Source organism: Streptomyces olivaceoviridis, assembly GCF_014650115.1.
Lineage (GTDB): Bacteria > Actinomycetota > Actinomycetes > Streptomycetales > Streptomycetaceae > Streptomyces > Streptomyces olivaceoviridis.
In genome coordinates this window covers 1-56,240 of sequence record NZ_BMUI01000002.1, presented here as the reverse complement: position 1 = coordinate 56,240, position 56,240 = coordinate 1, and the positions used below count along the sequence as shown (strand labels likewise).

The 56,240-nt window shown below is 72.3% G+C and carries 51 protein-coding genes and 3 pseudogenes (1 of these 54 running past the window's edge); 34 read left to right on the top strand and 20 right to left on the bottom strand.

Going from position 1 to position 56,240, the window contains the following annotated elements; all coding sequences use genetic code 11:
• A protein-coding gene (locus tag IE273_RS04170; RefSeq protein ID WP_189813769.1) for an MFS transporter crosses the window boundary here: on the bottom strand, positions 1-939 show its 5' portion. 294 nt of this gene lie to the left of the window's left edge; the window shows 939 of its 1,233 coding nt (coding positions 1-939); the start codon lies at positions 937-939; its stop codon lies off the left edge, out of view.
• A 114-nt stretch (positions 940-1,053) separates the two neighbouring features.
• On the opposite strand from IE273_RS04170, the gene IE273_RS04165 reads away from it, so the two are divergent.
• A complete protein-coding gene (locus IE273_RS04165; protein WP_189813768.1) occupies positions 1,054-1,647 on the top strand; it encodes a CGNR zinc finger domain-containing protein in 594 nt (197 codons plus the stop codon).
• Positions 1,648-2,065: 418 nt separating this feature from the next.
• Here the strand turns inward: IE273_RS04165 and IE273_RS04160 are convergent, their stop codons facing one another.
• Positions 2,066-2,746, bottom strand: coding sequence for a ScbR family autoregulator-binding transcription factor (locus IE273_RS04160; RefSeq protein WP_189813767.1), 681 nt, complete (start codon positions 2,744-2,746; stop codon positions 2,066-2,068).
• A gap of 142 nt (positions 2,747-2,888) precedes the next feature.
• Here IE273_RS04160 and IE273_RS04155 point away from each other — a divergent pair, with 142 nt between their 5' ends.
• From IE273_RS04155 to IE273_RS04145, 3 genes are all read left to right on the top strand, one after another.
• Positions 2,889-3,911 (top strand): ScbA/BarX family gamma-butyrolactone biosynthesis protein, encoded by a 1,023-nt coding sequence (locus IE273_RS04155; RefSeq protein ID WP_268257491.1) that lies wholly within the window; start codon positions 2,889-2,891, stop codon positions 3,909-3,911.
• A gap of 214 nt (positions 3,912-4,125) precedes the next feature.
• Positions 4,126-5,184 carry an acyl-CoA dehydrogenase family protein gene (locus IE273_RS04150; protein WP_189813765.1) on the top strand — a complete coding sequence of 353 codons (1,059 nt, stop codon included), beginning with the start codon at positions 4,126-4,128 and terminating at the stop codon, positions 5,182-5,184.
• Entirely contained in the window at positions 5,181-5,900 is a 720-nt protein-coding gene (locus IE273_RS04145) for an HAD family hydrolase (protein WP_189813764.1), read from the top strand. The genes IE273_RS04150 and IE273_RS04145 overlap by 4 nt, the downstream gene beginning before the upstream one ends.
• On the opposite strand, the gene IE273_RS04140 is transcribed toward IE273_RS04145, so the two are convergent.
• A complete protein-coding gene (locus IE273_RS04140) occupies positions 5,891-6,508 on the bottom strand; it encodes a TetR family transcriptional regulator (RefSeq protein ID WP_189813763.1) in 618 nt (205 codons plus the stop codon). The two genes, IE273_RS04145 and IE273_RS04140, sit on opposite strands and share 10 nt — an antisense overlap.
• Positions 6,509-6,774: 266 nt before the next feature.
• Here IE273_RS04140 and IE273_RS04135 point away from each other — a divergent pair, with 266 nt between their 5' ends.
• The 12 genes from IE273_RS04135 (at position 6,775) to IE273_RS04080 (ending at position 19,366) form a co-directional block, all read left to right on the top strand.
• Positions 6,775-7,749: an LLM class flavin-dependent oxidoreductase gene (locus IE273_RS04135; RefSeq protein WP_189813762.1), complete on the top strand. Its 975-nt coding sequence runs from the start codon at positions 6,775-6,777 to the stop codon at positions 7,747-7,749.
• A 150-nt stretch (positions 7,750-7,899) separates the two neighbouring features.
• Positions 7,900-9,096, top strand: coding sequence for an IS701 family transposase (locus IE273_RS04130; RefSeq protein WP_229887070.1), 1,197 nt, complete (start codon positions 7,900-7,902; stop codon positions 9,094-9,096).
• A 54-nt stretch (positions 9,097-9,150) separates the two neighbouring features.
• Positions 9,151-10,179 carry a ParB/RepB/Spo0J family partition protein gene (locus IE273_RS04125; protein WP_189813761.1) on the top strand — a complete coding sequence of 343 codons (1,029 nt, stop codon included), beginning with the start codon at positions 9,151-9,153 and terminating at the stop codon, positions 10,177-10,179.
• A gap of 7 nt (positions 10,180-10,186) precedes the next feature.
• Complete coding sequence (lxmK, locus tag IE273_RS04120; protein ID WP_229887069.1) at positions 10,187-11,338, top strand: class V lanthionine synthetase subunit LxmK; 1,152 nt, start codon at positions 10,187-10,189, stop codon at positions 11,336-11,338.
• Positions 11,339-11,412: 74 nt separating this feature from the next.
• Positions 11,413-12,366 carry a T3SS effector HopA1 family protein gene (locus tag IE273_RS04115; protein ID WP_189813760.1) on the top strand — a complete coding sequence of 318 codons (954 nt, stop codon included), beginning with the start codon at positions 11,413-11,415 and terminating at the stop codon, positions 12,364-12,366.
• A gap of 137 nt (positions 12,367-12,503) precedes the next feature.
• Positions 12,504-12,650, top strand: a complete 147-nt coding sequence (locus tag IE273_RS04110; protein WP_189813759.1) for an LxmA leader domain family RiPP — start codon at positions 12,504-12,506, stop codon at positions 12,648-12,650.
• A gap of 345 nt (positions 12,651-12,995) precedes the next feature.
• The gene (locus IE273_RS04105) at positions 12,996-14,195 is read left to right on the top strand and encodes an acyl-CoA dehydrogenase family protein (protein ID WP_189813758.1); all 1,200 of its coding nucleotides are present in this window, start codon (positions 12,996-12,998) and stop codon (positions 14,193-14,195) included.
• A 59-nt stretch (positions 14,196-14,254) separates the two neighbouring features.
• Positions 14,255-15,316 (top strand): zinc-dependent alcohol dehydrogenase, encoded by a 1,062-nt coding sequence (locus IE273_RS04100; RefSeq protein ID WP_229887068.1) that lies wholly within the window; start codon positions 14,255-14,257, stop codon positions 15,314-15,316.
• An 88-nt stretch (positions 15,317-15,404) separates the two neighbouring features.
• Positions 15,405-16,916: an alpha,alpha-trehalose-phosphate synthase (UDP-forming) gene (locus IE273_RS04095; RefSeq protein WP_189813757.1), complete on the top strand. Its 1,512-nt coding sequence runs from the start codon at positions 15,405-15,407 to the stop codon at positions 16,914-16,916.
• A complete protein-coding gene (gene galU / locus IE273_RS04090) occupies positions 16,913-17,824 on the top strand; it encodes a UTP--glucose-1-phosphate uridylyltransferase GalU (RefSeq protein ID WP_189813756.1) in 912 nt (303 codons plus the stop codon). Before IE273_RS04095 ends, galU begins: the two co-directional genes overlap by 4 nt.
• 58 nt (positions 17,825-17,882) lie before the next feature.
• Entirely contained in the window at positions 17,883-18,383 is a 501-nt protein-coding gene (locus tag IE273_RS04085) for a flavin reductase family protein (RefSeq protein ID WP_229887067.1), read from the top strand.
• Positions 18,384-18,418: 35 nt separating this feature from the next.
• Positions 18,419-19,366 (top strand): Gfo/Idh/MocA family protein, encoded by a 948-nt coding sequence (locus tag IE273_RS04080; RefSeq protein ID WP_229887066.1) that lies wholly within the window; start codon positions 18,419-18,421, stop codon positions 19,364-19,366.
• Positions 19,367-19,392: 26 nt separating this feature from the next.
• Here IE273_RS04080 and IE273_RS04075 read toward each other — a convergent pair whose 3' ends face one another.
• Entirely contained in the window at positions 19,393-19,719 is a 327-nt protein-coding gene (locus IE273_RS04075; protein WP_059262028.1) for an ArsR/SmtB family transcription factor, read from the bottom strand.
• Positions 19,720-19,898: 179 nt separating this feature from the next.
• On the opposite strand from IE273_RS04075, the gene IE273_RS04070 reads away from it, so the two are divergent.
• On the top strand, positions 19,899-21,368 hold the full coding sequence (locus IE273_RS04070) for an MFS transporter (protein WP_175252306.1): 1,470 nt from the start codon (positions 19,899-19,901) through the stop codon (positions 21,366-21,368).
• Between the two features lie 138 nt (positions 21,369-21,506).
• On the opposite strand, the gene IE273_RS04065 is transcribed toward IE273_RS04070, so the two are convergent.
• Positions 21,507-22,742 carry an MFS transporter gene (locus IE273_RS04065; RefSeq protein ID WP_189813754.1) on the bottom strand — a complete coding sequence of 412 codons (1,236 nt, stop codon included), beginning with the start codon at positions 22,740-22,742 and terminating at the stop codon, positions 21,507-21,509.
• Between the two features lie 144 nt (positions 22,743-22,886).
• Between IE273_RS04065 and IE273_RS04060 the strand changes: the two genes are divergently transcribed.
• Together IE273_RS04060 and IE273_RS04055 are read left to right on the top strand one after the other, a co-directional pair.
• On the top strand, positions 22,887-26,411 hold the full coding sequence (locus IE273_RS04060) for an AfsR/SARP family transcriptional regulator (RefSeq protein ID WP_189813753.1): 3,525 nt from the start codon (positions 22,887-22,889) through the stop codon (positions 26,409-26,411).
• 64 nt (positions 26,412-26,475) lie between these two features.
• Positions 26,476-28,200, top strand: a complete 1,725-nt coding sequence (locus IE273_RS04055) for a RecQ family ATP-dependent DNA helicase (RefSeq protein ID WP_189813752.1) — start codon at positions 26,476-26,478, stop codon at positions 28,198-28,200.
• Positions 28,201-28,288: 88 nt separating this feature from the next.
• On the opposite strand, the gene IE273_RS04050 is transcribed toward IE273_RS04055, so the two are convergent.
• Together IE273_RS04050 and IE273_RS04045 are read right to left on the bottom strand one after the other, a co-directional pair.
• Positions 28,289-28,777: an SPW repeat protein gene (locus IE273_RS04050; RefSeq protein WP_229887065.1), complete on the bottom strand. Its 489-nt coding sequence runs from the start codon at positions 28,775-28,777 to the stop codon at positions 28,289-28,291.
• Between the two features lie 165 nt (positions 28,778-28,942).
• The gene (locus IE273_RS04045; protein WP_189813751.1) at positions 28,943-30,955 is read right to left on the bottom strand and encodes a SpoIIE family protein phosphatase; all 2,013 of its coding nucleotides are present in this window, start codon (positions 30,953-30,955) and stop codon (positions 28,943-28,945) included.
• A 404-nt stretch (positions 30,956-31,359) separates the two neighbouring features.
• On the opposite strand from IE273_RS04045, the pseudogene IE273_RS04040 reads away from it, so the two are divergent.
• From IE273_RS04040 to IE273_RS04030, 3 genes and pseudogenes are all read left to right on the top strand, one after another.
• Positions 31,360-31,937: pseudogene (locus tag IE273_RS04040) on the top strand (sigma-70 family RNA polymerase sigma factor family protein); the annotation flags it as partial.
• A gap of 148 nt (positions 31,938-32,085) precedes the next feature.
• A complete protein-coding gene (locus tag IE273_RS04035; protein WP_189813750.1) occupies positions 32,086-33,024 on the top strand; it encodes an NADP-dependent oxidoreductase in 939 nt (312 codons plus the stop codon).
• Positions 33,021-33,503: a cupin domain-containing protein gene (locus IE273_RS04030; protein WP_189813749.1), complete on the top strand. Its 483-nt coding sequence runs from the start codon at positions 33,021-33,023 to the stop codon at positions 33,501-33,503. Before IE273_RS04035 ends, IE273_RS04030 begins: the two co-directional genes overlap by 4 nt.
• Positions 33,504-33,576: 73 nt before the next feature.
• Here the strand turns inward: IE273_RS04030 and IE273_RS04025 are convergent.
• The 10 genes and pseudogenes from IE273_RS04025 to IE273_RS03980 all read right to left on the bottom strand — a co-directional run.
• A pseudogene (locus IE273_RS04025) lies at positions 33,577-33,840 on the bottom strand (hypothetical protein); the annotation flags it as partial.
• A gap of 176 nt (positions 33,841-34,016) precedes the next feature.
• Positions 34,017-34,742, bottom strand: a complete 726-nt coding sequence (locus IE273_RS04020; RefSeq protein ID WP_189813748.1) for an alpha/beta fold hydrolase — start codon at positions 34,740-34,742, stop codon at positions 34,017-34,019.
• 113 nt (positions 34,743-34,855) lie between these two features.
• Positions 34,856-35,731, bottom strand: coding sequence for an alpha/beta fold hydrolase (locus IE273_RS04015; RefSeq protein ID WP_189813747.1), 876 nt, complete (start codon positions 35,729-35,731; stop codon positions 34,856-34,858).
• 103 nt (positions 35,732-35,834) lie between these two features.
• A complete protein-coding gene (locus IE273_RS04010; protein ID WP_229887064.1) occupies positions 35,835-36,101 on the bottom strand; it encodes a WhiB family transcriptional regulator in 267 nt (88 codons plus the stop codon).
• A gap of 203 nt (positions 36,102-36,304) precedes the next feature.
• Positions 36,305-36,790 carry a DUF1269 domain-containing protein gene (locus IE273_RS04005; RefSeq protein ID WP_058082533.1) on the bottom strand — a complete coding sequence of 162 codons (486 nt, stop codon included), beginning with the start codon at positions 36,788-36,790 and terminating at the stop codon, positions 36,305-36,307.
• Between the two features lie 87 nt (positions 36,791-36,877).
• The gene (locus IE273_RS43320; protein WP_229887107.1) at positions 36,878-37,186 is read right to left on the bottom strand and encodes an SIMPL domain-containing protein; all 309 of its coding nucleotides are present in this window, start codon (positions 37,184-37,186) and stop codon (positions 36,878-36,880) included.
• Positions 37,187-37,583: 397 nt separating this feature from the next.
• Positions 37,584-37,634 (bottom strand): annotated as a pseudogene (locus tag IE273_RS45060) (hypothetical protein); the annotation flags it as partial.
• Positions 37,635-37,829: 195 nt separating this feature from the next.
• On the bottom strand, positions 37,830-37,982 hold the full coding sequence (locus IE273_RS03990; RefSeq protein WP_189813745.1) for a hypothetical protein: 153 nt from the start codon (positions 37,980-37,982) through the stop codon (positions 37,830-37,832).
• A gap of 44 nt (positions 37,983-38,026) precedes the next feature.
• Positions 38,027-38,377: a UBP-type zinc finger domain-containing protein gene (locus IE273_RS03985; RefSeq protein ID WP_189813744.1), complete on the bottom strand. Its 351-nt coding sequence runs from the start codon at positions 38,375-38,377 to the stop codon at positions 38,027-38,029.
• A 142-nt stretch (positions 38,378-38,519) separates the two neighbouring features.
• Positions 38,520-39,491 (bottom strand): alpha/beta hydrolase, encoded by a 972-nt coding sequence (locus tag IE273_RS03980; protein ID WP_189813743.1) that lies wholly within the window; start codon positions 39,489-39,491, stop codon positions 38,520-38,522.
• Positions 39,492-39,872: 381 nt separating this feature from the next.
• On the opposite strand from IE273_RS03980, the gene IE273_RS03975 reads away from it, so the two are divergent.
• From IE273_RS03975 to IE273_RS03945, 7 genes are all read left to right on the top strand, one after another.
• Complete coding sequence (locus IE273_RS03975) at positions 39,873-40,070, top strand: hypothetical protein (RefSeq protein ID WP_189813742.1); 198 nt, start codon at positions 39,873-39,875, stop codon at positions 40,068-40,070.
• Positions 40,063-41,022 (top strand): cation diffusion facilitator family transporter, encoded by a 960-nt coding sequence (locus IE273_RS03970; protein ID WP_189813741.1) that lies wholly within the window; start codon positions 40,063-40,065, stop codon positions 41,020-41,022. Before IE273_RS03975 ends, IE273_RS03970 begins: the two co-directional genes overlap by 8 nt.
• Positions 41,023-41,178: 156 nt before the next feature.
• Positions 41,179-41,736 carry a hypothetical protein gene (locus tag IE273_RS03965; protein ID WP_189813740.1) on the top strand — a complete coding sequence of 186 codons (558 nt, stop codon included), beginning with the start codon at positions 41,179-41,181 and terminating at the stop codon, positions 41,734-41,736.
• Positions 41,736-44,645: a M56 family metallopeptidase gene (locus tag IE273_RS03960; RefSeq protein ID WP_189813739.1), complete on the top strand. Its 2,910-nt coding sequence runs from the start codon at positions 41,736-41,738 to the stop codon at positions 44,643-44,645. Before IE273_RS03965 ends, IE273_RS03960 begins: the two co-directional genes overlap by 1 nt.
• Positions 44,646-44,749: 104 nt before the next feature.
• Positions 44,750-45,322, top strand: coding sequence for a hypothetical protein (locus IE273_RS03955; RefSeq protein WP_189813738.1), 573 nt, complete (start codon positions 44,750-44,752; stop codon positions 45,320-45,322).
• On the top strand, positions 45,319-46,575 hold the full coding sequence (locus tag IE273_RS03950; protein ID WP_189813737.1) for a LolA-like protein: 1,257 nt from the start codon (positions 45,319-45,321) through the stop codon (positions 46,573-46,575). Before IE273_RS03955 ends, IE273_RS03950 begins: the two co-directional genes overlap by 4 nt.
• Before the next feature lie 372 nt (positions 46,576-46,947).
• Positions 46,948-47,436 (top strand): GNAT family N-acetyltransferase, encoded by a 489-nt coding sequence (locus tag IE273_RS03945; protein WP_189813736.1) that lies wholly within the window; start codon positions 46,948-46,950, stop codon positions 47,434-47,436.
• 126 nt (positions 47,437-47,562) lie between these two features.
• Here IE273_RS03945 and IE273_RS03940 read toward each other — a convergent pair whose 3' ends face one another.
• Positions 47,563-48,120 carry a hypothetical protein gene (locus IE273_RS03940; protein WP_189813735.1) on the bottom strand — a complete coding sequence of 186 codons (558 nt, stop codon included), beginning with the start codon at positions 48,118-48,120 and terminating at the stop codon, positions 47,563-47,565.
• A gap of 356 nt (positions 48,121-48,476) precedes the next feature.
• Here IE273_RS03940 and IE273_RS03935 point away from each other — a divergent pair, with 356 nt between their 5' ends.
• From IE273_RS03935 to IE273_RS03925, 3 genes are all read left to right on the top strand, one after another.
• On the top strand, positions 48,477-49,307 hold the full coding sequence (locus IE273_RS03935) for an RNA polymerase sigma factor SigF (RefSeq protein WP_373309296.1): 831 nt from the start codon (positions 48,477-48,479) through the stop codon (positions 49,305-49,307).
• Between the two features lie 562 nt (positions 49,308-49,869).
• Positions 49,870-50,190: a MerR family transcriptional regulator gene (locus IE273_RS03930; protein WP_189813733.1), complete on the top strand. Its 321-nt coding sequence runs from the start codon at positions 49,870-49,872 to the stop codon at positions 50,188-50,190.
• A 229-nt stretch (positions 50,191-50,419) separates the two neighbouring features.
• Positions 50,420-51,595 carry a PP2C family protein-serine/threonine phosphatase gene (locus tag IE273_RS03925; RefSeq protein ID WP_189813732.1) on the top strand — a complete coding sequence of 392 codons (1,176 nt, stop codon included), beginning with the start codon at positions 50,420-50,422 and terminating at the stop codon, positions 51,593-51,595.
• Between the two features lie 322 nt (positions 51,596-51,917).
• Here IE273_RS03925 and IE273_RS03920 read toward each other — a convergent pair whose 3' ends face one another.
• Positions 51,918-52,691 carry a maleylpyruvate isomerase family mycothiol-dependent enzyme gene (locus tag IE273_RS03920; protein ID WP_189813731.1) on the bottom strand — a complete coding sequence of 258 codons (774 nt, stop codon included), beginning with the start codon at positions 52,689-52,691 and terminating at the stop codon, positions 51,918-51,920.
• A gap of 412 nt (positions 52,692-53,103) precedes the next feature.
• Between IE273_RS03920 and IE273_RS03915 the strand changes: the two genes are divergently transcribed.
• Positions 53,104-53,508 (top strand): ATP-binding protein, encoded by a 405-nt coding sequence (locus IE273_RS03915; RefSeq protein ID WP_189813730.1) that lies wholly within the window; start codon positions 53,104-53,106, stop codon positions 53,506-53,508.
• A gap of 5 nt (positions 53,509-53,513) precedes the next feature.
• Entirely contained in the window at positions 53,514-53,774 is a 261-nt protein-coding gene (locus tag IE273_RS03910) for an ATP-binding protein (protein WP_189813729.1), read from the top strand.
• Positions 53,775-53,848: 74 nt separating this feature from the next.
• On the opposite strand, the gene IE273_RS03905 is transcribed toward IE273_RS03910, so the two are convergent.
• Positions 53,849-55,534, bottom strand: a complete 1,686-nt coding sequence (locus IE273_RS03905) for a ribonuclease J (RefSeq protein ID WP_189813728.1) — start codon at positions 55,532-55,534, stop codon at positions 53,849-53,851.
• Between the last annotated feature and the right edge of the window lie 706 nt (positions 55,535-56,240).

Here is a 56,240-nt window from a genome sequence, read left to right as displayed (position 1 = left end):
CGCCGTCATGCCGGCCGCGCCGCCCGTCGACGCGGGCAGCAGGACGACGGGGGCCGCCAGCGCGCCGAGCAGACACCACAGGCTCATGCGGTCGGTCCCGTACCGGTCGATGAGCCGGCCCGCGAACGGGGTCGACAGGACGCTGCCGGCCCCCACCAGGGCGACGAGTCCGACGGCCCCGGTACCGAGGTGGTAGGCGGGCCCGGTCATGAGCAGGGGCACCAGCGTCCAGGCGGCGCTGAATCCGGCGAACACCAGCGCCTGGTAGAGGCAGGAGCGGCGCAGTTCGGGGACCGTGCGCAGCAGTTCGGCGGGTGCCTTCAGCAGGTCGAGGTAGGCGGGCGCGCTCGCCGGCCGGTGGGCCGGGACGAGACTGGGCACGACGGCGGCGAGGATGAGGACGAGGGCGCCGGCCAGGAGGTAGGGCGCGCGCCAGCCCAGCCAGCCGCCCAGTCCGCCGCCGAACGCCCGGGCGAGCAGGATGCCCAGGGTGAGGCCGCTGAGCAGGATGCCGGTCGCCGCGCCCCGCCGGTGTTCGGCGACGAGACCGGCGGCCAGCGGGATGATGATCTGCGGTACCACGGTGGTCGTTCCGACCAGGACGCTGGCGACGGTCAGGACGAGCGGTGTCGTCGCGGTACCGGCGATCAGGAGGCCCGCCCCGGTGAGGGAGAGCAGGACGGCGAGCAGCCGGCGCCAGGGGAGGCGGTCGCCGAGCGGGACGAGGAGGAAGATGCCCGCCGCGTAGCCGAACTGACCGGCCGTCACGACGAACGCGGCCGAGCCGGAGGATATGGAGAAGTCGTCGGCGATGAGCGGGGTGAGGGCCTGCGGGAAGTAGATGTTGGCGACGCTGACGCCGCAGGTGAGGGACAACAGGGCCAGGAGCCGGCCGGGTAACCGGGTCGCGGTGGCGGAGGGTGCGGAGGTGACGGACACGAAAGCCCCCAGAGGAGACGCGGAAGCCCAACAGGATGCGAGAACCGGTTTAAGTGGTTCCTCAGGGTTCCTCAAGGTACCAGTCGAACCGGTTCCCTCAGTAGGCTTGCCGGCATGAACAGGCCCGGCTCGATCGTCTTCCGGCAGGGCGCGGGGCGCCTCAGCCTCGACTTCCTGCGCACCCTGCGGTACCGCGGCGACGCCGGTGAGGTGGAGGAACTGCGCACACCTCAGGAGCTGTTGGCGTGGGCCGAACAGTGCTGCGCCTGCGCCCCGGCGGCGGGATCGCGGCCGGTGCGCCAGGAGGACGTGAACCGTGCGCGGGAGGCGCGCGAGGTGCTGTACGGCCTGCTGGCGGGCAGGCTGGGCGACACGGGCCCGGTCCAGGTACCCGCGGACGTCCGCGCACGCCTCAACGCATGGGCGTCCGCGCCCCCGCCGGTGCCCCACCTCGACGCGGCCGGCCGGCTGAGGTGGCAGGCCGGGGATGTCGCCGGCGCGGTGCTGTCCCTGGTGGCACGGGACGCGCTGGACCTCGTCACCTCCCCGGCGATGGAGCGCGTACGCCGTTGCGGTGGTTCGCGTTGCGGGGCCCTGTTCCTCGACAACTCCCGCCCCGGGAGCCGCCGCTGGTGCTCGATGGGCGCGTGCGGCAACCACGAGAAGAAGCGGGCGATGCGGGAGCGGACGGCCCCGGCCTCCAACTGACCCGCGGACGGCCCCGGCCTCCCGCCGACTCCGCGAACGGCACTGGCCTGCCGCCGACTCCGCGAACGGCACTGGCCTGCCGCCGACTTTGCGGACGGCCCCGGCCTCCGGCCGACTCCGCGAACGACCCCGGCGTGCCGCCGACTCCGCGAACGGCACCGGCCTGCCGCCGACTTTGCGGACGGCCCCGGCCTCCGGCCGACTCCGCGAACGACCCCGGCGTGCCGCCGACTCCGCGAACGGCGCCGTCGTGCCGCCGACTTTGCGGACGGCACTGGCCTGCCGCCGACTTTGCGGACGGCCCCGGTGTGCCGCCGACTCCACGAACGGCGCCGTCGTGCCGCCGACTTTGCGGACCGCCCCGGCCTCCCGCCGACTCCGCGAACGGCACCGGCGTACGCCTGGACTCCTCAGCGGTTCACGCGGACGTCTGCTCCAGCAGGAACGGGCTGACGTGCCGGGGGTCTCTGGTGCAGGGCACCACCGCGTGCAGCACTTCCACGGTGCGCTCGATGATGTCCTCCCGGTCGTGCAGGACCCAGGACATGTGCTGGGCGCCGAAGAACGCCGAGACCAGCACCCGGGCCAGCGTCGCGGGCGGTGTCTCGTGCTCCAGTTCCCCGGCGGCCAGCGCGCTGCGGAACCAGGAGGTGATCAGCGCGGTGTAGTCCTGGAACGGGATGGGCAGGTCGACGTCGATCAGCCCCCGCTCTATCTGGAGCCGTGCCCCGGCCTTCATCATCGGCTCGTCCCGCAGCGCCGCCGCCGTGCGCAGCAGCAGTTCCGCCACCGAGGCGACCGGCGGAAGCTCCAGTTCGGCGACGGTGTCGGAGATGGCGGGCAGCCGCTTGTAGAACTCGGTGGTCACCGCGAGGGCCAGTGCCTCCTTGTTGGTGAAGTGGAAGTACACGGCGCCCTTCGTCATACCGGACAGTTCGGCGACATCGAGCATCGTCACGGCCGGATAGCCCCGTTGGGCGAACGCCCGGGCCGCGGCCAGCAGGATGTTCCCCCGGGAACGGATGGCACGCTCCTGCTTGAGCTCCTTGCGCTGCGCCGTCGGGCCGTGGCCGGCGGTCGTGTCGTGGGGGTCGTTCATCTGGCGTCTCCAATGCCTAGGGGTCGCTCTTCCGCTGCGCGCCGGTGAGACGTTCCATGCCAGGGAATAAACCTTCCCAAAGGTAGGTTTGACGTGGGGGGTTGGCCGTTCGGCCGTCTCAGACGCAACCGGGGGAGTATGCATGAGCGAGGTGCAGCAGGGTAACTCAGGCGCGCGGACCAGCCCTGGCGAACATGCGGGGCGACTCACCTTCCAACGGACCGTTCCCCGGCACCTGGTGCACCGGGCGTCCGTGGCGGAGGTGTTCCTCACGGACGCGCTGGCGCTCGGTGACGACCGCTTCCTGGTCGGCGCGCAGTGGCCGCGTGATCACGCCCTCTACCATCCTGACGTACTCGGGCGCAGCGATCCCCTGCTCGCCGCCGAGACCATCCGCCAGGCACTCGTCTACCTCGCGCACTGGCACTACGCGATACCGCTGGACCGGCGGTTCGTCGGCCGGCGCATGGAACTGGACATCACGGAACCGCAGGCGCTGCGGGTCACCGGGCAGCCGCTGCCCGTCGTGCTGGAAGCACGCTGGGAGTGGGTGGACAGCCGGCCGCCGCACCGCCACGGTATGCGGCTGGAGGCCGAACTGGTCGTGGGCGACCGGAGGACCGGCCGGGGGAGCCTCCAGGTCGTCGCCCTGGACGAGCGTCGTTACTCCGTGCTGAGAAGGCGAACAGGCGGCAGCGGCACGGTGATCCCCGCGCAGCGGCGCCGGGTGCTCACCCTGCCCGCCGCGCAGGTGGGGCGGCTGCGCGGCAAGGACAGCGTGCTGGCCGCGACCGGACGGGCCGGCGAATGGGAGCTCCATGCCGACCTCGATCACGCCGTCCTCTTCGACCATCCCACGGATCATGTCCCGCTGATGGTCCTGTTGGAAGGGGTACGGCAGCTCGGCCACCTGGTGACCAGCGGCTCCGGTGCGAGCGGGGGCCGGCCCGCGGTCGCCTCCCAGCTCACCTCCCTGACGGTCGACTGCCTCGCCTTCGCCGAGCTGGACCCGCCCGTCCGGCTCAGGGTCACCGACGACCGCACCACTCCCCGCGGCGGCCGGTACCTGGCCATCGACGCCGCCCAGGACGACCGCGGCGTCGCCGCGATCACGGGGCGCTGGCACCACGCCGGGACGCCCGTACCGTCCGACAGTCATCGATAGCCCCTTCCGGCCGTCCCCGTCAGGAATCAGCGTCATGCCTACCGATGAGCAGACCTCCGACAACACACCGATACCGCGAGCGACGCCTGCCCCAGGACGTCCCGGCGACGCGACGGCCGGCCAGGGGATGCCGCAACCCCCTTCGCTTGCCGCCGCGTCGGACGTCGTACGGACAACCGCGCTGAGCCAGGGAGGACTTGAGCGCGCCGCTCGCGTGGCCGCCCGCCTCGCCCCGGAGGCGCACGCCCGGCGCCGCCTCCACGAGGAGACACTGCGCGCTCTGGACGAGGCCGGGTTCGCCCGGCACTTCGTCCCCGGCCGGTGGGGCGGCGGCAGCGGCACGTTCCGCGAACTGCTGCACGCGACCGCCGCGTTGGCCGAGAGCTGCGCGTCCGCCGCCTGGTGCGGCATGCTCTGGGCGGTGCACGGCCGGTTCGCCGCCCGCCTCCCGCTGCCGGCGCAGCGGGAGTTGTGGGGTGAGGGGCCGGACACCCGGATCGCCGCGGGCCTGTGGCCGTCGTCCGGACTGGCCCGGAAGGCGCACCCGGGATGGCTGGTCGAGGGCCGCTGGCCGGTGGTCAGCGGCGTCCACCACGCCGCGTGGCTCCTCCTGGTCGCGCCGGAGGACGAGGGAGGCCCGTCCCGCGTCTTCGCCGTGCCGCGCGAGGCCGTCGCCGTGAGCGACACCTGGGACGCGGCCGGGTTGCGTGCCACCGGCAGCCACCACGTCACGCTCACCGAGACGTTCGTGCCCGAGCACCGGAGCCTGCCGCTGTCCGCCCTGCTGGAGGCGCGCGAGGACCGGGACGGGGCGCGGTGCCACACGGCCCCGGCCCAGCTGGCCGGTCAGCTCCTGATGTGCGCCCCGGCCCTGGGCGCCGCCAGAGCGGCGCTGCGCGTGTGGACGCGCCAGGTCAGGCCCGGCCTGGAGGCACGGTGGCACGCGCCCCGCCGCATCGGCCTGGCCCGGGCCGGCGCGGACATCGACGCGGTCGAACTGCTGCTGGACGCCGCCGCCCGCCGCGCCGACTCCGCACCCGTCACTCCGGGGACGGTGGCCCGTAACCAACGGGACGCGGCCGTCTCCGCGCAGCGCCTGGCCGACGCGGTGTCCTCCCTCACGCAGGACGTCACCTCCCCGCCGGACGCCCTCGACGACGAGTTCCGGCGCAGGCGGGACGACGTACGGACGGTCGCCACGCACGGCGCGCTGAGTCTGGACGCGGCAGCCGCCGCCTATGCCGCGGGCCTGCCGGCCGGTGAGCGTCCATGACGGGCACCCCCTCCGCCGCGTCCCCGGGCGTGGCCGCGAGCCGCCCGGCGAGCATCGTCTTCAGCGACGTCGACGAGACGTTGATCGTGTGCAAGAGCCTGTTCGACTTCATGGACCACTACTTCCTCGGCGGGCCCCGGGCGCACCGCGCGCAGGACACGCGCCGCGCCGTCGGACGGCTGCTCGCCGCCGGCGGCGGTCGCGTGGAGGCCAACCGGCTCTACTACCGGGTGTGGAGCGGCGAGGTGGTGGCCGACGTCGAGGCGGCGGCGAAGCGCTGGGCGGCCGACCGGCAGCGCGACCACCGGCTCTTCCTGGAGGGCACCCGCGCCGCCCTGCTGCGGCACCGCGCGCGGGGCGCCCTGCTGGTGCTGGTGTCCGGCTCGTTCCCCGCGTTGCTGGAACCGATCGCGTCAGAGGTCGGAGCCGGCCACCTGCTGTGCAGCCGCCCCGAGATCCGCCACGGCCGCTACACCGGGGAACTGGTCGGTGATCCGGTCATCGGCGCGGGCAAGCTGCGGGCCGTGGAGGAGGTCTTCCGCCGCTATCCGCACGTCTCGCCCGCGGTCTGTCACGCCTACGGCGACCACATCAGCGACCTGCCGATGCTCGCGGCCGTGGGCCACCCGGTGGTGGTGGGGGACGACCCGGAGCTGAGCCGGGCCCTGCCGGGCGCGCACCGCCTGCCCGCCCGGCAGGACCCCGGTCACCGCTGACCGCACAGGGCGGGCAGGGAAGGCGGAGCGGCCTCGCCGCCGCGCACGACCTGCTGCCACAGGGCGCACACCGCGTCACCGAACCGGTCCATGCCGCACGCGGGCGTGGTGTAGTAGACGCCGTACATGAGGACCAGCAGCAACTGCCCGAGCCATTCGGGATCCTGCACCCCCGCCGACTGCCCTTGCCGCCGGGCCTCGGCCGCCAGCCCCAGCACGCAGCCGCTGAAGTCCATGGCGAAACGGGGGAGCCGGCCGTGTGCGCGGGCGTCCTCGCTGGCCAGGTGGAACCCGGCGCGGAAGCGGAGATCCGCCTGGAGCCGCCCGGCGAGCGCGTCCGTGACGAGGCGCAGCCGCTCCGCCGGTGACAGGTCGGTCCGTCCGGCCTGCGCCAGCAGTTCGCGCCAGGTGCCTTCGAACGGCGCGGTCAGCGCGTTCGCCAGCAGGCGCTTCGACGTGAAGTGCGCGTACAGAGCCCCCTTGGTCAGGTTGGCTTCCTCGGCCACGCGCTGGAGGTTGGCCCCCACATAGCCGTGGCGGACGAACTCCGCGGCTGCCGCGTCCAGCAGCAGCTCATGGGTCCTTCGTGCTCTGTCCTGCTTGACCACAGCGCCCCTTCGGCATCGGAACGAAGAACAAACCATCATTACGGAATTTTTTCTCAGCGAAGCAGGGCGGACAAGCGGAAGGGCACGAGCTGTCCGAAACCGGCACCGGGGCCCGTCCCGGCCGCACGCCCCCGCTCGGACCTCGCGAAGTCGTACCGCCACCTCGGCAGGTTCCCCGCCCCCCGGGTCCGCGCGCTCGCGCGTCAGGTATACAGCGGCAGGGCCGGTACGCACCCGAGGTACCGGCACAGCGACAAGGAGACCCGATGCCCGCCGAACCGAAGGGGCTGTCCGTCTTCTACCCCGCGCCGCCCCGGGACCTGGACGGCATGGCGGCCTTCGCGTCCTTCGTCCGGCGCCTGGGTGCCGGACGGCTGTGGCTGGGGCAGTCCTTCCACCTCGAATCCCAGCTGGCGCTGGCCGCGCTCGCCGCCCGGCAGCCGGGTCTCCCGCTCGGCACCGCGGTCTCCCTCGCGCCGCTGCGCCATCCGTACCAGGCCGCCGTCGAGGCCCGCACGATGAGCGTGCTGTCGAAGGCGCCCTACGTCGCCGGGTACGGGCCGGGCTCGCTCGACCTCCAGGAGCGCCTGCTGCCGGAGCCGTACGGCAGCCCCCTGACGGCCATGGCCGATTACGCGACGGTCATGCGGCGGTTACTGGACGGAGACGCCGTCGAGCACCGGGGCGCGGCGCACACCACCCGCTACGTCCTGCCCGAACTGCCGGGTCCGGGCGTCGAGGTGGGGCTCGGGGTGCTCCGCCCCGGGATGGCGAGAACCGCGGGCGCCTGCGCCGACGTGGCCATCACCTGGCTCGCGCCACTGCCCTACCTCACCGGCCGGATCATGCCCGCGCTGCGTGCCGGGGCCCGTGCGGCTCACCGGCCCGTGCCGCGGGTGGCGAGCGTCGTGCACCTCGCGGTACGACGGCCGGGGCGCGACCTGGACCGGGTGGCCTTCGCCGCCGTGGGGGCCCACCTCGGGTCCGCCCACTACACCGACATGCTCCGCCGGGCGGGGCTGGACGTCGACCCGGGCCGCCCCCGGGAGGCGGCCGGCCGGCTCGTCGGCGACGGCGTCCACCTGACCGGTGATCCCAAGGACATCGCGGCGCGACTGCGCGCGTACCGGGCCGAGGGTGTCGACGAGGTGATCCTCAACGTCACCGGAGTGTTTCTCACCGAGGGCGCACGTGCGGCCCTGGAGGACCTGCACGCCGTCACAACCGCTTTCCAGTCCTGATCCGGCGACAACTTCCCAGCTCACCAAGGGAATTCGCAAAGTCGTTCCTACATCCGAGAAAACTACCTGTGGGAAGGTATTTTTGGCTGCGGCCGGTCGGCCGGCGGCCGGCACCCGCTGCGGTGGGTGGGTAACAAGGGGGAACACCGGATGTTAGAGATGTACGAGGGGCACCCGACCATCCCGGAGAGCGCCGCCGTCGCAGCCTTCGTCAACGAGATCTTCGCCTCGCTCCCGCGCGTCGACCAGCGCAGGTGGGCGCAGGCATACCTGCACGGTCTGCTGACCGTGCCGGGCAGGAAGACCCTGCGCGGCCTCGCCCAGGCGGTCACTCCCCGTACGGCGTCCGCGCACGGTCTCCAGCAGTTCATCAACGGCAGTCCCTGGGACTGGGCCCCGGTGCGCCAGGCCCTGGCGCGGGCCATCACCGGACACGGCCGGCCACGGGCCTGGAGCATCGCCACCATCACCATCCGCAAGCGCGGCCACCACTCGGTCGGCGTCCACCGGCGCTTCGACCCCCGGGCCGGACGCGTCCTCAACTGCCAGCTCGCCATAGGGCTGTTCGCGGTCACGCCGCACGGCAGCCTGCCCGTGGACTGGCGGCTGCTCCTGGACGGCACCTGGAGCACCGACACCGTACGGCGCGGACGGGCCCGTGTGCCCGACACGGAGACCGCGCGGACCCTGGCCGAACACGTACGGGAACTGGTGACCGGGGCCCCGGCCGTGCCTGACGGGAGCCAGGCGCCCTGGGTGCTGGACCTGACCGAGACCCCGGACGCCGCCCTGGTCGTCGACGCGCTGACGGAACACGGGCAGGACTTCCTGTGCGAGGTCGGCCCGGCCCAGCGGATGCACCTGGCCGCCCTGGGCCGCCGTCCCGTGTCGGCCGCCACCGCCATGACCCACCGCCCGGGACAGCCGGCCCTCGCGTCGGCGGTCCCCCCGGACGACCGCCGTACGGGGCGCTTCCTGCTGCACACCGGACCCGCCTGCCTCGCCGGAGGACCGCACCGCGTCCCGCTCTCCCACCGGCTCGTCATGCAGCCCGCCTCGCCCTTCCACCGGGACGGGCGGTACTGGCTCACGAACATGGCGACCCGGATCCACGAGGTGCCGGCACTGGCGGAGACCGTCACGGCCACGGACTGCGCCATCGCCGACCTCATCGACGACTTCGGCGTCCAGGACTTCGAAGGGCGTTCCTATCCGGGCTGGCACCACCACATGACGATGGCCGCGGCGGCCTACGTCTTCAGCCGCCTCCACCACACCGCGCCCCGGGCCTGCCGGCACGGTCACCACCCGACCCCGAGGGGGGCGCTGCTCGAACTCACGTCCTAGACGACGTCACGCCGATGCCGTATCCGAGCCGAAAGGCAGGGGGAAGGAACGACAATGGCCCACCGGAAGTCGTCGAACGCCGGCGGACCTCCATCCGACCGCACGTCACCGAACGAGACGCCGACGGCGGAGGAGCACGCCGTCCTCACGGCGGTCTCCCCGGCCGTTCACACGGTCGACATCAGCGACCTGCTCCCCGCGGACTCGCCCCGCAGCGTCCAGGAGGACGACGAACACGTCCGTACCCTCGCCGAGAGCGACGCGCCACTGCCACCCGTGATCGTGCACGCCGGCACCCTGCGCCTCATCGACGGGACGCACCGCGTGCACGCCGCCAGGCTGCGCGGACAGACGACGATCCCGGCCCGCTTCTACGAAGGTCCGGACGACGGCGCCTTCGTCCTGGCCGTGGCCTCGAACGTACGGCACGGGCTGCCGCTGTCCAGGGCCGAGCGGCTGACCGCCGCCGAACGCGTCCTCGACTCGCACCCGCACTGGTCCGACCGCGCCGTCGCCCAGGTCACGGGCCTGTCGGCGACCACGATCGGCAAGCTCCGGCAGGGGTGTGCAACCGGCCGGGAACAGCAGTTGCACACCCGGATCGGCCGGGACGGGCGGGCCCGTCCGGTCGACGGGGCGGACGGCCGGGAGCGCGCGGCGGCCTTCCTCCGACGGCACCCCGACGCGTCCCTGCGGCAGGTGGCGCAGGCCGCGGGAATCTCCCCCGGCACCGCGCGCGACGTACGCCGGCGATTACAGCGCAGCGAGGACCCGCTGCCGCCCCGGTTGCGCCGGCGGACGGGGGGAGCCGCGCAGGCCGACCCGCTCCGACCGCCGGAGCGGACCGGGCGCCGGCCGAGCGGCCCGACACTCGCGGCCCTCATGCGGGACCCCTCCCTGCGGCACACCCAGACCGGGCGCCTGCTGCTGAAACTGCTCGACAACCGGCTCCTGTCGCAGGCCGAGAGCGAGCGGCTGATAGCCGGCCTCCCGCCCCACAGTCTGTCGGGACTGTCCGCCGCCGCACGCGAATGCGCGCAGGTGTGGCTCGACTTCAGCAGACGCCTGGAAGAAAGAGGATGAGCTCTCCATGCCGAACACACCCTCCACGCCACACGCACGCGGTGCGCGCCGGCACGTGCGGGCCCCGGAACTGTCCCGCGTCCCCCAGGTGAACGAACTGCTGGACACACTCGGGCTCGGCCGGCTGCGCGAGGCGGACGTGACGTCGTACCCCGGCCGGAACGCCAACTGGGCCGGCACCACCACGCGCGGCGTCAAACTGTTCGTCAAACGGCTCGACGGCGCGGGGCGGGCACCCGGCCGTCGGCTGGAGCGGGCCATCGCCTTCGAACAGGCCCGGCGCGCCGGTGACCGCTCCCGCCACCTCGGACCGACGTGCCTGGGCTGGGACCCGGCCGCCTGCCTCATGGCGTTCGAACTGCTGGAGGACGCGCGCTCGGGCAGTGACGTCGCCGAGACCGACGACGGCTTCTCCACGGCCTGGTGCGAGCGGGCCGGCCAACTCGTCGCCGACGTCCACGACCTGGCACCGCACCCGTCGCTGCCCGCCGCACCCGCGTCCTTCTTCCCGCGCGAGTCGTTGCGCGCCCTCACCGCGGAGACCTACCTCGACTCGACGCGGGCGGAACTGGACGCCTGGGCGCTGCTGCAACGCGACACCCTGCTGCACGAGGCCCTCGACCGGCTGCGGGACGCCTCGGCCACGGCCGTCGCCCGGCCCCTCCACGCCGACCTGCGCCTGGACCAGTTCCTGATCTCGGCGGGCGAGATGTACCTGTCGGACTGGGAGGAGTTCTGCCTCGGCGACCCGGCCCGCGACCTCGGCAGTCTCGCGGGGGAGTGGCTGTTCCGCTCGCTGACCCGGGTGATCCGCGGTGAGAGCGCGCCCGCACCGACCCACGAGGAGATGACCGCACGGCTGACCGAGGCGATCACCGCGGCCCGGGTGCGGATCGCCGCCTTCTGGCAGAGCTACCTGACCGCCCGGCACCGGGCGGCGGACGCGGGGCGGGCGTGCTCCCACGGTGCGCCGGACCGGGGCCTCGCGGTACGCGCCGCCGCCTACGCGGGCTGGCACATGTACGACCGCCTGCTGGCCGGCGCCACGCAGTCCGCCCGGCTGGGCGCGGTCGATCGCGCCGCCGCCGGAATCGGCCGACGGATCCTCCTCACCCCCGAACGCTTCACGACGACCCTGGGCCTGGAGGTGGCCGCATGACCGGTAACGGGCGTTCGCAGGAGGCTCAGCATGCGTTCCTCCTCAAAACCGCGGCTGAGTCCGGAGGCGGTCGTATGACCAGGGGCACGCGTTTGCCCGAGGGCTTGCGGGCGGCCCTGCACGCCGTCCGTGTCGATGCCGCCGCGGCCGAGGCCGAGTTGGCCGACCGGCGGGTGGCCGCCGAGGACGCGCGGCAGTTGACCGGTCTGCTCGCCGACGCCCTCTACGCGAGCCTGCACGCCGGTCTGCCCGAGTCGTCGGCCCCTTCCCGGCGGCTGCGCGACCCGGAACTGGAAGAGGCGCTGGCCCGTCAGGTGCCGCACGCCACCTTCCCCTCGGACGCCGAGCCGATCGGCAGTCACGCACCGGTTTCCGGCACCGGTGGCGACGTCGTGGTGCGGACAGGGGGTGTGGCGGTGGCGGTACCCGGCGCCTGGCTGGACGGGCCGGTGCGGAACGGGCGACCGGTCAGACTCGCCTGGCCGGCCGCCCACCCGGCGGTCTCCCCGGGATTCTTCTTCGTCACCGGCTCGCAGGGACCACCGCCCAGGGAGCAACCCCTGCTCCGCGTCTACCTGCACGTCCGCGACGAGGGCGCCGCCCCCGCGCTGTTCGGGCGGGTGCTGAGGGCGCTGGAGGCCGGCGGGCGGCCCTACAGGGCCAAGGCGGCCTCCGTTCCTCATCAGTACCCGCGGTACGACGCCGTCGTCGTGTATCTCGCGGCCCGGGACCGGGCGCTGGCCGACCTGGTGGCCCGCGAGGTGGAGGGCCATCCCGCACTGGGCGAGGAGACGTCGCTCTTCGCCCGCCGGCACGCGCCCGGCCTGGCATCGGCGGCGGAGCCCGGGGACCCACGGCCGGGCATGCGGGGGATGAGCTTCGGCCAGCACCGCAGTCACGTCATGGCCCAGGCCCTGGTCGAGCACGCCACCACGGGCCGCGGCGAGCCCCTCGACCTGTTGCTCGTCCGCCGGCTGGCCGAGGCGTCCATCGATCCCTCCGACCCGTCCCGCAATCTCGCCGCATGATGTAGCGCGTATGTCACACGGCGGTCACCCGGAAAGGCACCGGAGTGTGCAAGATGCATCTTGGTGGTCAGATCCGTGCTTGCTATAAAAGAAATGTCTCCGGCCGGAGCCTCTGAAAACAAACAGGAGGTAGCAGCATGATGAACGAGACCGCCGAACTGGCCACTGGTTTCGACGCCTACACCGACCTTGAGGAACTCGCCGCCGTCGTCGAGGCGTCGACCGAGGCCAAGACGCCGGGATTCTCCATCACCCCGACCTTCAGCCTCACCGGCCAGCACTGACGAACCGCGCCGCACGGCGCGGACGCCGAGCCCGGGAGAACTCACCGAGTTCTCCCGGGCTCTTTTGTCGTCCGAGGCGTGCAACTTCCGGCCGACGGGGCTTGCCCGAAGTCCCGGTCCTTCCCAGAATGGAACACGCAGCCGCGAGGTGGGAGCACTGTTCGCGGAGCGAGCGAAGAAGCCTCGGATTCCCCTTTCGGAAGGTGGATCCGCTGTCCGGCGCCAAGACTGCTGCCGTGAGGCCGAAGCTCTCCTGTTTCAGCGTCAACGTCGACGCGTTCTCTCCCAGTTCATGTCCTGCGGTTTTCTCTCGTAGCCCATTCCGGGACAGTACGGAGCTAAATCATGAATGAATTCAGCGTCGAGCACGCGCTGCCTTCCGTCTTGCCGGACGAGGAGACGCAAGCGTGGCTGGACCGGGTCCAGCGGATCGCACCGGTCATCGAGGCGGCGCGCGAGCAGGCCGACCGCGAGCGCGTGACCCCGCGGCCCGTGTTCGAGGCCCTGCGGGACGCGGGGATCCCGCGGATGTGGGTCTCGCGGCGGTTCGGCGGCTCCCAGGTCAGCATCCGGACCGGCTCCGCCGTCATCCAGGCGCTCGCCCGTCTGGACGCCTCCGTGGCCTGGCAGATGGGCGTGCAGGGCGCCATCGGCCGGCTCGCCGACTACCTGCCCGAGGCCACCTCCACCGAGCTGTTCCGCGACCACGACGGCCTCGTCGTGGGCGGCGTCAACCCCTCCGGCCGCGCCGAGGCCGTCCCCGGCGGATACCGGCTCAGCGGCGAGTGGGCGTTCGCCAGCGGGTCGGCCCACGCCGACTGGCTGGTGTGCGCGGCCTTCGTCACCGAGGGGGGAGAGGTGCGCCGCACCGACAGCGGCCCCGAACTGCGCATGCTGTTCGTGCCGCGCAAGTCGGTCGAGTTCCAGGACACCTGGTACACCGTCGGGCTGCGCGGAACCGGCAGCAACCACTACACCGTCCAGGACGTCTTCGTCCCGCGTGAATACACCGTCGACGGCGCGGAGATGGCCCGCCCGCCGGCCGCCCGGGAATCGCGCGCCTACGCCGTCAGCTACGACGACTTCGGGCCGTTCACGTCCGCCTCCACCGCGCTCGGAATCGCCCAGGACGCGGTCGGCGCGTTCAAGGAACTCGCCGTCAAGAAGACCGCGACCGGTGCCGGCAGCACGCTGGCCACCAGCCACGTGGTCCAGGAGAAACTGGCGCGTGCCGAAATACTCGTGCACACCACGCGCCTGCTGCTCGCCGACACCGCCGACCGCGTCAGCGCATTCGGTGAGACCGGTGGAAAGCCGCTGACGGCGCTCGTACGCCTGACCGCCGCGACGGTGGCGGAGAACACCTCGGCCGCGGTCGACATCGCCTACAACCTGGCGGGCGCCACCTCCGTCTACGCCACCAGCCGGCTGGAGCGCTGTTTCCGTGACGTGCATTCCGCGGTCAAGCACATCACGCTGTCGTCCACGCACTACGAAATGGCCGGCCAGTACCTCCTCGGCGGAGAACTGCTGAAGCGCCGGTGACCCCGAGAAGTATCCAAGAATCCGATGCCGGCACATCCCGGAGGAAACCAGTGGAATCGATGAAGGCAGTTCAGCTCCTGGCCCCGCGCAAGACCGTTCTGGCCGAACTCCCGGTCCCCGCGGCCCCGGTCGACGGCCTGTTGATGAAGACGCGGTGCGTGTCGATCTGCTCCACCGACATCTCCTTCTACGAAGGACACCTCTTCCCGTCCGAATATCCCGTCATCCTGGGTCACGAGTACCTGGGCGAAGTGGTCGACATCGGCCCCGAGTTCGACGGCGGCTCCGTCGACGTCAAGGTCGGGGACCGCATCGTCTACTGGGGCCAGACGGACTTCGGCGGCTTCGCCGAGTACCGCACCGTGCGCCCCATCTTCTCCGGTCAGGTGAAGGAGGACGTCTTCGCCGCCGACCGCAACTTCAACGACGACCGGCGAGCGGCGGCGGTGAAGATACCGGAGGAGATGGGCGACCTGGAGGCGTCGTTCATCGAGCCGGTCACCGGCGCGATGCGCTCGGTGCTGTCCAACCCGCCGCGGGTCGGCGACAAGGTGCTCATCCTGGGCACCGGCCCCATCGGCATCATCGCGGGCAGCGTGATCAAGAAGCTCCTCGCGGCCAACACGGTCGTCTCCGTCGACACGAATCCGGCCCGCAACGCCTTCGCCGAGAGCCAGTTCTCCGACCGGGCCTACCTGCCGGAGGAGCTGATCGACTCCGTCCCGGAGGGGACCTTCGACTACGTCTTCGACGCCCTGCCCACCGTCAAGGGCGTGGACGAGGAGAAGGACCCGCGCCGGGTCGCGATGCGCAAGATGAAGGCCGGGGGCCGCTACGTCCTCTACGGGGCGTCCCAGGAGATGCAGAAGTTCGACACCTGGCTCATGCTCGCCAAGGGCATCAACATCCGCTCGGCGCCCTTCGACGTCACCCACTTCCCGATGCACAAGAGCGCCAACGTCATCGCGGCGGCCATGCAGATGCTGCTGAGGGGCATCGTCGACGGCAAGGCGCTGCTGTCCACCGTCCACCCCTTCGACGACTACGACGGTCTGGTGGCCATCTTCGAGAACTACCGGTTCACCACCGACCTGAAGACCATCGTCGACTTCCGCAAGTGACCCGCCGCCGGGTGTGCCGCCGGCGACCACCGACCGGCACACCCGGCGCGGCGCCCCCGCCCCAGCCCGCTGCACAAGGAGCTTCCGGATGGACGACGAAGACACGCAGGCACCGCGAGCGCAGGCCGGCCTCGTGGTCGTGGCCAACCGCCTGCCCGTGAGCCTGGAACGCGACGCCGCCGGCCGCCCGCACTGGCGGCACAGCCCCGGAGGCCTCGTCAACGCCCTGGAGCCGTTCCTGCGCGGAAGGCGGGGCGTGTGGGTGGGGTGGCCCGGGACCACGGCCCACGACCTGCCCGCCCTCCCGGACGACGGCCTGCGCCTGCACCCCGTGCGGCTCTCCGCCGACGACGTCCGCGGTTTCTACGAGGGCTTCTCCAACGGCACCCTCTGGCCGCTGTACCACGACGTGATCGTGCCGCCCGAGTACCACCGCGGCTGGTGGGAGGCATACGTGCGGGTCAACCGCACGTTCGCCGAGGCCGCGAGCAGGGCCAGCGGTCCCGGAGCCACCGTGTGGGTCCAGGACTACCAGCTCCAGCTCGTGCCGGCCATGCTGCGCGAGCTGCGCCCCGACGTGCGCATCGGCTTCTTCCTGCACATCCCGTTCCCGCCCGTGGAACTGTTCATGCAGCTGCCCTGGCGGACCGAGATCGTGCGCGGCCTGCTCGGCGCCGACCTCATCGGCTTCCACCGGCCCGGCGGCGCGCGGAACTTCCGCTGGCTCGCGCACCGGCTCACCGGCCTGCCCACCGCACCGCACCCCGCGTCCGGTCCAGGCCAGGAGATGGTCCGTCTCGGCGACCGTGACGTCCGCATCGGGGCCTTCCCCATCTCCATCGACGCGGCCGAACTCGACCGGCTCGCCCGGCGGCCCGACGTCCAGCGGCGCGCCCGGCAGATCCGCGAGGAACTCGGCGACCCCGAGAAGATCATCCTCGGGGTGGACCGGCTGGACTACACGAAGGGCATCGACGTCCGCCTCCGGGCGGTCCACGAGATGCTCTCCGAGGGGCGCATCCGTCCCGACCGGGTCGCCTTCGTCCAGATCGCCATCCCCAGCCGCGAACGCGTCGAGCACTACGTCCGGTTGCGCGAGGACATCGAGCGCGCCGTCGGACGGGTCAACGGCGAGTTCAGCCGCGTCGGCCGGCCGGTCGTCCACTATCTGCACACCTCCGTCAGCCGGGAGGAACTCGCCGCCTTCTACAGCGCGGCCGACGTCATGCTGGTGACCCCGCTGCGCGACGGCATGAACCTCGTCTGCAAGGAATACGTCGCCTGCCGGTACCGCGAGGACGGGGCCCTGGTGCTCAGCGAGTTCGCGGGCGCGGCGGCCGAGCTGACCGGAGCGTTCCTGGTCAACCCGCACCACCTGGACGAGGTCGAGAACGCCCTCGCCGAGGCACTGGCCCAGTCCCCGCACCAGGCGCGCCTGCGCATGGGCGGACTGCGCCGCCAAGTCCTCACCCACGACGTGGAGTTCTGGGCCCGGTCGTTCCTCGCCGCCCTGTCCGACGGCCGCCCCGGCGTTCCCGGCTCCCCCGTGGCGGACGGTTCCGCGCCGCTCGCCTCCGACACCGAATGGGCCCTGACATGACACCCGTACCGCCCGTCCCCCCGCGGAAGGCCGTCATCCCCGCGGCAGGCATGGGAACGCGGTTCCTGCCCGCCACGAAGGCCACGCCCAAGGAGATGCTGCCCGTCGTCGACAAGCCGGCCATCCAGTACGTCGTCGAGGAGGCCGTGGCCGCCGGACTGACCGACGTCCTCATGGTCACCGGACGCAACAAGAGAGCGCTGGAGGACCACTTCGACCGCAACCAGGAGCTGGAACGCCTCCTGCGGGCCAAGGGCGACCACGGCCGGCTGGAGAAGGTGCGGGCCACCAACGACCTCGCCGCCCTGCACTACGTGCGACAGGGAGAACCCAAGGGACTCGGCCACGCCGTCCTGTGCGCCGCCCCGCACGTGGGGGACGAACCCTTCGCCGTACTGCTCGGGGACGACCTCATCGACCCGCGCGACCCCCTGCTCGCCCGGATGGCCGAGGTCCAGGGCGAGTACGGCGGCAGCGTCATCGCCCTGATGGAGGTCGACCCCGCGCAGATCCACCTCTACGGCTGTGCCGCGGTCGACCTCACCAAGGACTCCGACGTCGTCCAGGTGACCTCCCTCGTGGAGAAGCCGCAGCCCGGCACGGCGCCCAGTGACCTCGCCGTCATCGGCCGGTACGTGCTGTCCCCGGCCGTCTTCGACGTCCTGCGCGACACCCCGCCCGGCAGGGGAGGGGAGATCCAGCTCACCGACGCGCTGCAACGGCTGCTGTCCGACGGGGACGAGCAGATCCACGCCGTCGTCTTCAAGGGCCGCCGCTACGACACCGGTGACCGCGGCGACTACCTGCGCGCCATCGTGCGGCTCGCGTGCGAACGCGAGGACCTCGGCGAGGAGTTCCGCACCTGGCTCCACCGGTATGTCACCGAGTCGATGCCGAAGAGCCCCTGACACCGGCCACCCCCCTCACCCGGCCGGCCACCCCGGCCCCGCGAAACGGATGTTCTCCATGACCGTCGACCGTTCCCTCTTCACCCGTGCCATGGCCCGCGTTCCGGCTCCCGTGACGATCGCCACGACCGTCGACGCGTCCGGCGACCGGTGGGGCTTCACCGGCAGTTCCTTCAGCTCCCTGTCCCTCACGCCGCCGCTGGTCCTGATCTGCCTGGACAAGAAGGCCAGCACCCACCACGCCTTCGTGACCGCCGAGCGGTTCCTGGTCAACGTCCTGGCCGCCGACCAGAGCGACGTCGCCCTGCGCTTCGCCCGCTCCGGCGTGGACCGGTTCGCCGACGGCGACATGGAGACCTGCGAGTTCGGCCTCCCCGGCCTGCGCGACGCGGCGGCGCGCGTCGCCTGCGCCCTGCACGACATCGTCGACGGGGGAGACCACAGCATCCTCATCGGCCGCGTGGAGGCGACCCACACCGGTGACGGCGTCCCGCTGGTCTACAGCGACCGCTCCTTCGGCCGGCCCGTTCCCGAGGCCACCGCCGTCGGCGCCCGCTGACACCGCCGGACGCGCCACCAAGGGACAGCGACCCGTTGAGACCACTCCATGTGGCCCTGCTCGGCACCTCACACGTGCACTTCCGCGACTACCACGACCTCCTGGCCCGCGACCCCCGCATCTCGGCGGTCGTGCTCCCCGCGGCACCGGACACCGGCGACAGGCCGGCGTTCGGTGCCGCGTCCGTGCGGGAGGCGCTGCGGTGCGCGGACGCGGCCGTCATCACCTCCACCACCGCGCAGCACGCCCAGCTGCTGCCCCACACCGTCAGGGCCGGCGTACCGACCCTGGTCGAGAAACCCCTGGCGGCGACGGCCGGACAGACCGCCCGTCTGCTGCTGCTGCCGCCGGCGGCCGGCGCACCCACGACCACCGCCATGTTCCTGCGCTGCGCGCCCGGCCTGCGACGGGTGCGGGAACTGCTGCGGCAGGACGTCCTCGGGCCGCTCACCGCCGTACGGCTGGGCTTCGCGCACACCGGGCTCACGGACGGCGTGTTCACGGGGGAGGCGGCCTGGATGCTGGATCCCGCCCACGGGGCGGCCGGAGCGCTGAGCGACCTCGGCATCCATCTGATCGACCTGCTGCTGTGGCTGGCCCCGCGCCGGCCGCTCGACGTCCTCGACGCGGAGCTGCGCCACCGCCCGGGGCTTCCCCTGGAACCGGCCGGCACCGCGGTGCTGCGCTGGGGAGGCGTCCCGGTCACCCTGCACGCGAGCTGGATCGGTCCGCGCACCGGCTTCACCGCGCGCTTCGCGGGGCGGCACGGCACGATCCAGGTCGCCGGCGGCAGCGTCACGCTGCGGACGGGACGGACCGGGACGACGTGGCGGCACGAACCGCCCCAGGCGCGGGCGGTGCTCACGGCGTTCCTGCGGCAGCTCGGCGGCCGGCCGGCCTGGCAGCCCCCGGACCACGGCGACATCCGGCGTACGGCCTCGCTGCTGGAGGAGATCGCCGGCGTGGCCCGGCGCCGGCGCTGATCCCCGGCCGGGCCGGGGCGGACCGGTCAGTCCTGGCGCTGGAGGCCGGCCTCGCTGCGCGCGCCGTCCAGGATCGCGTCCAGGAGGCCGGGGTAGCGGTGGTCGAGGTCGGCGCGGCGCAGCGACAGCAGGTTCTCCCGGCCCGAGGGGCGCTGCCAGATGACGCCGGCGTCGCGCAGAACGCGCCAGTGGTGCGTCATCGACGACTTCGAGACCCCGTCCAGGATGCTGCCGCAGTTGTGCTCCTCGCCGTCGCTGAGGACGCGGACAACGGTCAGGCGCATGGGGTTGCCGAGGGCGCTGAGGACGTTTTCGATGCGGATCTGATCACGGTCGGGGTGGTGGGCGATCATTGTCCCACTGTACCGCGACAGTATGACCATCCCCTGGGCGTGCGCCGCTCGTTGACCGGTGCGCCGGCTCATGGCCGAATCTCGTTCCCCCGGTTGCTGACGGTTCGATTGTACGTAAGCATGTGAACAGTCGTACTGGTTGGGCTGCCCTGCCCACGACCCGAAGGGGCTGACCTCTCATGTCCACTTCACCCACGCTCCAGTCGGGCCACGCGGGCCCGGACGGGCGACGGCTGGGCTGGAGTCTGGCGCTGCTGGCCTTGGCGCAGCTGATCTTCTCGCTCGACCTGAACATCGTCTTCGTCGCGCTGCCCGACATCGGCGACGACCTGGGCTTCCCCGGCCAGACGCAGCAACTGGTCGTCAGCGCCTACGTCGTCTTCGCCGGCGGCTTCCTGCTGCTCGGCGGTCGGGCGGCGGACCTGCTCGGGCGACGCCGGATCTTCGTCCTCGCACTCACCGTCTACGCCGTGTCGTCCCTGGCCGGCGGGCTGGCCGGCAGTCCGGCCGTCATCATCGCCGCCCGTGCCGTCCAGGGCATCGGTGGCGCGCTCCTGCTGCCGTCCACGCTGTCCCTGATCAACACCCTCTTCGAGGAAGGGCCCAAGCGGAACCGGGCACTCGCCGTGTGGGGCGGGGCCGGCGCGAGCGGTCTGACCGTCGGCGCGCTGCTGGGCGGCATCCTCACCGAGAGCTTCGGCTGGCCCGCCGTCTTCTTCGTCAACGTGCCGCTGGCCGGTCTCGTCGCCCTCGCCGCACTGGCCGTCATCCCGCGCGACGAGGCGCGCACCGCGGGCCGCCGGTTCGACCTGCCCGGCGCCCTCACGGTCACCGCCGGTGCCACGCTGCTCGTGTTCGCCCTGGTGGAGGGCCCGGAGAACGGCTGGACCGCGCCCGAGGTCATCGGTTCCTTCGTCGCCGCCGTCGTCTTCCTGATCGCCTTCGCCGTCATCGAGTCGCGCAGCCGGGACCCGCTCATGCCGTTCCGGCTGTTCCGCAACCGCAGCCTCAGCGTGGGCATCACGGTCACCTTCCTCTACATGGCCACCTTCGGCACCCTGCCGTACTTCCTGACCGTGCTGCTCCAGTCCGTCCACGGCTTCAGCGCGCTCCAGACCGGCCTGGCCTTCCTCGTGCCCTCCGTCGCCATCGCCACCGGCACCCAGCTGGGCGAGCGCCTGACCACCCGGCTGGGCACCCGGCCCACGCTGCTGGCCGGCTTCCTCGTCGGCGCCGTGGGCACGGCACTCCTGGCCTGGGGCTTCGACGCGGACGCCACCTACCTGATGGCCGTACCCGGACTGATCGTCTCCGGTGTGGGCCAGGGCATCGTCTGGACCGCCATGTGGATCGCCGCCTCCACCGGAGTCGCCGCCAACGAGCAGGGCATCGCCAACGGCATGGCCTCCACCACCCTCAACATCGGCAACGCCATCGGCCTGGCCGTCCTCACCGCCATCGCCGACGCCGGCACCGGGGGCAAGACCGGCCAGGCCCTGAAGGCCGCCACCGCCGACGGCGAGTTCCTCGTCGTCCTGCTCACCGCGGTCGGCATGGTGGTCGGCCTGCTCATCACGCTCGGCCTGCCCAGCAAGAAGGCGCAGGCCGCCTCCGCGGCCGTCGAGGATCCCGTCCTCACGGTTCGGTGAGCGCGACCGGCCACCACGCGTCCGACCATCCCCCGCGGGGCGCGCACGGCGGCCGACGCGCTCGGGTGCCCCGGCGGCCACGGCCGCCGGGGCACCTTTCCGCGCGGAAGGCCGCGGACCGTCACCGGCCTACGGCGTTCACGCCGCGCGGCGCCGGGACGGGAAGCCATGGCCGCGCGCGGCGAGCACCACGGCGAGCACGGGCAGCAGGAGCACCAGCACCGTCCAGGGGAAGGAGCCGCTGCCGGCCGCGTCCAGCAGGACGCCGCCCAGCACGCCGCCGCCGGCCATGGCCACGTTCCACAGCGTGACCAGCATCGCCTGCGCCGCGTCGGCCCGGTCGCCGCCCGCGTCGCCGACGGCGGTCTGCAACAGGGTGGGCAGCCCGCCCCAGCCCAGCCCCCACAGCGCGGCGGCGACGTACACCGGCGCGCCGCCGTCGCCGAGCACCCCCAGCCAGGCCGCGGCCACCGCCACCAGCAGCGTGCCGGCGATGGTCAACGAGCGCAGCCGGTACTGGATCTGCGCCCCCACCACCCAGACGCCCAGTAGGGACGCGACACCGAAGGCGAGCAGCACCAGGTCGGTGTCGTCACCCATCCCCAGACCGTCCAGGAACGTGGCGATGTAGGCGTACAGCACCGTGTGGGCCAGCACGAAGACGAGCGTCACGAAGAGCACCGGGCGCACGCCCGGCACCCCCAGCGCCCGCAGCATCCGCGGGCGTTCGCCGCGCGGCAGGCCCGGATGGTCGGGCACCACGGCGGTGATCCACACCAGCAGCACCACCGCGAGTGCCGTCATCGCCCAGAACGCCACGCGCCAGCCGAGGGCCTGGCCGAGGAAGGTCCCGGCGGGCACACCGAGGGAGAGCGCCACCGGGATCCCCGTCATGGCCACGGCGATCGCCCGGCCCTGGAGGGGGACCTCCACCATGCGGCGCGCGTAGCCGGCGAGCAGGGACCACGCCAGGCCCGCGGCGACACCGGCGAGGAAGCGGGCCACCATCGTCAGGCCGTAGACGGACGACACGGCCGTGACCGTGTTGGCCACGGCGAAGCCCGCCACGGCGGTGAGCAGCAGCCGCTTGCGCCGCCAGGCGGCGGTGGCCGCCGTCAGCGGGATCGCGGTGAGCGCCGTGCCGACGGCGTAGACCGTGACCGTCTGCCCGGTCGCGGACTCGCTCACCCGCAGGTCGTGGCTCATCCCGGGGAGCAGGCCCGCGGGCAGCGTCTCGGTGAGGCTGGTGAGGAACACCGCGGTGGCGAGGGCGAGCAGCGCCGGCAGCGGCAGTTTCCCGCCGCGCCGCCGCGCGGGCGGCGCGGCACCGGAATCCCTGCCGGAGGGGGCGGCCGTGTCGGGGGAGGCGGTCATGGTGATGCACTCCGTATCTCGTGGATCCGTGTCTGGTGCAACGGTGCGGGCGGGCGCTTGCGGAATGCTTCGGAAATCCTTCGGGAACGTCGCGGCGCCGGACGGGACGGCCGAGCCGCTCACCGGACGGGTACGGTGGTGCGCATGCGGTTTGGGGTGCTCGGACCACTCGCGGTGTGGGACGACGAGGGGGAACCGCTCAAGGTCCCCGAGACCAAGGTGCGGGCGCTGCTGGCGGATCTGCTCGCGCACGACGGCGGCCCCGTCTCCGCCGACCGGCTCGTCCACGACCTCTGGGGCGACCGCCTCCCCGGCAATCCGGCCGGCGCGCTCCAGGCCAAGGTCTCCCAACTGCGCCGGGTGGTCGGCCGCGAGCGGCTGGTCCGGCAGCCGCCGGGGTACCGGCTGCGGCTCGGCCCGGCCGACGACGTGGACACCGAGCGGTTCGGCCGGCTCGTCGCCGAGGCGCGCTCGGTCGCGGACCCACGGGTGCGGGCGACCCTGCTCACCGAGGCCCTCGGGCTGTGGCGGGGGCCCGCGTACGCCGACTTCGCCGACGAGGAGTTCGCCCGCGCGGCCCGGGAGTGCCTCGGGGAGCAGCGGCTGGCCGTGCTGGAGGAGCGGGCCGAGGCCCGGCTGGCGGCGGGGGACCACCTGCTCCTCGCCGGCGAACTGGCCGCGCTCGTGACCGAGCATCCGCTGCGGGAGCGCCTGCGCGCGGTGCAGATGCGGGCGCTGTACCGCGCGGGCCACCAGGGCGAAGCGCTCGCCTCGTACGAGGATCTCCGCACCCGCCTCGCCGACGAACTCGGCGCCTGCCCCGGCCCCGCCCTGAGCGCCCTGCACCGGGCCATGCTCCGCCAGGACCCGTCGCTGACCACCGACCCCGCGGCTCCGGCCGGGGCCACCGCGCCGAGCCACCAGCTCACCGTGCCGGGCCCGCAAGGCACCGCGGCGAGCCCCCACGGCACCACGCCGCACCCGGCCCCGGCCGACCGGGTGCCGCCGTACCCGGCGCCCTCGTCGCACCCCGGGGCCGCCGTGCCGTACTCCGAGGCCGCCGCGCCACCGCACCCGACGCCGTGGCCGCGGACGGCCCCGCGGACGCCTCCACCGCCGTCGCCCCCCGAGACCACCCCCGCCACCGCCGCCACCCCGACCAACCTCCCCCACCCCCTCACCCCCCTCGTAGGCCGCGACCAAGCCCTCGCCGACCTCTCCCCTCTGCTCGCGCGGCAGCGGCTGGTCACCCTCACCGGTCCCGGTGGCGTCGGGAAGACGCGTCTCGCGGTGGCCGTCGCGCAGGGGTTCGCGTCCGGAGGCGTACCCGACGGGGTCTGGTTCGTGGAGTTCGCGGGTCTGCGCAGCGCCACCCCCGACGACCTCGCCGGGATCGTCGCCGCCACCCTCGGCATCCGCGACGACGCCCCCTCCGCCCCGCCCGCCACCGGCACCGTGGCCGCCTCCCCCGTGCACCGGCTGGCCGCCGCCCTGCGCGACCGCCGTACCCTGCTCGTGCTGGACAACTGCGAGCACGTCGTCGCGTCCGCCGCCGAACTGGTCGGGCTGCTCCTGCGCGGCGCCCCCCGGCTGCGCGTCCTCACCACCGGCCAGGAACCGCTCGCCCTGGCCGGTGAAACGGTGTTCCTGGTCGAGCCGCTGCCCACCCCGGACGCCGTGCGCCTGTTCACCGAGCGGGCCGCCGCCCGCGCGCCCGGCTTCCGGCTCGGCACCGGCGAGGACAAGGGCACCGGCGAGGACCAGGGAGCCGACCCCGCCCTCGTGGCCGAGATCTGCCGTCGGCTGGACGGCATCCCGCTCGCCCTGGAACTCGCCGCGTCCCGCGTACGCGCCCTCGGCGTAAGGGAGTTGGCCGCGCGGCTCGACGACCGGTTCCGGGTGCTGACCTCCGGGCAGCGGGGCGCGCCCGCCCGTCAGCAGACCCTGCGCGCGATGATCGACTGGAGCTGGGACCTGCTCGGCGTGCCGGAACGCCTCGTGCTGAGCCGTCTCGCCGTGCACAGCGACGGCTGCGCCCTCGACGCGGCGGAGGCGGTGTGCGCGGGGGAGGGCGTGCCCGGCGGCGCGGTGCTCGACCTCGTCACCCGGCTCGTGGAGAAGTCCCTCGTCGTCGTCACGACCGGCCCGGCCGGCCCCCGCTACCGCCTCCTGGAGTCGGTCGCCGCCTACGCCGTCGAGCGACTGCGCGACACGGCCGACGAGTCCGCCGTACGCGAGCGGCATCTGCGGCACTACCTGGCGCTCGCCGAACGCGCGGAGCGGCGGCTGCGCGGACCACGGCAGCGGGACTGGCTCGCCCGCCTGGACACCGAGGCGGGCAATCTGCGCGCCGCCCTGGAGGAGGCGGTGCGCCGGGCCGCCGCCGGACGGAGCGAGGAGGCCGTACGGCTGGTCACCGCCCTGTCCTGGTGGTGGCTGCTGCGCGGCCGGCTCACCGAGGGCCGCCGCGGCCTGGCCGCCGTCCTCGCCGCCACCGCAGGTGATCCCGATCCCGAACTCGTGCTGCTGCACAGCGCGTTCGTGCTGCTCACCGGCGAGCGCACGGTGACCCCCGCCACCGACGCCGTACCCGACCCCGTGCGCCGCGCCCGGGCGCTGTGGCTGAACGCCTACGGCGGGTTCAGCGTGGGCGACCTGGACGGCAGCCGCGCCCTGAACGCCCGTGCCCTGGCCCAGTTCGAGGCGGTGGACGAGCGGTGGGGCACCGCCGCCGCGCTCGGCCTGCGGGCGGCGCTCGCCCTGGTCCGCGGTGACCTGGACGCGGTGGCCCGCGACGGACGGCGCAGCCGTGCCCTCTTCCGTGAACTGGGCGACGGCTGGGGGGAGTTGCAGACCGTCTCACCGCTCGCCGTGCTCGCCGAGATCAAGGGGGAGTACACGCAGGCGGCCCGGCGTCAGCGCGAAGGTCTCCGGATCGCCCGGGAGTTGTGTCTTCAGGCCGAGGTGTCGGCGCGGCTGTCCGGGCTCGGCCGCCTGGCGCTGCTCGCCCACGACTTCGACCGCGCCCGCGAACTGCACGAGCAGGCCCGCCGGATCGCCGTCGAACAGGGCTACAAGTACGGCGAGATCCACGCCGACATGGGCCTGGCCCTCGGCGCGCGGCGCTCCGGCGACATCGACGCGGCCGAGGCGCACCTGCGGCGCATCCGCGCCGCCCACGCCGACGTCTCCTCCCCGGCCGGTGACCACCTCCGGCACGCCGAACTCGGCTTCCTCGCCGAACTCCGCGGCGATGCCGCCCGGTCCGCCGCCCATCACCTGCGCGGCCTCAGGATCGCCCGCTCCCTGGACGAGCCCCGTGCCCTCGCGCTCTGCCTGGAAGGGCTCGCCGGGACGGCCGCCCTGTGCGGACACCGGTCCGGCGCCGCCTGCGCGGCCCTGCTCCTCGGCGCCGCCCACGCCGCGCGCCGCAGCGTGGGCGCGCCCCTGCCGCCCGCCGAGCGCGGCGACGTCGACCGCGTCACCGCCGCGGCGCGGGCGGTCCTGGGTCCGCAAGCCTTCACCGAGGCGTTCGAGCGCGGTGAGCGGCTGACCCCCGCCGAGGCGGAGCGGCACGCGCGCACCGCCCTGTCCGGGCCGGCGGACCGTGCCGCCCGCGCCCGGTGCGCCGCCACCGCTCCCCGCGCGTCCGGCCCCGCTCACCCCTGACGAGGTGGTACGCCCAGGCCCGTCGGGTACCCGGTGGGCCGAGGGAGCCCAGGGAGCGATGCGCATGGCGAGGAACGCGGGGCAGGAAGCGGAAGGCCGGGTCCGGGCCGAGCGTCTGCGCCGTACGGCGGCGGACGTCTTCGGCTGGGAGCACCTCCTGCCGGAGCAGCTCACGGCCATGGAGTGGGTGCTGGGCGGCCACGACACCCTGGTCGTCATGCCGACGGGCTCCGGCAAGTCGGCCGTCTACCAGGTGCCGGCGCTGCTGCTGCCCGGCCCGGTCGTCGTGATGTCACCGCTGCTCGCGCTCCAGCGGGACCAGATCGCGGGTCTTCCCGAGGGCGACGACGCCCCGGGGGCCGTCGCGGTCAACTCGGACCTGGGCGCGGCGGAGACCGAGGCGGCCTGGGAGGACGTACGGTCGGGCCGGGCCCGTCTCGTCTATCTGGCCCCGGAGCAGCTCGCCCGGGACGACGTGGTGGAGGCGCTGGCCGGGGTGGGCCCGGCCCTGTTCGTGGTGGACGAGGCCCAGTGCGTCTCCTCGTGGGGCCACGACTTCCGCCCCGACTACCTGCGTCTGGAGCAGGCCGCGCACCGTGTGGGCAGACCGCCCGTGCTGGCCCTGACCGCGACCGCGGCCCCGCCCGTGCGCCGGGAGATCACCGAGCGTCTGGGCATGCGCCGGCCCCGGCTGATGGTCACCGGGTTCGACCGGCCGAACATCCGGCTGGAGGTCCGCCGCTTCCTCGACGAGGACGAGCGCCGGCAGGCCGTGATCGAGCGGGCCGCCGCCGAACCCAAGCCCGGCATCGTCTACGCGGCGACCCGGAAGGACAGCGAGCGGTACGCGGGCGAACTCGCCTCTCTGGGGCTGGCCGCCGAGGCCTACCACGCCGGACTGCGCGCCGGCGAACGCGCCCGCGTCCACCGTGCCTTCCTGGCCGGTGAGACCGACGTCGTCGTGGCGACCTCGGCGTTCGGCATGGGCATCGACAAGGAGGACGTACGGTACGTCCTGCACACCTCGTTGCCCGGCTCCCTGGACGCCTACTACCAGGAGATCGGCCGCTGCGGCAGGGACGGGCACCCCGCGCTCGCGGTGCTGCACTACCGGGAGCGGGACACCGGGATGCAGACGTATTTCGCGGGCAGGACCCCCGGCCGCACGGTCCTGTCGCGGGTGGCCGAAGCCGTCCATCGGCATCGCGGGGACCCCGCCGGCCTGGAGGAACTGCGCGAGGAGACGGGACTGTCCCGGAACCGGGTCACCGCCGCGGTCAACCTCCTTCAGGAGGCCGGAGCCGTGGCCACGGCGGAGGGCGGCGCGGTGCGCCCGGCCGAGGGCGTGTCACCGGGCCGGGCGGTGGAGCGGGCGCAACGGGCGGGCGAGGCCCACCGCCGTACGGACCGGTCTCGCGTGGACATGGCGCGGGCCTACGCCGAGACGACCGGCTGCCGACGGCACTTCCTCCTCGGCTATTTCGGCGAGGCGTACGAGGCCCCGTGCGGGAACTGCGACACCTGCGAGGAAGGGGCCGCCGGCCAGGCCGACCGCGGCGCGAGCCGCGACCAGCGGTCCGCGCACCCCTGTGCCGCCGCGTTCCCGACCGGGACCGAGGTACGGCACGAGAAGTGGGGCGAGGGCACGGTGCTCAGCGAGGAACCGGACCGCATCACCGTGCTGTTCGACCGGGCCGGCTACCACACGCTCTCCCTGGAGGCCGTGGCGGACCACGACGACCTGCTCACCGTCCTGCGCCGCCCCGGCGAGGAGCGGCAGGACACCTGACGGGTCCGCGCTCTTTGCGAGGACTCGCGGGATCACCGGTTCCGGCCCGGTGGTCCCGCGAGCCGTACGCCTGATCGCGGAGCGCGCGTCAGCCGCGACCGGGCGCGTACGACGTCGGCATGCCGCGCCGTGCCTCGGACGACTCCGCAGTCCGGGCGGCGGCGCTGGCGGCCAGGGCCAGCAGCAGGGCCAGCGCGCCGACGATGACGTTGTTCACGATCGTCTTCGTCGTACTGACGTTGCCGGCCACCACCCACGGCGCGATGATCGCCCACACGCCGAGAGCGCAGGACGCCCACGCCATGCTGTGGGTGCGTTCGTAGGCCCGGCCGAATCCGCCGCTCATCAGGACCGCGTAGGCGATACCGGTGAGCAGGTTGGTGACCGCCAGGGTGGACAGGTTGTTGAAGCCCGTGATCCAGGGCGACGCCGCGAGGTACAGACCGGTGAGCAGCGCCATGGTCTCGACGGCCTGGCCCTGGGGCGTGCTCGTGGCGCGCTCGGCCATCTCGTGCCGAAGGCGCATGTCGACGATGTCGGGGTGCGTCTCCATGGACGGCCTGGGGGAAGTGGTCATGGTCTTCACCTTCGGAGGGTGTAGTACGTCCGGACTTCCGCGAGTACCCCGATCGGGGCGCGCAATCTGGGGCGAAAGGGGCGGCGCGTTCCCCTCCGGGCCCGCTGGCGCACGCGGGGGATCAGCGAAAGGACGCGGACGGCCTGTCCGGGCGGGTGGCGCTCCTCAGGCTTCCGCCGGCCGTCGTCGATCGGCGGCAGGGTGGGTGCGGGCCAGGAGGAGGGTGATGTCGTCGTCCACCGGTCCGTCGGGGACCAGGGTGTCGATGACCGATGCGCACAGCTCGTCCAGACCGGAAACAGGACCGGCGAGAGCGGCGCGCAGCCGCTGCAGTCCGCGGTCGACGTCGTGGTCCGTCTCGATCAGACCGTCGCTGTACAGCCCCACCACGCTGCTGTCCGGCAGCTCCACCTCGATCGATTCGTAGGAGCCCAGCCCCACCCCGATGGGCGCGCCCGGAGGTACTTCGGCGAAGTCGACCGACCCGTCGGGGGAGATGATCGCGGGCGGGGGATGGCCGGCACTGGACATGCTGCACCGCCGGGATCCCGGGTCGTACACACCGTAGAAGCAGGTGGCCTGGAAAGCCGCTGGTATGGAGGGGCCGTCGTCGAAGCGGTACCGGGCGGCGTCGAGGGCGAGTTCGTCCATGAGGCGGAGCACCTCGTCCGGCGGCAGTGCCAACTTGCTGAGCGCACGGGTCGTGGCGCGCAGGCGTCCCATGGCCACGGCAGCGTGGATGCCGTGACCGACCACGTCCCCGACGACCAAGGCCACACGGGCGTCGGACCGTTGTATGACGTCGAACCAGTCGCCGCTGACACCGCCATGGGTGTCCGCGGGCAGGTAGCGGGTGGCCACCTCGACGGTGTCGCCCCCTGACAAGCGGTGCGGCATCAGGTCGCGTTGGACGGCGAGGGCCGCTGTGCGTCCGCGTGTGTAGCGCAAGGCGTTGTCGATGACCAGTGCGGCCCGCGCCGCGAGTTCCTCCGCGAGAGCGAGGTCCGCCGCGCTGAACGGGACCGGGTTCTCGCTGCGCACGAAGACGGCGATGCCGAGCATCGCACCGAGGGCCTGCAAGGGGACGATCATGAGGGAGTGCATCCCGGTCCGGCGGATGACCCGGACCCGGTCCGGGTCTGCGTCGAGCCATGTGCCGGAGGAGGTGTCGAGCACGGGTTCGAAGTAGGACCTGCGCTGGTCGAGCACGGTGGTGAAAGGGGACTCCGGCGGAACGTAGACCGGCGTTCCGCGTGCCCAGAGGGACTCGCGGAGATCGTCGTGGATGGAAGCGGCGCCGGCGCGGTAGAAGCCGGGGATGCTCGAACCGGTGGACTTCAGGCGTCTGAGGGGCTCCTTGTCCAGCGGCACGGCCTGGAGCAGGTCGATGGTGACGTAGTCGGCGAGGTTCGGTACCGCTGTCTCCGCCAGGCTCTGACTGGTCGCCAACGGGTCCAGATCGGTGCCGATGCGGCTCTTCGCCTCATTGAGCAGCCGCAGTCGCCCGCCTTCCTGCCCGGTGCCGGCCCGTACGACCACGGAACAGACGCCCAGGGGCCGACCGTCCGGCCCGTCGAGACGGACCAGCGCGACACGGTAGCAACGGCCGGGAGCCCGAGCGTCGGCCGGCCACAGTTCGTGCCCGAGCAGCGGCTCGCCGCTGCGGAAGACGCGCGCCATGGCTCGTTCCAGGAACTCCGGGTGACGAGCGCGGACCACGTCCGTGACATGACCGCCCAGCTCCGGCTCGGAGCCGTAGAGGTCCTGGTGGTGCACGCTGTCGTTGGACCAGACGCACCGCAGTTCCCGGTCCCAGAGGGCCAGACTGATCGGCGAGTGGTGCAGGAGCCCGTCCACCGCGGCCGGATCCAGGCCCGGTCGGTCGTATGCGCTCGGCCCCCACACGAGCCACCCCGCGCCGCCGTCGGCGTCCAGAGGAGTGATCCGCAGGTACGCGGTCGCCTCACGGCCGTCGCGGCGGCGGATCCGCACCCGCCCCGACCAGGGGCTACCGGCGAAGACACGGGCTGTTTCCGGGGCGCTCGTGACCAGCAGCCTCCTGGCGGGGCTGTGGAGCACTTGGCCGGCCGAATGGCCCCAGAGGCGCTCGGCGGCCCCGGTCCACAGGGAGACCGTCATGTCGGCACCGAGCACCGCCAGGACGTCACCCGGTTCCACAGCCCGCTCCTCAGCCGGGGACCTCCCAGCGCGATCCGTGGACATACCGCAACTATGCCGCGCGTGCGCCGGTCCCTGCCATGGCAGCAGGGAGCAGCGGCTTCGTGTGCCATGGGGCCGCGGCGGACTGTCCGGCGCGCTGAGGCAGGAGCCGCCGAGCAGCGTGGCACCGACGACGTGCGCGCGGAACGGCGCGACGCCGAGCTGACCGGCCCGCCTGTCCGGATACGGGTGACTCACGGCCGGACCGAGGCGGCGCCGGGCACGCGGTGGCCGGCACGGTGGAAGGCGGACGCACCGTCCATGCGCGGCGCACCGATGTCGGAAGGTACAGGGGTCATGAACGAGATCAGCGCGGGGGCGGGATTCCCGCGACGGCGGCGGTCGCAGAAGCCACCCGCCTCATGACGGCGTCCTCCGGCACGGAGCAGCGCCGCGAGCGGGAGGACCCGCTCGCAGTCGAATGGGAGAGGCGCCAGCCCGCGGTCTTCGGTGTGGCCTACCGGCTGCTGGGGAGCGTGGCCGATGCCGATGCCGATGCCGATGCCGATGCCGAGGACGTGGCCCAGGACTGTCGGACCGTGGCTGCCCGAGCCGCTGCTGACAGGGGCGGACGCGTCACAGCCGGTGCTCGTCGACGAGTCCGTCAGTGCGGCGATGCTGCTGATCATGGAAGAGCCCGCCGGAGCGGGTGGCCTTCGTCCTGCACGATGTCTTCGGTCGCGCGGTCTTCCGCGCCGCCTACGGGGCGGGGGACCTGGCCGGTCTCGTCGGACTCCTGCATCCGGACGTCGTCTACGTCACCGACGGCGGCGGCAACGTCTCCGCGGCGCGCAAGCCCATCCACGGCGGCGAGCGCGTCGCCGGGGTCATGGTGCGTACGGGGCGCCGGTGCCGCCCGGACCGCATCGACTCCGCCGAGGTCGGCGGCGAGCCCGCCCTCGTGTTCCACCGGGAAGGCCGGGTCTACGAACGCAAGACGGGCGACGGGGAACGCGCGGGCAGGTGAGATCGATCATGCGGAACGGCATACATCCACCTGCCGCGTCGTCCCGATGACGAGCCACCGTGAGCCCCGTGTGTGAACGGGCCGCGCGCTCCCGTCGTCGCCCCTCCCAGTAAGGACCTGTATGCAAGCCATCACAGTTCGAGACCGTGACGCCGGTGTCGCCGGGATGTCCCTCACGGACATGCCCTACCCCCACGCGGCCGAGAACGACGTCATCGTGCGGGTGTACGCCGCCGGCTTCACCCCCGGAGAGCTGGACTGGCCCGCCACGTGGACCGATCGCGCGGGCCGCGACCGGACGCCGAGCGTGCCCGGGCACGAGCTCTCGGGTGTCGTCGTGGAGCTGGGGTACGGCACCACCGGCCTGAGCGTCGGACAGCGGGTGTTCGGGCTGGCCGACTGGGCCCGCGACGGCACCCTCGCCGAGTACACCGCGGTGGAAGCCCGCAACCTCGCCCCGCTGCCGGCGGACATCGACCACACCCTGGCCGCCGCGCTGCCCATCTCCGGGCTCACCGCCTGGCAGGGCCTGTTCGACCACGGCCGTCTCACCACGGGCCAGAACGTCCTGATCCACGGTGCCGCGGGCGCCGTCGGCTCGATCGCGGTACAGCTCGCCCGCGAGGCCGGCGCTCGCGTCATCGGCACCGGCCGGTCCTCCGCCCGGGAAGAGGCGCTCGCACTGGGCGTCGACACCTTCATCGACCTGGAGACCGGGAAGCTGGAAGAGGCCGGCGAGGCCGACCTCGTGTTCGACGTGATCGGCGGCGACATCCTCGACCGCTCGGCCGCCCTGGTCCGCCCCGGTGGCACGCTCGTCACCATCGCCATGCCGCCCACGGTCCGGCCCAAGGACGGACGGGCCGTCTTCTTCGTCGTCGAACCCGACCGCGCCCGGCTCACCGATCTCGCCGCGCGGCTGAGGGACGGCCGGCTCAAGCCGGTCGTCGGTGCCGTGCGGCCGCTCGCCGAAGCACCCTCCGCGTTCGCCCCCGGCAAGCGCACCCCGGGCAGAACGATCATCCGCGTCACGGACGGCGGAACAGGAGACCGCTCATGATCGGAACACGGATCGCCGGCGGTCTGCCGGCCGTCGCCACGCCGGCCGCGGCCACGGCCCGCTCGACCTCCGACCGGCCCGCCCACGCCGAGAGGCCGACCCCGGGCGCGGCATCGCCCGCGGCCATGACGTCGACGCGTCCCACCGAAACCCTCAAGCCGCTGCTCCAGCAGGCACTTCCGCATGTGAAGGGCAAGACGTTCACCTCGCTGATCGTCGACTTCCCGCCGAACGCACGCGCGATGCCGCACCGGCACGGCCAGGCGTTCGTCTACGCCTACGTCCTCGAAGGCACCGTGCGCGGCCGGCTCGAAGGCAAGCCCGCGCGCACCTACCACCAGGGCGGGAACTGGACCGAGGAGCCGGGCGCCCTCCACGTCCTCACCGAGAACACCAGCCCGACCCGACGGGCCAGGCTCCTGGTCGTCTTCGTGTCCGACACCGGAGACAAGCTCAAGGTCGACGACCCGAAGCCATAGCCGCCCCGAGGACGGGGCGCACACCCGCACGAACGAGCCGGGGCGGCCCGTACGAGCTGCCCCGGCCACCAAAGCCGTTGTCGCGGGCGTGGCGGAGCACGACGGCCACGTCCGCGGTGGTCTCGGCGATGACCACGACACGGGGCACCAGACGGTACGGGCCGGCGTCCGAGGCGTACCTCACCAGGTCCGAGATCGTGTGCAGGACCTTCTCCGGGCCCAGTTCCGCGACGAGGGCGTCCCGCAGGCCGTCCGGCGTAGCGGAGGCCCGGTCGACGGAAGGACCGTCCGCCGGGTGCGGGCGCAGCGCACCCGGCTTCGGATCGAGCAGCGGCATGTGTACTCCTTTCCTGCCGCGCCGTGCGTTCCCGTGCTGCTCGACATCGGCCGGCCGTGGCGCGCGGTGGCCGGCGCGCTCGGACCGTGCGGCGCCGCGGGTGGGGTCGGTCACCGCGCGCGGACCCGGACGGCGACGTGCGGGCCTGACGCGGTGGCTTTCCGGGGGGTGGGGTGTTACTTGGTGGTGGCGTCGATGGCTTCTTCGATGAGGGTGATGACGTGGTCGGGGTGGGCGAGCATGACGAGGTGGGAGGAGTCGACCTCGGTGGTGGTCATGCCGGCGCGCTGGTAGCCGAAGCGTTCGACGTCGGGGTTGATGGTGTGGTCGGCGGAGGAGACCAGGCCCCAGGAGGGCTTGGTCTTCCAGGCGGCGGCGGGGGCCGGGTCGGCGAAGGCCTGGGCGGCGAGGGGGCGTTGGGAGACGGCGAGGACCTTGGCGGTCTCCGGGTCGACGTCGGCGGCGAAGATGGCGGGGAACTTGTCGACGTCGACGGAGACGTCGGTGCCGGGGGTGTCGGAGCCTTCGACGGGGAAGGGGGTGTAGACGAGGGCGGCGGCGAGGTCGGAGTCGGGGAAGCGGCCCTGGAGTTCGCCGAGGCTTTCGCCGGTCTCCAGGGCGTAGCCGGCGAGGTAGACCAGGGCCTGGACGTTGTCCTCGACGCCGGCGACGGTGATGACGGCGCCGCCGTAGGAGTGGCCGACGAGGATGACGGGGCCGTCGATCTGGCGGATGACGGAGGAGATGTAGGCGGCGTCGCCGATGAGGCTGCGGTTGGGTACGGCGGGGGCGACGACGTTCAGGCCGCGCTGGAGCAGGCCGGGGATGACGCGGGCGTAGCTGGAGGCGTCGGCGAACGCGCCGTGGACCAGGACGACGGTCGGCTTGGGGGAACGGGACATGACCGGACTCGATTCTCTCGCTCAGAGGTGATGTTCACGCTGGGACCGGGGCGAGGCGGGAGTGTGCTCCGCGCGCTCCGGTGGTTGCCATGGGGGTGCCGCGGTCCGCGTGCTCAGCCGACCCAGCCGTCCAGGAAGGCCAGCAGTTCCGCGTTGACCACCTCTGGCTTCTCCTCCTGGCAGAGGTGACCGCACTGGGGGATCGGGACCCCGCGGACGTCACGGGCCATGCCCTTCCAGACGTCCAGCACGTCGTAGGCCTGGCCGACGGCGCTGAAGTCCTCGCCCCAGATGGTCAGAACCGGGCAGTCGATGGGCTGGTCCTCGTCCTCGCGGTCCTGGGCGACGTCCTCGGGGGCCGCGCGGTAGTCCATGCACGACCCGCGGACCGCACCGGGCTGCTGGTAGGCGCGGACGTAGACGGCGATCTCCTCCGGCGTCAGCATCTCCGGGTCGTAGGACCAGCCGCGGTAGAAGTGCGTCAGCCAGGTCTCCTCCTTGCCGGCGATCAGCGCTTCGGGCAGGTCCGGCACCTGGAGGAAGGTGAAGAACCAGTACCCCTGCCGTGCCAGGGCCACGTCGTAGGTGTCGGCGATCACCCGGGTCGGGATGTTGTCCATCGCGACGAACCGGTCGATGCGCTCCCGGTGGTCCTTGGCGAAGCGCGTGCCCACCCGCGCGCCCCGGTCGTGGCCGACCAGCGCGATCCTCTCGTGGCCGAGGTGGTCCATCAGGGCGAGGACGTCCCGCGCCATCGTGCGCTTGTCATAGCCGGACGCCGGCTTCTCGGTGTCCCCGTACCCGCGCAGGTCGGGCGCGATGACGGTGTACTTCTCGGCGAGGACCGGGATCTGCTTCCGCCAGCCGTACCACGTCTCCGGGAAGCCGTGCAGCAGGTAGACGGGCGGACCCTGGCCGGCGCTGACCCAGTGCTGGTTGATGCCGTTGAGCACCTTGGTGTGGTGGGTGATCTCCGTGGTGGCTGTCATGTCGACTCGCTAAGGTCGGAGGAACGATCACCGCCCACCCTGTGCCGGTTCTCGCACGCGCCTTGTCCGACAGCGCACGCCGTTGTGCGCTTCCGTGCCCTGGTCAGTCGCCGGGACGGGCGCCGCGGCGCTGCCGTTCGGTGGCACCGCCCCAGACGCCGTACGCCTGCTGGGAATTCTCGGCGAAGGACCGGCAGTCGGATTGCACCGGGCAGCTGCGGCAGACGGCGACGGCGCGCGCTTCCCTGCGTTTGCGGGCACTTCCGCGCTCGCCTGCCGGGGAGAAGAACATCGAACTCTTCATGCCTCGGCAAGCGGCTTCGGCCTGCCACTCCCAGACCCGCAACAGTGGCTTGGTGGTGGATTTCACGTTTCTCACCATCTCTCGACGACGCAGGCGTACTTGAGCTGCCCGGAAAGGACCGGCTCCCCCTACTGACGCGCAGCCTAGATACGGGATTCCTGCTTCTCTTGCTCGTCGACGCCCGAGTTCTTGCCTGTGGAGGACCGGCCGCCCGCACACAGGAGGGGCCGCTCGACGCGGCATGGCGTCGAACGGCCCCTCGGTGGGGATCAGCCCTCGAAGACCTCGCGCAGTCGGGCTTCCTGGTCCCGGTCGAGGTTCGAGCGGATGAGTTCGGCGTGCTCCGTGGGGAACGCCTCCTTCACCCGGTCGAGCACCTCGTCCTGGGTCAGCAGGAACAGCGCGGACGTGCCGCGGGTCACCTGTGCCTTCACCGACTCGATGAAGTCGTCGTCGATGCCCACGTCGGCCAGTTTGCCGCCCAGGGCGCCGGCGGCGGCCCCCACGGCGGCGCCGAGCAGCGGCATGAGGAAGATGAGGCCGAAGAGCAGCCCCCAGAAGGAGCCGGACAGGGCACCCGCCCCGACCAGATCGGTCAGTTGCTTGGTCTTGGGCTTCTTCGCCTTCTCGGGCCAACTGACGGTGGCGGCGTCCACCACGGTGATCAGTTCCTGCTTCTGCAAGCCGAGCAGCGTCTGCTCCACCTGCTCCGCACTTTCCGGCGTGTCGAATTTCCAGACCGTCAGCGTGGCCATCGATGAACCTTTCCGTTCGCGACTGTGCGTACCAGTAAAGATCCGCCCGCGGCGTTCCCACAGAGCCGGCCGCCCCGGCGTGCGGTGTCAGCACACATCGATGCACGCAGAGGCAGGAACGTCACCGCTCGCCGCGAACCACCGGTCGGCGGCGGTGGTCGTGTCCGGCAGCAGGCGGTACAGGTCGGCTCGCACGCGTGCGGCTCCGGCCTCTCCTTCCACGGCCTCCAGCCGGTTGTGCGCGTACAGGCGCAGGAGATCGTGCAGCCGGAAGCGGTCGCCGACGACGTCGAGGAGGCCGGCCTCGACGAGTTCGCCGAGGACGTCTTCGGCGGAGGAGAGATCCCGGCCGAGCAGATGCGCGGCGCAGGCCGCGCCGGCATCCGGGCCGGGCACGACGGACAGGCGTCTGAACAGCCGGGCGGCATCCGGAGTGACCGCCGGTAGGAGAGGTCGAAGGCCGCGGAGACCCTGCGGTCCCCGGCCGCCAGGACGTCGAGCCGGCGCTTGTCCACGGCGAGCCGGCCGGCCAGGCGGCGCACGCTCCAGCCGGTACGCGTCGCGAGCCGGCTACCGGCGATCCGCAGAGCCAGGGGCAGGTAGCCGCACCGCATCCAGGCCTCGCAGGATGACGCCCCGCAGCGGATCGGTACGCGGAAGGATGCGTGAGCGGCCTCCTCGCCACGGGGCCGGGCATCGGCCGACATCGCCCGGCACCACCCCCGTATGCGCGCGGGATGAGGCAGCGGTCGGACAGCTCCGCCGCCGCGACGACCGCCTCGTCGGGGATGCGGACCTGGTGGTGGGCCTCGCAACGGCCGCGCAGTCCGCGCAGGATCTCCACCGTGTCGTCGACGGTGTGCGACTTGTCCGGGAACAGCACGAGGTCGTCGTGCTCGCGGACCTCGTCGAGCACCTTCTTCAACCGCTCCTCTAACTCACCGCGGACTTGGTGCCGGCCACCGTCCCGGCCGGGTCCGGTGAGACCAGCCGCGTGCCCGCTCGGGTCCGGTCCGCTGAACCTCCTCGTCCCGCCCGATCACCGGGTCGAGGCGCCCGGCACGGGCCGGGTCTGCGCGGCGGGGCCGCCGAAGCGGGCCGCCAGGCTGTCGGAACCCGCGAACGGGCTGGGTCCGGAACCGAAACCAGGTGTGGTCACGGGCAGGGCCTTCCAGGACGCGATGTACCTCATGCGGTGGCGGTGAAGGGAACGTGCGGTGGCGGTGGCGGGCCCGGTCAGCCCAACTGGTCGGCCCAGTCGGCCGGCACCCGTCCCGCGGGTCCGGGAACGGGCTGGTCGGCCGGGTGGCTGTGCGGCGGCGCGAGCCGCGGTCCCGTCTCGTACAAGGTTGACGTGTCGTAGTCCCAGAACCACTCCTCGCCGGGTTCGAAGCTCTGGATGACCGGGTGGCCGCTCGTCCGGGCGTGGGCGGTGGCGTGCTTGGAGGGGGAGTCGTCGCAGCAGCCGATGTGGCCGCAGCTCGCGCAGCGCCGCAGGTGGAACCACCAGGCGCCGGTGGCTTCGCACTCCACGCAGCCGGTGCCGCTGGGCGGGACGTCGGGGGAGATGCTGTCGGATGTCGTCACTGTCTCTCCACGGGGGTGTGGGGCGGGTGCCTAGGGGGACCGGGCGGGGCGGCCGGGCGGACGGCGCAAGGCGGCCAACCGTTCGGCTGACCGCCTTGTCACGCAGGCGGTACCCGCTCCGCGCGTGCCGTCCCGCCCGCGGTCAGCCGGTGTGCAGAGCGGCGTGCAGGGTGCGGGCCGCCAGGGTGATGGCGAGCTCCGCGCCGTGGGTCTCACGCAGGGCGTTGAGCATCACGAAGTCGTGGATGACGCCTTCGACGCGGACGGCGCTGACGGCGACGCCGGCCTGGCGCAGCTTGGACGCGTACGCCTCGCCCTCGTCGCGCAGCACGTCCGCCTCGGCGGTGATGACCAGGGCCTGGGGCAGGCCGGCGAGCTGCTCGGTGGTGGCGCGCAGCGGCGAGGCGGTGATCTGGGCGCGCTCGGACTCGTCGGTCGTGTACTGGTCCCAGAACCACTGCATGCCGTCGCGGCGCAGGAAGTAGCCCTCGGCGAACTGGTGGTAGGAGCCGGTCTCGAAGCTCGCGTCCGTGACCGGGTAGAACAGCACCTGCTGCACCAGGGAGACGTCACCGCGCTCCTTGGCCATCAGCGTCAGCGCCGCGGCCATGTTGCCGCCCACCGAGTCACCGGCCACGGCGAGGCGGGACGCGTCCAGGCCCTTGGAGGCGCCGTCCTTCACGACCCACTGGGCGACCGCGTAGTTCTGCTCGATGGCGACCGGGTAGCGGACCTCGGGGGAGAGGTCGTACTCGGGGAAGACCACGGCCGCGTCGGCGCCGACGGCGAGTTCGCGGACCAGGCGGTCGTGGGTGTGGGCGTTGCCGAAGACCCAGCCGGCGCCGTGGATGTAGAGGATGACCGGCAGCGTGCCCTCGGCCCCGGCCGGCTTGACGATCCGGGCCCGCACCGAGCCGGTGGGACCGCCCTCGACGGTGATCCACTCGTCGTCCACCGCGGGCTTGGCGATGTCGCCGGACTGCACCTCGTCGACCGTCTTGCGGCCCTCGACCGGGCCCAGGTCGGCCAGGTACGGCGGGTTGGCGGTCGCCTCGGCGAACGCGGCCGCGGCGGGCTCCAGCACCGGCTGCACCGGCTCGTACACGTAAGACATTGCACACTCCTGAGACGTCGTGGATGTGCCGGTGGTCCCGGCGCGGCCATGCCCACCGGATGCGGGTTCCACTGGACTGCGGCCACGTTATGGCCGCTGCCACGTCCGCTCTTGCGTGCGGGCGCACGCACTCTGACCACCCTGTGCACAACGAGGCGGGCAGGCGGGCCGGGCGAAGGCCGGCACCAGGGGCGCCCCGCACCGGCCGTGGATCCGCACGTACGGCCGGACGGCACCCGGCAGCCGTGCGCTCTCGGTGCCCTGGCCGTGCACGGATCGGCAAGTCCCCGGCGGTCGTGCGCCTAGCGTTCGCCGCGGAGACGCACCTGAACCCGTGGCAGTGCGTCCCGCCGACCGCAAGCCGGCGCGGAGGGAGCTCAGATGCCCGCGGCTCGCCGCGCACCACCCCTGGAGGCGGACGTCGACACGGTCGTCCCGCGCATCGCCGGTCCGCCGGTGAGCGCGCTCAGTGGTGGGTCCCGCCCCGCACCGCCGCGACAGGGCGCCGCCCCCTCCGCCGCGGGCTCCCTGCTCGCGCTTCCGGCCACCGCGTACAGGACACCCCGAGGTCATGTCTGAACCAGTACACACAGCGGCAGGGAACGGCGAGAGCCTCTTCACGGTCGTGGTCGCCACCCTCGCCAATCTCTGCATCGCCCTGGCCAAGGTGGTCGCCGGCCTGATCAGCGGCTCCAGCGCGATGCTGTCGGAGGCCGCGCACTCGGTCGCCGACACCGTCACCGAGGTGCTGCTGCTGACCTCCCTCAAGCGCAGCGCCCGCCCCGCCGACGACGAGCACCCCCTCGGCCACGGCCCCGAGCGCTGGATCTGGGCCCTGCTCGCCGCCGTCGCCACCTTCGTCGGCGGCGCCGTCTTCTCCCTCTACGACGGCATCCACACCCTGATCGACGGCGAGGACCCCGGCGACCCCCTGGTCTCCTACGTCGTCCTCGTCGTCGCCTTCCTCCTGGAGGGTTACTCGCTGCGCACCGGCCTCAAGCAGGCCCGCGGTGAGGCGGCCCGCGTCAAAGTGCCCTTCGGGCGCTTCCTGCGCCGCACCCCCGACACCGCCGTCAAGGCCGTCGTCCTGGAGGACTCCACCGCCCTGCTGGGCCTGCTGCTCGCCGCCGTCGGACTGCTCGGCGGACAGTTGACCGGCTCCGGCGTCTGGGACGGCATCGCCTCCCTGTGCATCGGCGCGCTGCTGCTGTACGTCGCCTGCGTGCTCGGCCGCTCCAACGCCGAGTTCCTCATCGGCCGCGCGCTCCCGCGTGACGTGCGGGAGCGGATACGCGTCGAGCTGCTTCACGTGGAACACATCGAAGCCGTACTGGAGTTGACGACCCTCGTGCAGGGCCCGCGCGAGGCCCTGGTCGCCGCCAAGGTCGACTTCCGGGGCACGGCCACGGCGGCCGACATCGTAGGGGCCTGTGAACGTGCGGAAGCGCGACTGCGGGAGTCGTTCCCGGTGATCAGACGGCTGTACCTGGATCCGACGCCCGGTCTCGGGCAAGCCGTGGGGAGAGGATGAGCCTCCAGCCGTGAGGCGCACCGGCCCGTGGCTTGTGTTCCCTCTCCCGCCGGCGCGGCGACGGCGTCGGGCTTGCCCCGTGGGGGTCCGTTCGGCCAGGGTGAGGGCCGGTGCGGTGGTCGGCCTGGGTTCACCGGAACGGATCGCGGGGGTGTCATGGGTGTCGAAGCGGCTCGGCCCGGCGGCCGGACGGACGGCCCGCGGGTACGCGACGTGGTCCGCGACGTGGTGGCCGAGGTGGCCCCGGAGGAACTGCCGCTGGTGGCGGGGGTGGCCGGGTTCGACGACGCCACGGTCGTACGGCGGCTGGGCGGCCGGAGCCGGCGCGGAGACACGCTGGGCTTCGGCCTCGGCGAGGTCGCCGCGCTGGTGACTCCGGTGGTGTGGCTGGCGCTGCACCAGGCTGCGCAGCAACTCGTGGGTACCGCGGTGGACAGCGGGGTCGGCAGGGCGAGATCCGCGCTGCGCAAGCTCTTCCGCCGGCCGGACGAAGCCGTGACGGTTCCGCCGCTGAGCCGTGAACAGCTGGCCCTGGTACGGGAGTCGGTGCTGACGACGGCCGCGCAGCGTGGTCTGGAGGAGGAACGCGCGTCGATGATCGCCGACGCGGTGGTGACCCGGCTGGTGCTGGCCGAACCGGAGGATGCCGGGCCGGAACCGGCCGGACCGGACGGCCGTACCGATCCGGCCGGCCCGGCCGACGTCGAAGCCTGATGGCCGGCTTACCCCCCGATGCCGCTCCGAAGGCGGGGGAGCGGACCGCCTCGGCGCCGCTCGACGAGCGGGTTCTCGCGGCCGGCACGACACTGCGTTTCGCCCTGCTCGTGCTGCTGTTGTCGGCGGCCGGCGCGAGCATGGTCCCCAGGACCGTCCGGCACGTCCTCGCATCGTCCGCGATGGCCGACAAGGAGGCGGCTTGCCGGCTGGCGGCAGGCATCGACCCCGGCGTGTCCTTCAGCGCGAGCTACGTCCAGTACACCCGCAACGCGTCCGCGCTGGAGGAATGCACGGCGCGGTACAGCCAGGACTTCACCGGGGTGTCGCTCGGCGTGGGCGCGGTGGCGCTCGCCGCGGCCGTCGCGGTGTACTGGCTGCTGCCCGTGTGGCGGACGCGCCGCTCCAAGGTCGTGCCCCTGGACGCGATGGACGTGCACGGCGCGCTGCGGCCACTGCTCGACGAACTGACGGCCGTCGCCGGACTCACCCGCCCACCCCGCTTCGTCGTCGACCCGGCGGCACAGACGGCCGGCGCCGTCGCGTTCGGCCGCCGGCGCAGGCCCACGGTCTGCCTGGACGTCGGTCTGGTCGTCACGAGCGACCCCCATCGCGACCGGTTCCGCGCCGTGGTGCTGCACGAACTCGCGCACCTGCGCAACGGGGACATCGGTGTCACCTACGCCACCATCGCCCTGTGGCGGGTGTTCCTCGTACTGATCCTGCTTCCCTGGGCGGCGACGGGCCTGGACGTCCTCCTCTTCGCCGGCACCCCGGACGGCCGGAGCCTGTTCGCCCCGTTCAACACGCACAGCCTGGTCCTCGGCGGCCTGATCGTGGTGGCGGTCCACCTCACGCGCGCCGGGATCCTGCGCAACCGTGAGATCTACGCCGACCTCATGGCGGCGCGCTGGGGCGCGAGCCGGGAACCCTGGGAGGTCCCCGCCGCGCGGCGCTCCGGCGTGTGGCCGAGGCTGTTCGCCAGGTTCGCCGAACTCTGGCACACGCACCCGTCCTGGGCGCTGCGCCGGACATCGCTGACCGACCCGAAGGCGCTGTTCGCGCTGGAGGCGCTGCCCCTGTTCCTCACCGGCCTCTCGGCCGACATCCTCGTGTGGCACCTCGGGAGCCTGCCGTACGGTGCCCTTCCGGCCAAAGCGGTGCTCGTCGCGGGACTGGTCGTGGGCATCGGCGGCGTCGCGCTGTGGCGTGCCGTGCTGTACGCCCTCCTCACGGGGCGGCCGACCCCGTCGGGCCGGCTCGTCGGTCTGTGGCTCGGCTCCGGCACCGTGGTGGGCGAGTTGACCGGCCCGAGAGCCGCCGGGAACCGCTGGCTGCCGGCGCATCCCGAGGCACTGCTGATCCTCGTCGCCGCGCTGGTCCTGGTGATGACGTGGACCGCGCAGAACGCCGAGTGGTGCATCAGGGCCTGGCGGGGGAGGTCGTTGGGCCCGGCCATGCTCGTGAGCCTGGCGGTGCCCTCGCTCGCGCTCGCCTCACTGCTGTACTGGTGGTACGCCCAGGGCGAGGTCCTGACCGACGGCTGGCCGTACACGACGGCCGGACTCCTGGGCTCGTACGGCCTGCCCGGACTGCCGCCCGCGCACATCGGCCCGCTGCTGGAGACCGTCGCGGTGGTGGGCGTCCTGCCCGGCACCGACGCCTCCGCCGAGAGCCTGTGGTGGGCTGGTGTGCCGCTCTGGGCACTCCCGCTGCTCGTACTGGCGACCCGCCCGCCGCTGCGCCGCCCGACATGGCTGGCCAAAGCCTGGCCGGAGACGGTCGCGCCGCTCCCCCCACCCCCTTCGGGGCTGGGGCGGCACCTGGTCGCCGGGCTGGCGGGCGGGCTCGTCTGCTGGGCCGGGCTGGCCATGGCGCTGGCCCACATGCACACGCCGGACCCGTCGGCCGTGCGCATGACGGGGCCGTTCCAACTGGTGCACCTGATGTGGCCCGTTCTCGTGATCTGCGGTGCGATGGCCCTGACCGCCGCCGCCGTCGCCGCGGCGACGGACTCGGCATGGCTGCTGGCCGGGCTGGTCGCGGCGGGTGTCACCGCTCTGCTGGGCGCGGGGGCCGCCTATCTCCTGATGCGGACGGACGGCTGCCTCGGTCCGCTCAACACCATGACCGGCACGTGCAGATGGTGGCCGAACGTGGTGGCGTGGCCCCTGGTGAGGACGGAACTGGCCTACGCGCTGGCCCTGGGCACGCCGGTGGCCGGCCTGGCCACCTTCGCGGGCCGCGGTGCCCGGGTCCTGTGGCGGCGGGCCGGCCGAAGCGGGCAGCACCCGACAGCGCGGCCCACCGCGGAACGGCCGCTTCGCCAGGTGTGGCAGCGCGGCGCCCGCCTGGCGGCCGTCGCGGTCGTCGTCGCCGGGTTCGGCGCGACGGCCCTCACCGTCCAGGCGTCCGGCTCGACCGCCCGCGCTTCCCGGCCGTCGGAGCTGATGCTGGATCAGTCGACCCAGGCTCCCTCGGCGTCGATGGCGCGGGTCCAGGGCCAGGCGTGGGCAGCGGTCGGGGGCCTGGACCGCATCAACGCGCTCTCCGCGGCGGAGCGTGCCTACACCACCGCGTTCGTGGCAGGGGCGAACTCCGTCTCGGACGCGGAGTTCGTCGAGGCGATGGGCAAGCTGCGCACGGCGTGCGAGGGGCTGGCCCGGGCGGCGAAGCGGGCCGGCGCGTACTTCACCGTGCCCGATGCGACGGGGCAAGAGCTGTGGTCACGCCTGCTGACCCGCTACCAGACGTTGGCCACCGCATGCCGGGATCTCGCCGCACGACCGGGTTCCGCGACCGCCCAGGCTGCCGGCACCGCCCACCAGGACGCGGTCGACTCGGCGGACGCGATGCTCTATTGGCTCGCCGAGACGGGCGCGATCCGGCCCGGAACCGAAACTCCGTGAACGACCCGTGTGCGGCCCGTGAGGGGTTACCGACCGCGGTGGCAGGTGCGTGGCAATTACGCAGAATTGCGGTCGCTCCCGGCGATCGCCGCTACAGTCGCCCCATGGCGATTGTCGAGGGGGATGCCGCCCGAAGGCGTAGGCGGCAATTACCGGGCCTGCCCGGACGGATCGCGCTCATCGTCCTGAGTGGAGCGCTCGCGCTGACGGCATGCGGCAGCGACAAGAACGGCGACAAGAGCGGTAGCGCCAAGAACGAGGAATCGGTCGAACACCACACCGTCGTACTGGAGGCCACCTCCGATTACGGCCGGCCGATAGCCATCAACTACTTCGGTACGACCACCGGACCACAGGGCATCACCACCATCGGGAAGAAGGGCGAGGGGGACCTGTCGGCGGAATCGCCGTGGAAGGTCACGCTCACCGTGGAGGGCAAGGACCCGTGGGTTCACTTGTCGGCCAACGGGACCGGCTGCCTGGGCCGGGCGACCGGTGGCGACTCCTGCGAGACCGGGGCCATCCCCGACCGCAAGGACATCGCGGGAACCGGCACCACCACCTGCCGCATCACCATCGACGGCAAGGTCGTGGCGGAGAGGTCCTACACCTATCCCACGATCGTTCCCGTCACCTGTCTCACCCCGCGCAGCGGGAAAGCGGGTGAGGGAAGATGACTGACGACCTCGCGCGACCCGTCCCGCCGGAGGAGCCGCCCCTTCCCGCCACAGGCGAGGACGACGGCGGGCGCGACGAGAACGCCGGCGACGGCTTACCCCCGCGCCGCCGCTCACGGCGGCGTGCCGTGCTCATCGCACTGGGCGTCCTCGCCGTCCTCGTCGCGGTGCTCCTGTGGATCATCAAAGCCACCGACACCGGGCCGGACGGCTCTTCTTCCTCCCCGCGCTCCGCGTTGGCCCGCTCCGCGGCACTGCTGCGCGACGCCCCGGCTCTGCACTACACCGGCACCATAAAGGTCAAGGAGCACGGCAACGCCCGGCTGGACCTGGTCGTCAGCAATCCCGGTGACGCGCTGGGCACGTTGACGATGCCCGGCAGTCCCCCACTCGCGTACGTGGCCATCGACGGCAAGTCGTTCCTGCGGGGAGACACCAAAGCGTGGCAGTCGCTCGGCATGGCGGAAAAGTCCGCGGTGCTCGCGGAACACCCCTCACTGGTGGTACCGGGGGTGTTCTTCTCCCAAGATCTCGCCACGACCCTGGCGCCTCCGGAACTGGCGAAAACCCTGCTGCTCAAAAAGGTCCCCGACGAGAAGATCACCGTCGGCGACCCCGTCACCGTCGGCGATCACTCCTGTACCCCATTCCATGCCGACGGCATGACCATATGCCTGGGCAAGAAAATGGTGGGCGGCGCCCGGTTCGTCGACCGCATCGATTTCCCCGGCGGATCGGCCGTGATCAATATCCAGGCGATGTCACGGAAGGAGGTGAACCAGTTCTCCGCCGACTTCCCGTCGAAGTTCACCATGGCGCGCGAAGCGGTCAATCCGCGCATCAGCGTGACCCTCCAGACCCTGCGCGACTACGAGGGCAAATGCGCTCCGACCCTGTGCATCTTCAAGGCCCGGGTGACCGTCACCTTCCTCGGTTCCACCGCGGACGCCGAGGCCTCCGAAGCCGTCCAGGTGAACTACGCGTGGACCATAGACCGGGACGGGGCACCCGTGCGGGTCGGCAAGGACTGCTCGGGCGCCGTCCTGATCAAGCCGGGCAAGTCGACCGACCTGTCGTGCACCGCCACCGGCCCCTCGGTCCCGGTCGGCGGGCCGAGCAGTGGTCAGTACCACAGCCAGATCCACACGTCCGACGTCGCACTGACCGAAGCGGAGTACAAACGCCTGGTACGCCTGGCGGCAGACCACAGCAAGAAGGTCGCGGCCCTCCCCGACCTGCCGCCGCCCGCCTGACCGTGGACACGAGGGGCCCTGACCGACGGGGACGGCGCAACGTGAGCATGATCCAGGCGCCGGACCTGTCGGTGGGCTACCGAACAGGTGGGTCACAACGCCGCGCGCGCCGTCGCACTCGGTTGTCCTCTTGGGAATACCCGGAGCAAGGACACAGCGACGGCATGCGCGGCAGGTTCAGGGCAAGCAGTGGTTGGCCGCCCCGTTCCCGGGCTCCTCCGCAGCGGTTGCCGTCGGCGGGCGGGCAGCCGGTGCGGCGGTGACTGGGTCGATCGGAGCCTGGGCAGGCGGTTCCCGGGAGCGGTGCGGAAATCCGGCCCGAGCAGCCGATCCGCCGTACGACGGCACACCTCGGTGCGACATACTCTCCCGATGGGTTCACGTACTTCCCCGATCAGCCGGCCGATCACGATACGGAGGGCCGTCGCGCGGGATGCCAAACGGCTCACGCGGCTCGTGCGTGGCTCAGGCGCCTACCAGGGCAAGTACGCAGCCGCGGTCGCGGGCTACCGGGTCGGTCCTGATTACATCGAGGCCCACCGCGCCTTCGTGGCCGTCGGCGACGACGAGCAGGGAGGCCGGGTCCTCGGGTTCTACTCGCTCGTCCTCGCTCCACCGGAGCTCGACCTGCTGTTCGTCGCCGACGAAGCGCAAGGACGGGGTATCGGACGGCTGCTCGTCGCGCACATGCGGTCTGAGGCCCGTGCCGCCGGGCTCGACCGTGTCAAGGTCGTGGCGCATCTTCCCGCCGAGGGTTTCTACCACCGCGCCGGTGCGGTGCGGACCGGGACCGCGCTCGCGAACCCGCCCGCCGTACCGTGGGACCGTCCCGAATTCGAGTTCCGCATCCCTTCGGAATGACACGCCGTGCCGGTTCGCACGGCACCGGCGGTCTCTCCTCGGCCATGCTTTCCAGCGCGGTGACGGATGGTTTGTGTCGGTGTGCTGTGAGACCTCCGGAACTGGTGAAGGAGCACACACCTTTGCTCACACTCCCGTGTCAGGCGGGCTCTTGGGAGCGTCCTGGGCCGAGTGTGGTGCGGCATGATGCGAGGAGGCCCTCGCGACCTGTTTGAGCGCGGATGCCGTGGTGGGGTCGCCGACCTTGGCCGGTTGCTCGTGCGGGTGGTCTGCGGGGCGGTCCTGGTGGAAATGGGAGGGTTCCAGCCTGTCGCCGGCACCGTAGGACTCCGGGTCGGTGGTTTCCCTGGGCGTGGTGCCGGTGTCGGCCGCGGCGGACCGCATGCCGTCCTTTGCCAGGTCACTCGGCGGGTGCTCGCTCTGCCGGGGGTGTGGCTGGGTCAGCCAGGCGACGGCCGCCCCGGTGAGGGCCACGGGCCATTCCACCACTCCGGCGAAGCCGAGCACCCCGGCTCCGGCGTAGACCGCCACCCGGCGGCCGCGTGGGGAGATGACTCCGATCCAATCCAGTGCACTGTCGGTGACCTTGCTCACCTGCTCTGTTCCGGGCAAGCGGCGCAGTCCGGAGCCGATGGCCCGCAACGGCTGAGGAAGACCGGATGAACTCTCCTCGATCTGGTTCATGTCGAGCTCCCTCCGTCGGTCTGTCAAGGGGTGCCAGACCCGAGTTTCCCGATGTCACACCGCCTATGCCGTGTGGCACCGGCGGGGTCTGACTCTCTTCGCCCCGCACCCGGTCCCGCGACGCCTACTCGGCACCGTCATGATCGCCCTCGGCATCATCTTGCTTATCGTCGGGTTCGTCCGACATATTCATATTTTATGGACGATCGGGATCATTCCGCTCGGTCGTTCCGTTCCTCCTCGGCTCCGTGGGTGCCAGGCATGGGTGGAAGGTGAGGGGGTAGCCGGGGCGTCGTCGGCCGTTTCACGGCGGGCCGTGGAACGAGTTCGAACCGGGAGGGAACCCAATGGCGCTCATGAGCAGGTTGGACACGCAGATCACCGAGCTGCCCGAAGTCGCCGACCCCTCCCGGGTGGCGCCCAAGGACGCCCGGGAACTCTCCCGCTTGTTCTTCGAGCAGCTGGCAGTGCTGGAGGAGGGCACACCCGCATACAGCTACGCCCGTAACACGCTGATCGAGATGAACATGTCCCTGGTCCGCTACGCGGCCGGCCGCTTCCGCAGCCGTGGACCGGAGGAGATGGAGGACATCGTCCAGGTCGGGATGATCGGCCTGATCAAGGCGATCGACCGGTTCGAGTTGTCGCGCGAGGTGGAGTTCACCTCCTTCGCCGTCCCCTACGTCGTCGGGGAGATCAAGCGGTTCTTCCGGGACACCACCTGGGCCGTGCACGTACCCCGGCGGCTACAGGAGGCCCGCGTCCAGCTCGCCCGCGCCACCGAGGAACTGCGCAGCCGGCTGGGTCGCGCGCCGACGGTCAAGGAACTGTCGGAGCTGATGAGCCTGTCCGAGGACGAGGTCCGCGAGGCCCGCCTGGCTTCCAACGGCTACAACTCCTCCTCCCTGGACGCCACGATCGGCGGCAGCGAGGACGGGGAGAGCGTCCTCCAGGACTTCATCGGCGTCGAGGACACCGCGCTGGAGTTGGTGGAGGACTTCCACTCCCTGGCCCCGATGATCGCCGACCTGGATGAGCGGGACCGGCGGATCATCCACATGCGGTTCGTGGAGGAACTCACCCAGGCCCAGATCGGCGAACGCCTCGGCGTCTCCCAGATGCACGTCTCCCGACTCCTGTCCCGCTGCCTCGCCCGCCTGCGCGAGGGCCTGCTCACTACCGGTTGACAGCAGGCTGTCCACGCTCCGCTGATGCCCGCCACGGCCGTGGCGGGCATCAGTCGCATCAGGCGCCACGGCCCCGAGGTGGACCGCCATGCGAGTGGCGCTCTTCCTGGAGCGCATGCGGTAGAAGCTCAGGTGTCCTCCGTAGAGAAAAACTGTCATGGCGGCAGTAGACATTCCGACGTCGCAGGATTAACGTTAGCTACGTACCCAGAAGTCGAAGTGGGCACAGCAGGCATGAACTGCTGTGCAGGTAGACCAGAAGGACACGGCCCCAGCGGGGCTGTGAGCAGCACCCGCGGTATCCGCGCAATCGAGAGGTAAGGAGCAGAACGCCATCAGGATCGCCCGGGCGAGGAGCAGTCCGCCCGGGTACCGCAAGGCCCCGGATTGGAAGGTGGTCCCCGGTCACGCATTCGCGATCCCCGCAGCCCCGCCCTCCCAGGCGGCCCCTGCGGAACAAGAAGGCCGGCGCAGTGCGCCGGTAGATGGTGTTGAAAGCTCGGGGCCCGGGTGCCGGTACTGGCACCCGGGCCCCCCGACGCGTCCCCGAAAGAAGAGGTCTATGCCGCCTGCCGGTTCCCGTCCCGTCGCCCCTCTCGACGATGACGACTTCCCCGCCTACACCATGGGCCGGGCCGCCGAGATGCTCGGCACCACACCCGCCTTCCTCCGAGCGCTCGGCGAACACCGTCTGATCACCCCGCTGCGCTCCGAGGGCGGACATCGCCGCTACTCCCGTTACCAGCTGCGCATCGCCGCCCGCGCCCGCGAACTCGTCGACCAGGGCACCGCCATAGAGGCCGCCTGCCGCATCGTCATCCTCGAAGACCAGCTCGCGGAGGCCCAGCGCATCAACGAGCAACTGCGTGCCGAAGGCGGCTAGCCTCAGCCGACGAGATCAGCCTGATCCGACCACCTGAACCCGAGGCAACCGATGTCCCGCCGGCGGACGAGGCGGCCGAGAAACCCCACCGCCGTTCCGCGGCCCAGGCGGGCCCAACGCGTCCACCAGATCCCGACGGAGAAGAGGACCGCGAGCGGGCGCGATCGATGCACCGGGTGAAGACGGGCGAACCCGGGGAAGAAGGAGCGGCAACGGACAGGAGGTTGCCATGGGTGGCGGGGATCTGGAACTGGGGCAGCTTCTGGCCGCCGCGGAGGCGGCACCGCCGGGGGAGTCCGTCGAGGTGGTCGCGAACGACTTGCGCAAGCGTTTCGGGGCGGAGCGCGTGTCCTTCCTGTTCGTCGACCTCGTGGGCCATCGGCTGCTGCGCCTGGTCACACACACCGATGACGACGGGAGCGCTGCCGAGCGGATCGACCTGGAGGGCAGCGTCTACGACGCCGTCCTGCGCAGCCAGCGCCAGCACGTGGAACCGGACGGCCTGGGCGGGCGGCGTGTGATCTCGCCGGTGACCAACCGCGGCGACTGCATCGGTCTGCTGGAGGCGACGCTGCAGAACGCCGACGACACCGTGCTCACCCGGATCGAGGACGCGGCGCACGCACTGGCCTACATCATCGTCACCGACCGCCGCTTCACCGACCTGTATCACGCGGGTCGGCGCACCACCCGGACCAGCCTGGCCGCCGAGATCCAGCACCAACTGCTTCCCTCGGCCTCCTGCTGCGAGGCTCCCCAGTTCACCCTCGCCGCGGGGCTGGTGCCGGCCGACGACATCGGCGGGGACACATACGACTACACGCTCGATCGCGACACACTGCACCTGTCCATCACCGACGCCATGGGTCACGACACCCACTCCGCGCTGCTCGCCACGCTCCTGGTCGGCGCTCTGCGCGGCGCCCGCCGCAGCGGTTGTGACGCGCTCCAGCAGGCCGAACGCGCCCATGACGCCCTGCTGGCCCACAGCCGTGGCCTGGCCACCGGTCAACTGCTGTGCATCAGCCTCGCGACGGGGACCTGCGAACTGGTCAACGCCGGGCACCCCCGGCCGCTGCGCCTGCGCAAAGGCGCCACCGAGGTCGAAGAGGTCCAGCTCGCGGCCAACCTCCCCTTCGGCGTGGCGGCCCCCGCCCCCTACCGTGTCCAGCAACTCCGGCTCCTCCCCGGCGACCGTCTGGTCCTGCTCACCGACGGCATGCAGGAACGCGGCGCCGGAGCCGTCGACCTGGCATCCCTCATGTGGGACACCCGCGCCTCACACCCCAGAGAGACCGTGCGCAGCCTGACCACCGCGGTGCTGGACGCCTGTCGGGGGAGCCTCAGGGACGACGCCACCGTCCTCGTCCTGGACTGGCATGGTCCGCAGCGCCAAGACGGGTAGAGCCCAGCCCGCCGATCAAGCACTACGGTTCGCTCCCCCCGGCCGCGTAGCCAGTAATCAGGTACCGGTGAGCTCACACCCGGAGCGGATTCCCCGGGGGCCCTGGCAGGCGGCGGCAACGGGTACTCCCGCCGCGGCGGCCGTCGCCCGGGCTCTCCGTACCGGAGCCTTCCGTCAGGGCCGCCGGGAGGCTGATCACGGGCCTTCCCGGGAGGTGGAGGAGGGCCCTGCCCCGCAATCCGCACCCGCCGCGCTGTACCCGGTCGAGCGCGAGCCGCCCGCGGGAGCGCGCGCACCGACAGACGCGTCACACGTGCGCGTTCTACGCGTTCGGGTCCCAGTCCGCGAGCTGCTCCATCGGCTCGGTGTCGCCGGTGGTCTCCAGGCCGTCGAGCGGGACGCGCTCGTAGAAGTAGAGGACCAGTTCGCTCGCCGCGCCTCGCATCGCCATGTCGCCCGGCTCCGCGTCGGCGGCGAGGTCGTCACAGCGGACGCCGTCGGCGTCGAGGGTCAGGCGCCAGGAGCGGCCCTCGGCCGTGTGCAGGTCGATGGTCGCCGGCTTGAACGGCCAGGGGACGGTCGTCGCCGAGACGGTCGTCAGGAACTCGTCGACGCCCTCGACCGCGACATCCGTCGGCAGCGGCTGTGCGGCCCCCTGGGTGAGCTGGACGTCGTAGGTGTGGACGGCGATCTCCTGGATCTGGTGCCGGGCCACGGCTCCGCTGGTCTGCGGGGCCTGCGAGCGGCCCCACCAGGTCCAGCAGCCGCGGTCCGGGCCGGCCTCGCGCATCGCGTCGAGCATGAGCTCGGTCGACTCGGCGAGCCAGGCGTCCAGGGCTTCGCGGTCGCGGGGCGCGGTCGGGGCGCCCTTCGGGTCCGTCCTCGCCGGGGGCTCGGCGCCCGGGCCCGCCGCGACGATGGCGGCCTGGCGGCGGCGGCCGTCGCCGAGGTGCTGCGCCAGTTCGCGCAGCGTCCAGTCCGGGCAGGTCGGGACCTGGACGTCAAGGTCGGGGGCGGACGCGATCGCGGCGCGGAACGCGGCCGAGCGGTCTTCGATCAGCCGCAGGACCTCGGGGAACTCCACAGTGTTTTGCACCTCGGCTGTGTATCACGGCGCTCCGGCCGCCGGGTAGCGGATTTGTCGGACGAACGCGTCGACGGCCGGGCGGAGCGTCGGCGCCGAAGCCGTCCTGAAACTCGGCGCGCTGCTCGCCAACGGCGTCTTCGACTGCTACCGGACCCACCACCTACTCGCTGCTTGCCCTACGAAGTCACTCCCAGCAATCCGCACCCTGGCCGATGTCAGCGAAGAGCAGCGCTCTCACTCACCCAGCACGCCCCGGCACTGTCGAACTCCCGGCGGACGGCCTTCGCGGGAGCTGCCGGTCACCCGTGGCAGACACGGATGGTTCACCGGGCAGGCGTGGGTAACCCGACAGACGGCTCCCACCGGCTGCGCAGCGCACCGGTCGGCGGCGGCCCGGAGCCACCCGCGCTGGAGGAACCTCGTGAACGGCGAATCGACCATCCCATCCTGCGAGACGCGCTTCCCCGCGGTCACGGCGAGCATCACGGCCGCCCGGCACTGGGCCCGCGAGTGCGTGGACGGTTTCGGCGGCCCGCTGCGCCGGCACCGGATGATCCAGACCGCCGAACTGCTCGTCTCGGAACTGATCACCAATGCCATCCGTCACGGCTCCGGCCCGCCCCTGATCCAGCTCACCTGGGACGGGCGGTGGCTGCGCATAGCCGTCAGCGATGCCGGCGACCGCCGGCCCCGCGAACGCGCCACCGCGAACACCGAGCCCGGCGGTTTCGGCATGCAGCTCCTCGACCGACTCGCCCGACGCTGGGGCGTCACCCCGGGTCACCCCGGCAAGACGGTCTGGGCCGAACTCGGCCTCGACTCCTGAGCGCGGTGGCGGGGCTGACCACCGACGGCGTCGTCCACGGCGCCGGCTCGGGCACCGGCACGCTGCGGATCCGGGCCGAGAGCGACCGGATCGTCTGCGAGGTCCACGACGGCGGACAGCCGAACGATCCCTTGGCCGGTCGCCGCCCGCCCCGTCCCGCGCAGCCCGGCGGCGGGGGACTCCTCCTCGTCCACCGACTCGCGGACCTCGCCGGTGTCCACACCGGCCCCGACGGCACTACCCTTCGCTGCTACCTCCCCGGCTGACTGCCGACCCCCGTTGCCGACCTCGATGCCGGCGGCCCCGCGGCCGGAACGGGACAGTGCCGCCGGGCTGTGGCTCAGGCGTCGATGATGACGGGGATGATGAGGGGCTTGCGGCGGTGGGCGCGGAACGCCCAGTTCGCCACGGCGCGGGCGAGGAGCTGTTCGAGTTGGCGCGCGTCCCCGACGCCTTCCTCCGCCGCGGTGGCCAGAGTCTTCTCGATGACGGGGATGACCGGCTCGAAGGTGGTGTCGTCGTGCACGAAGCCGCGGGCCAGGAAGTCGGGGGCCTCGGCGAGGGCCCCGGTGTCCGCGTCGACGATCGCCACCACCGTGAGCACGCCTTCGGAGGCGAGGGTGAGGCGGTCCTTGAGGGACGCTTCGGTGGCGCCGCCGACTTCCATGCCGTCCACGTAGACGTTGCCGGCGGGGACCTTGCCGGTGATGGACGCGCGCCCGTCGACGAGGTCGACGACGACGCCGTCCTCGGCGATGACGACCCGTTCGGGGTCGACACCGGTACGGATGGCGAGGTCGGCGTTGGCCCGCAGGTGGCGCCATTCGCCGTGCACGGGCATGACGTTGCGGGGTTTGACGATGTTGTAGCAGTAGACGAGTTCGCCGGCGCTGGCGTGCCCGGAGACGTGCACCTTGGCGTTGCCCTTGTGGACCACGTGGGCGCCCCACCGGGTGAGTCCGTTGATCACCCGGTAGATGGCGTTCTCGTTGCCGGGGATGAGGGAGCTGGCGAGCAGGACGGTGTCGCCCTTGCCGATCCGGATCATGTGGTCGCGGTTGGCCATCCGTGACAGCGCGGCCATCGGTTCGCCCTGGGAGCCGGTGCACACCAGAGTGACCTTGTGGTCCGGGAGCTTCTCCAGCTCCTTCGTGCTCACGACCAGACCGGAGGGCACCTTCAGATAGCCCAGGTCACGGGCGATGCCCATGTTGCGGACCATCGACCGGCCGACGAAGGCGACCTTGCGGCCGTGCTGGTGGGCGGCGTCCAGGACCTGCTGGATGCGGTGCACGTGGCTGGCGAAGCTGGAGACGATGACCCGGCGCGGCGCGGTGCGCATCACCTGCTCGATCGCCGGGTTCAGCTCACGCTCGGAGGTGGTGAAGCCGGGTACTTCGGCGTTGGTGGAGTCGGTGAGGAACAGGTCCACGCCCTCCTCGCCGAGGCGGGCGAAGGCCCGCAGATCGGTGATGCGCTCGTCGAGGGGGAACTGGTCCATCTTGAAGTCGCCGGTGTGCAGCACCAGCCCGGCCCGGGTGCGGATCGCGACCGCGAGGCTGTCGGGGATGGAGTGGTTGACCGCGACGAACTCGCAGTCGAAGGGCCCGAAACCACGCCGGTCGCCCTCCCGCACCCGCACCGTGCGCGGCCGGATGCCGTGTTCCTTGAGCTTGGCCTCAAGGAACGCCAGCGTCAGCTTGGAGCCGACGACGGGAATGTCGGACCGCTCGCGCAGCAGGTACGGCACGCCGCCGATGTGGTCCTCGTGGCCGTGGGTGAGTACCACGGCCACGATGTCGTCCAGCCGGTCCCGGATCGAGGTGAAGTCCGGCAGGATCACGTCCACGCCGGGCTGGGTCTCCTCGGGGAACAGCACGCCGCAGTCGACGATCAGCAGCTTGCCCGCGTGCTCGAAGACGGTCATGTTGCGGCCGATCTCACCCAGGCCGCCCAGGGCGATGACCCGCAGCCCTCCTTCAGGAAGGGGTGGGGCGGCTTTCAGTTCGGGGTGTGGATGACTCATACCCTGACGGTACCCGGAGAGCGGGGCAGGGTGATCCATTGCCTGCGGGATCCGAGCGCTCGGTACGACCCGCCGCCGACGACGTACTGGCGTTCGTCGACCGCCGGCCGGCGCTGCGTGCTGGCCCAGGACGTGGAACGACGTGAGCCTGCATCACCCTGCGCGGAGTCGGTCCCAGCGAGTACTCCTGGGGCCGTCGGACCTCGCGTCGCCTCAACCAGGGCGGCGCCCGGCAGGCCAACGCCGCCCTCCGTTACAGGGGCGTCCGTGAGACGTGAGAGGGTCTGGGGCGTGAGTGAGACACCGTCGAACACCCTGCAATACCGCTTTGACGGGCCAGAGGAGGCGCCCGTCCTGATCCTGGGACCCTCTCTGGGTACCACATGGCACAGGTTGTAGAGACCGTCCAGGGGCGTCTACGCCAGTCCAGTGCGGGCATGAAATTGCAGATCACGGCCTCCTGGCCTGGTAGGGGCCACCCAGTTGGTGATGGCTGTGTGATAGGCGGGTGATACGGCGAGGCCCGCCGAGGATCATCCTGGTGGGGCCTTTGCGTGGAGCCGTGAGACGACGAAGCCGCACCGGAGAGCTCCGGTGCGGCTTCGTCGTGAGATCGGCTGCGCTGTCGGGGACTATGCGGTCGGCGCCTCATGCGGCTCTACCTTCTTCCTGGGTCTGCCCCAGCCGTTCGTAGGGTTGTGGCACC

Bases quoted from the DNA above. Each gene is read 5' to 3' on its own strand.
- IE273_RS03970 (WP_189813741.1), top strand. From the start codon at position 40,063: ATGTCTGAACCAGTACACACAGCGGCAGGGAACGGCGAGAGCCTCTTC.
- IE273_RS04155 (WP_268257491.1), top strand. From the start codon at position 2,889: ATGAGCGAGGTGCAGCAGGGTAACTCAGGCGCGCGGACCAGCCCTGGC.
- IE273_RS04035 (WP_189813750.1), top strand. From the start codon at position 32,086: ATGCAAGCCATCACAGTTCGAGACCGTGACGCCGGTGTCGCCGGGATG.
- IE273_RS04055 (WP_189813752.1), top strand. From the start codon at position 26,476: ATGGCGAGGAACGCGGGGCAGGAAGCGGAAGGCCGGGTCCGGGCCGAG.
- IE273_RS03965 (WP_189813740.1), top strand. From the start codon at position 41,179: ATGGGTGTCGAAGCGGCTCGGCCCGGCGGCCGGACGGACGGCCCGCGG.
- IE273_RS03930 (WP_189813733.1), top strand. From the start codon at position 49,870: ATGCCGCCTGCCGGTTCCCGTCCCGTCGCCCCTCTCGACGATGACGAC.
- IE273_RS03940 (WP_189813735.1), bottom strand. From the start codon at position 48,120: ATGAACCAGATCGAGGAGAGTTCATCCGGTCTTCCTCAGCCGTTGCGG.
- IE273_RS04110 (WP_189813759.1), top strand. From the start codon at position 12,504: ATGATGAACGAGACCGCCGAACTGGCCACTGGTTTCGACGCCTACACC.
- IE273_RS04020 (WP_189813748.1), bottom strand. From the start codon at position 34,742: ATGTCCCGTTCCCCCAAGCCGACCGTCGTCCTGGTCCACGGCGCGTTC.
- IE273_RS04160 (WP_189813767.1), bottom strand. From the start codon at position 2,746: ATGAACGACCCCCACGACACGACCGCCGGCCACGGCCCGACGGCGCAG.
- IE273_RS03980 (WP_189813743.1), bottom strand. From the start codon at position 39,491: ATGTCTTACGTGTACGAGCCGGTGCAGCCGGTGCTGGAGCCCGCCGCG.
- IE273_RS04015 (WP_189813747.1), bottom strand. From the start codon at position 35,731: ATGACAGCCACCACGGAGATCACCCACCACACCAAGGTGCTCAACGGC.
- IE273_RS03945 (WP_189813736.1), top strand. From the start codon at position 46,948: ATGGGTTCACGTACTTCCCCGATCAGCCGGCCGATCACGATACGGAGG.
- IE273_RS03935 (WP_373309296.1), top strand. From the start codon at position 48,477: ATGAGCAGGTTGGACACGCAGATCACCGAGCTGCCCGAAGTCGCCGAC.
- IE273_RS03925 (WP_189813732.1), top strand. From the start codon at position 50,420: ATGGGTGGCGGGGATCTGGAACTGGGGCAGCTTCTGGCCGCCGCGGAG.
- IE273_RS04070 (WP_175252306.1), top strand. From the start codon at position 19,899: ATGTCCACTTCACCCACGCTCCAGTCGGGCCACGCGGGCCCGGACGGG.
- IE273_RS04065 (WP_189813754.1), bottom strand. From the start codon at position 22,742: ATGACCGCCTCCCCCGACACGGCCGCCCCCTCCGGCAGGGATTCCGGT.
- IE273_RS04125 (WP_189813761.1), top strand. From the start codon at position 9,151: ATGGCCCACCGGAAGTCGTCGAACGCCGGCGGACCTCCATCCGACCGC.
- IE273_RS04100 (WP_229887068.1), top strand. From the start codon at position 14,255: ATGAAGGCAGTTCAGCTCCTGGCCCCGCGCAAGACCGTTCTGGCCGAA.
- IE273_RS04115 (WP_189813760.1), top strand. From the start codon at position 11,413: ATGACCAGGGGCACGCGTTTGCCCGAGGGCTTGCGGGCGGCCCTGCAC.
- IE273_RS04030 (WP_189813749.1), top strand. From the start codon at position 33,021: ATGATCGGAACACGGATCGCCGGCGGTCTGCCGGCCGTCGCCACGCCG.
- IE273_RS03950 (WP_189813737.1), top strand. From the start codon at position 45,319: ATGACTGACGACCTCGCGCGACCCGTCCCGCCGGAGGAGCCGCCCCTT.
- IE273_RS03960 (WP_189813739.1), top strand. From the start codon at position 41,736: ATGGCCGGCTTACCCCCCGATGCCGCTCCGAAGGCGGGGGAGCGGACC.
- IE273_RS03975 (WP_189813742.1), top strand. From the start codon at position 39,873: ATGCCCGCGGCTCGCCGCGCACCACCCCTGGAGGCGGACGTCGACACG.
- IE273_RS03990 (WP_189813745.1), bottom strand. From the start codon at position 37,982: ATGAGGTACATCGCGTCCTGGAAGGCCCTGCCCGTGACCACACCTGGT.
- IE273_RS04005 (WP_058082533.1), bottom strand. From the start codon at position 36,790: ATGGCCACGCTGACGGTCTGGAAATTCGACACGCCGGAAAGTGCGGAG.
- IE273_RS04130 (WP_229887070.1), top strand. From the start codon at position 7,900: ATGTTAGAGATGTACGAGGGGCACCCGACCATCCCGGAGAGCGCCGCC.
- IE273_RS04165 (WP_189813768.1), top strand. From the start codon at position 1,054: ATGAACAGGCCCGGCTCGATCGTCTTCCGGCAGGGCGCGGGGCGCCTC.
- IE273_RS04060 (WP_189813753.1), top strand. From the start codon at position 22,887: ATGCGGTTTGGGGTGCTCGGACCACTCGCGGTGTGGGACGACGAGGGG.
- IE273_RS03955 (WP_189813738.1), top strand. From the start codon at position 44,750: ATGGCGATTGTCGAGGGGGATGCCGCCCGAAGGCGTAGGCGGCAATTA.
- IE273_RS04050 (WP_229887065.1), bottom strand. From the start codon at position 28,777: ATGACCACTTCCCCCAGGCCGTCCATGGAGACGCACCCCGACATCGTC.
- IE273_RS04145 (WP_189813764.1), top strand. From the start codon at position 5,181: ATGACGGGCACCCCCTCCGCCGCGTCCCCGGGCGTGGCCGCGAGCCGC.
- galU (WP_189813756.1), top strand. From the start codon at position 16,913: ATGACACCCGTACCGCCCGTCCCCCCGCGGAAGGCCGTCATCCCCGCG.
- IE273_RS04105 (WP_189813758.1), top strand. From the start codon at position 12,996: ATGAATGAATTCAGCGTCGAGCACGCGCTGCCTTCCGTCTTGCCGGAC.
- IE273_RS03905 (WP_189813728.1), bottom strand. From the start codon at position 55,534: ATGAGTCATCCACACCCCGAACTGAAAGCCGCCCCACCCCTTCCTGAA.
- IE273_RS04085 (WP_229887067.1), top strand. From the start codon at position 17,883: ATGACCGTCGACCGTTCCCTCTTCACCCGTGCCATGGCCCGCGTTCCG.
- IE273_RS04095 (WP_189813757.1), top strand. From the start codon at position 15,405: ATGGACGACGAAGACACGCAGGCACCGCGAGCGCAGGCCGGCCTCGTG.
- lxmK (WP_229887069.1), top strand. From the start codon at position 10,187: ATGCCGAACACACCCTCCACGCCACACGCACGCGGTGCGCGCCGGCAC.
- IE273_RS04135 (WP_189813762.1), top strand. From the start codon at position 6,775: ATGCCCGCCGAACCGAAGGGGCTGTCCGTCTTCTACCCCGCGCCGCCC.
- IE273_RS04075 (WP_059262028.1), bottom strand. From the start codon at position 19,719: ATGATCGCCCACCACCCCGACCGTGATCAGATCCGCATCGAAAACGTC.